The organism is Streptomyces sp. NPDC055189, assembly GCF_053606765.1.
The window spans coordinates 1-57,065 of sequence record NZ_JBSGSG010000052.1; the positions used below are offsets into that span (position 1 = coordinate 1).

49 protein-coding genes (1 of these 49 running past the window's edge) are annotated in these 57,065 nt (G+C 70.3%); 14 read left to right on the forward strand and 35 right to left on the reverse strand.

Features of this window, described 5'->3' with window-relative positions; all coding sequences use genetic code 11:
• Window positions 1–39: 39 nt before the first annotated feature.
• Window positions 40–2,319: a transglycosylase domain-containing protein gene (locus ACWFR3_RS29575; protein WP_453737705.1), complete on the reverse strand. Its 2,280-nt coding sequence runs from the start codon at window positions 2,317–2,319 to the stop codon at window positions 40–42.
• 324 nt (window positions 2,320–2,643) lie between these two features.
• On the opposite strand from ACWFR3_RS29575, the gene ACWFR3_RS29580 reads away from it, so the two are divergent.
• The 3 genes from ACWFR3_RS29580 to ACWFR3_RS29590 are packed head-to-tail and all read left to right on the forward strand — an operon-like array spanning window position 2,644 to window position 6,268.
• Window positions 2,644–3,171, forward strand: coding sequence for a PadR family transcriptional regulator (locus ACWFR3_RS29580; RefSeq protein WP_453737706.1), 528 nt, complete (start codon window positions 2,644–2,646; stop codon window positions 3,169–3,171).
• Window positions 3,168–3,854, forward strand: a complete 687-nt coding sequence (locus ACWFR3_RS29585; RefSeq protein WP_453737707.1) for an ABC transporter ATP-binding protein — start codon at window positions 3,168–3,170, stop codon at window positions 3,852–3,854. The genes ACWFR3_RS29580 and ACWFR3_RS29585 overlap by 4 nt, the downstream gene beginning before the upstream one ends.
• A complete protein-coding gene (locus ACWFR3_RS29590; protein WP_453737708.1) occupies window positions 3,851–6,268 on the forward strand; it encodes an FtsX-like permease family protein in 2,418 nt (805 codons plus the stop codon). Before ACWFR3_RS29585 ends, ACWFR3_RS29590 begins: the two co-directional genes overlap by 4 nt.
• 45 nt (window positions 6,269–6,313) lie before the next feature.
• Here the strand turns inward: ACWFR3_RS29590 and ACWFR3_RS29595 are convergent, their stop codons facing one another.
• Complete coding sequence (locus ACWFR3_RS29595) at window positions 6,314–7,270, reverse strand: LysR substrate-binding domain-containing protein (protein ID WP_453737709.1); 957 nt, start codon at window positions 7,268–7,270, stop codon at window positions 6,314–6,316.
• Between the two features lie 173 nt (window positions 7,271–7,443).
• On the opposite strand from ACWFR3_RS29595, the gene ACWFR3_RS29600 reads away from it, so the two are divergent.
• A complete protein-coding gene (locus ACWFR3_RS29600) occupies window positions 7,444–7,998 on the forward strand; it encodes a peroxiredoxin (protein ID WP_453737710.1) in 555 nt (184 codons plus the stop codon).
• Window positions 7,999–8,013: 15 nt separating this feature from the next.
• Window positions 8,014–8,544: an alkyl hydroperoxide reductase gene (locus tag ACWFR3_RS29605; RefSeq protein ID WP_453737711.1), complete on the forward strand. Its 531-nt coding sequence runs from the start codon at window positions 8,014–8,016 to the stop codon at window positions 8,542–8,544.
• Between the two features lie 59 nt (window positions 8,545–8,603).
• Here ACWFR3_RS29605 and ACWFR3_RS29610 read toward each other — a convergent pair whose 3' ends face one another.
• The 4 genes from ACWFR3_RS29610 to ACWFR3_RS29625 form a co-directional block, all read right to left on the reverse strand.
• Window positions 8,604–9,992, reverse strand: a complete 1,389-nt coding sequence (locus ACWFR3_RS29610) for an AI-2E family transporter (protein ID WP_453737712.1) — start codon at window positions 9,990–9,992, stop codon at window positions 8,604–8,606.
• Between the two features lie 127 nt (window positions 9,993–10,119).
• On the reverse strand, window positions 10,120–10,848 hold the full coding sequence (locus ACWFR3_RS29615; RefSeq protein WP_453737713.1) for an aggregation-promoting factor C-terminal-like domain-containing protein: 729 nt from the start codon (window positions 10,846–10,848) through the stop codon (window positions 10,120–10,122).
• 411 nt (window positions 10,849–11,259) lie between these two features.
• A complete protein-coding gene (locus ACWFR3_RS29620; RefSeq protein ID WP_453737714.1) occupies window positions 11,260–12,582 on the reverse strand; it encodes a PhoH family protein in 1,323 nt (440 codons plus the stop codon).
• Window positions 12,583–12,912: 330 nt separating this feature from the next.
• Window positions 12,913–13,686 carry an isoprenyl transferase gene (locus tag ACWFR3_RS29625; RefSeq protein WP_453737715.1) on the reverse strand — a complete coding sequence of 258 codons (774 nt, stop codon included), beginning with the start codon at window positions 13,684–13,686 and terminating at the stop codon, window positions 12,913–12,915.
• A 131-nt stretch (window positions 13,687–13,817) separates the two neighbouring features.
• Between ACWFR3_RS29625 and mgrA the strand changes: the two genes are divergently transcribed.
• Window positions 13,818–14,855: an L-glyceraldehyde 3-phosphate reductase gene (mgrA, locus tag ACWFR3_RS29630; RefSeq protein ID WP_453737716.1), complete on the forward strand. Its 1,038-nt coding sequence runs from the start codon at window positions 13,818–13,820 to the stop codon at window positions 14,853–14,855.
• Between the two features lie 62 nt (window positions 14,856–14,917).
• On the opposite strand, the gene ACWFR3_RS29635 is transcribed toward mgrA, so the two are convergent.
• The gene (locus tag ACWFR3_RS29635; RefSeq protein ID WP_453737717.1) at window positions 14,918–15,448 is read right to left on the reverse strand and encodes a hypothetical protein; all 531 of its coding nucleotides are present in this window, start codon (window positions 15,446–15,448) and stop codon (window positions 14,918–14,920) included.
• 462 nt (window positions 15,449–15,910) lie between these two features.
• Here ACWFR3_RS29635 and ACWFR3_RS29640 point away from each other — a divergent pair, with 462 nt between their 5' ends.
• Window positions 15,911–16,312: a DUF192 domain-containing protein gene (locus ACWFR3_RS29640; RefSeq protein ID WP_453737718.1), complete on the forward strand. Its 402-nt coding sequence runs from the start codon at window positions 15,911–15,913 to the stop codon at window positions 16,310–16,312.
• 240 nt (window positions 16,313–16,552) lie between these two features.
• Here ACWFR3_RS29640 and ACWFR3_RS29645 read toward each other — a convergent pair whose 3' ends face one another.
• Window positions 16,553–17,002, reverse strand: coding sequence for a winged helix-turn-helix transcriptional regulator (locus tag ACWFR3_RS29645; protein WP_453737719.1), 450 nt, complete (start codon window positions 17,000–17,002; stop codon window positions 16,553–16,555).
• A gap of 61 nt (window positions 17,003–17,063) precedes the next feature.
• Here ACWFR3_RS29645 and ACWFR3_RS29650 point away from each other — a divergent pair, with 61 nt between their 5' ends.
• Window positions 17,064–18,251, forward strand: a complete 1,188-nt coding sequence (locus ACWFR3_RS29650) for a winged helix DNA-binding domain-containing protein (protein ID WP_453737720.1) — start codon at window positions 17,064–17,066, stop codon at window positions 18,249–18,251.
• 74 nt (window positions 18,252–18,325) lie between these two features.
• On the opposite strand, the gene ACWFR3_RS29655 is transcribed toward ACWFR3_RS29650, so the two are convergent.
• Window positions 18,326–19,081, reverse strand: coding sequence for a class I SAM-dependent methyltransferase (locus ACWFR3_RS29655; RefSeq protein WP_453737721.1), 756 nt, complete (start codon window positions 19,079–19,081; stop codon window positions 18,326–18,328).
• Window positions 19,082–19,287: 206 nt separating this feature from the next.
• On the opposite strand from ACWFR3_RS29655, the gene ACWFR3_RS29660 reads away from it, so the two are divergent.
• On the forward strand, window positions 19,288–19,713 hold the full coding sequence (locus ACWFR3_RS29660) for a nuclear transport factor 2 family protein (protein WP_453737722.1): 426 nt from the start codon (window positions 19,288–19,290) through the stop codon (window positions 19,711–19,713).
• Between the two features lie 2,020 nt (window positions 19,714–21,733).
• Here ACWFR3_RS29660 and ACWFR3_RS29665 read toward each other — a convergent pair.
• The 11 genes from ACWFR3_RS29665 to ACWFR3_RS29715 all read right to left on the reverse strand — a co-directional run bounded on the left by ACWFR3_RS29665 (window position 21,734) and on the right by ACWFR3_RS29715 (window position 31,858).
• Window positions 21,734–22,399, reverse strand: coding sequence for an OmpA family protein (locus tag ACWFR3_RS29665; protein ID WP_453737723.1), 666 nt, complete (start codon window positions 22,397–22,399; stop codon window positions 21,734–21,736).
• Window positions 22,400–22,402: 3 nt separating this feature from the next.
• Window positions 22,403–22,999 carry a hypothetical protein gene (locus ACWFR3_RS29670; protein WP_453737724.1) on the reverse strand — a complete coding sequence of 199 codons (597 nt, stop codon included), beginning with the start codon at window positions 22,997–22,999 and terminating at the stop codon, window positions 22,403–22,405.
• A gap of 33 nt (window positions 23,000–23,032) precedes the next feature.
• Window positions 23,033–23,644, reverse strand: a complete 612-nt coding sequence (locus ACWFR3_RS29675; RefSeq protein WP_453737725.1) for a pilus assembly protein TadG-related protein — start codon at window positions 23,642–23,644, stop codon at window positions 23,033–23,035.
• Window positions 23,641–23,859 (reverse strand): hypothetical protein, encoded by a 219-nt coding sequence (locus tag ACWFR3_RS29680; protein ID WP_453737726.1) that lies wholly within the window; start codon window positions 23,857–23,859, stop codon window positions 23,641–23,643. Before ACWFR3_RS29680 ends, ACWFR3_RS29675 begins: the two co-directional genes overlap by 4 nt.
• Before the next feature lie 458 nt (window positions 23,860–24,317).
• Complete coding sequence (locus ACWFR3_RS29685) at window positions 24,318–25,208, reverse strand: DUF5936 domain-containing protein (RefSeq protein ID WP_453737727.1); 891 nt, start codon at window positions 25,206–25,208, stop codon at window positions 24,318–24,320.
• A gap of 13 nt (window positions 25,209–25,221) precedes the next feature.
• Window positions 25,222–26,169, reverse strand: coding sequence for a type II secretion system F family protein (locus tag ACWFR3_RS29690; protein ID WP_453737728.1), 948 nt, complete (start codon window positions 26,167–26,169; stop codon window positions 25,222–25,224).
• Between the two features lie 64 nt (window positions 26,170–26,233).
• Window positions 26,234–27,592, reverse strand: coding sequence for a CpaF family protein (locus ACWFR3_RS29695; protein WP_453737729.1), 1,359 nt, complete (start codon window positions 27,590–27,592; stop codon window positions 26,234–26,236).
• 8 nt (window positions 27,593–27,600) lie between these two features.
• Window positions 27,601–27,930 carry a TadE/TadG family type IV pilus assembly protein gene (locus ACWFR3_RS29700; RefSeq protein WP_453737730.1) on the reverse strand — a complete coding sequence of 110 codons (330 nt, stop codon included), beginning with the start codon at window positions 27,928–27,930 and terminating at the stop codon, window positions 27,601–27,603.
• 197 nt (window positions 27,931–28,127) lie between these two features.
• Window positions 28,128–29,738, reverse strand: a complete 1,611-nt coding sequence (locus tag ACWFR3_RS29705) for an AAA family ATPase (protein ID WP_453737731.1) — start codon at window positions 29,736–29,738, stop codon at window positions 28,128–28,130.
• 376 nt (window positions 29,739–30,114) lie between these two features.
• Window positions 30,115–30,831, reverse strand: a complete 717-nt coding sequence (cpaB, locus tag ACWFR3_RS29710) for a Flp pilus assembly protein CpaB (RefSeq protein WP_453737732.1) — start codon at window positions 30,829–30,831, stop codon at window positions 30,115–30,117.
• Between the two features lie 109 nt (window positions 30,832–30,940).
• Entirely contained in the window at window positions 30,941–31,858 is a 918-nt protein-coding gene (locus ACWFR3_RS29715) for a hypothetical protein (RefSeq protein ID WP_453737733.1), read from the reverse strand.
• A gap of 230 nt (window positions 31,859–32,088) precedes the next feature.
• Between ACWFR3_RS29715 and ACWFR3_RS29720 the strand changes: the two genes are divergently transcribed.
• A complete protein-coding gene (locus tag ACWFR3_RS29720; RefSeq protein WP_453737734.1) occupies window positions 32,089–33,132 on the forward strand; it encodes a chitinase in 1,044 nt (347 codons plus the stop codon).
• 59 nt (window positions 33,133–33,191) lie between these two features.
• On the opposite strand, the gene ACWFR3_RS29725 is transcribed toward ACWFR3_RS29720, so the two are convergent.
• Complete coding sequence (locus ACWFR3_RS29725) at window positions 33,192–34,541, reverse strand: Nramp family divalent metal transporter (RefSeq protein ID WP_453737735.1); 1,350 nt, start codon at window positions 34,539–34,541, stop codon at window positions 33,192–33,194.
• A 149-nt stretch (window positions 34,542–34,690) separates the two neighbouring features.
• Between ACWFR3_RS29725 and ACWFR3_RS29730 the strand changes: the two genes are divergently transcribed.
• Window positions 34,691–36,037 (forward strand): M14 family metallopeptidase, encoded by a 1,347-nt coding sequence (locus tag ACWFR3_RS29730; protein WP_453737736.1) that lies wholly within the window; start codon window positions 34,691–34,693, stop codon window positions 36,035–36,037.
• Window positions 36,038–36,079: 42 nt separating this feature from the next.
• Here ACWFR3_RS29730 and ACWFR3_RS29735 read toward each other — a convergent pair whose 3' ends face one another.
• The 5 genes from ACWFR3_RS29735 to ACWFR3_RS29755 form a co-directional block, all read right to left on the reverse strand.
• Entirely contained in the window at window positions 36,080–37,645 is a 1,566-nt protein-coding gene (locus ACWFR3_RS29735) for an AAA family ATPase (RefSeq protein WP_453737737.1), read from the reverse strand.
• Window positions 37,646–37,708: 63 nt separating this feature from the next.
• Window positions 37,709–38,311 carry a hypothetical protein gene (locus ACWFR3_RS29740; protein ID WP_453737738.1) on the reverse strand — a complete coding sequence of 201 codons (603 nt, stop codon included), beginning with the start codon at window positions 38,309–38,311 and terminating at the stop codon, window positions 37,709–37,711.
• Complete coding sequence (locus ACWFR3_RS29745) at window positions 38,308–38,502, reverse strand: hypothetical protein (protein WP_453737739.1); 195 nt, start codon at window positions 38,500–38,502, stop codon at window positions 38,308–38,310. The genes ACWFR3_RS29740 and ACWFR3_RS29745 overlap by 4 nt, the downstream gene beginning before the upstream one ends.
• Window positions 38,502–40,268: a hypothetical protein gene (locus ACWFR3_RS29750; protein ID WP_453737740.1), complete on the reverse strand. Its 1,767-nt coding sequence runs from the start codon at window positions 40,266–40,268 to the stop codon at window positions 38,502–38,504. Before ACWFR3_RS29750 ends, ACWFR3_RS29745 begins: the two co-directional genes overlap by 1 nt.
• Window positions 40,269–40,343: 75 nt before the next feature.
• A complete protein-coding gene (locus ACWFR3_RS29755) occupies window positions 40,344–40,817 on the reverse strand; it encodes a hypothetical protein (protein ID WP_453737741.1) in 474 nt (157 codons plus the stop codon).
• Between the two features lie 235 nt (window positions 40,818–41,052).
• On the opposite strand from ACWFR3_RS29755, the gene ACWFR3_RS29760 reads away from it, so the two are divergent.
• Window positions 41,053–42,969, forward strand: coding sequence for a caspase family protein (locus tag ACWFR3_RS29760; protein ID WP_453737742.1), 1,917 nt, complete (start codon window positions 41,053–41,055; stop codon window positions 42,967–42,969).
• Between the two features lie 188 nt (window positions 42,970–43,157).
• On the opposite strand, the gene ACWFR3_RS29765 is transcribed toward ACWFR3_RS29760, so the two are convergent.
• From ACWFR3_RS29765 to ACWFR3_RS29805, 9 genes are all read right to left on the reverse strand, one after another.
• Window positions 43,158–47,330 carry a CHAT domain-containing protein gene (locus ACWFR3_RS29765; protein WP_453737743.1) on the reverse strand — a complete coding sequence of 1,391 codons (4,173 nt, stop codon included), beginning with the start codon at window positions 47,328–47,330 and terminating at the stop codon, window positions 43,158–43,160.
• 13 nt (window positions 47,331–47,343) lie between these two features.
• Complete coding sequence (locus ACWFR3_RS29770) at window positions 47,344–47,997, reverse strand: RES family NAD+ phosphorylase (RefSeq protein WP_453737744.1); 654 nt, start codon at window positions 47,995–47,997, stop codon at window positions 47,344–47,346.
• Between the two features lies 1 nt (window position 47,998).
• Window positions 47,999–48,670: a hypothetical protein gene (locus ACWFR3_RS29775; protein WP_453737745.1), complete on the reverse strand. Its 672-nt coding sequence runs from the start codon at window positions 48,668–48,670 to the stop codon at window positions 47,999–48,001.
• On the reverse strand, window positions 48,667–48,861 hold the full coding sequence (locus ACWFR3_RS29780; RefSeq protein ID WP_453737746.1) for a hypothetical protein: 195 nt from the start codon (window positions 48,859–48,861) through the stop codon (window positions 48,667–48,669). The genes ACWFR3_RS29775 and ACWFR3_RS29780 overlap by 4 nt, the downstream gene beginning before the upstream one ends.
• On the reverse strand, window positions 48,858–49,955 hold the full coding sequence (locus tag ACWFR3_RS29785; protein WP_453737747.1) for a hypothetical protein: 1,098 nt from the start codon (window positions 49,953–49,955) through the stop codon (window positions 48,858–48,860). The genes ACWFR3_RS29780 and ACWFR3_RS29785 overlap by 4 nt, the downstream gene beginning before the upstream one ends.
• 199 nt (window positions 49,956–50,154) lie before the next feature.
• Window positions 50,155–51,642: a GntP family permease gene (locus tag ACWFR3_RS29790; RefSeq protein ID WP_453737748.1), complete on the reverse strand. Its 1,488-nt coding sequence runs from the start codon at window positions 51,640–51,642 to the stop codon at window positions 50,155–50,157.
• 144 nt (window positions 51,643–51,786) lie between these two features.
• Complete coding sequence (locus ACWFR3_RS29795) at window positions 51,787–52,200, reverse strand: RidA family protein (RefSeq protein WP_453737749.1); 414 nt, start codon at window positions 52,198–52,200, stop codon at window positions 51,787–51,789.
• A 7-nt stretch (window positions 52,201–52,207) separates the two neighbouring features.
• The gene (locus tag ACWFR3_RS29800) at window positions 52,208–52,966 is read right to left on the reverse strand and encodes an IclR family transcriptional regulator (protein WP_453737750.1); all 759 of its coding nucleotides are present in this window, start codon (window positions 52,964–52,966) and stop codon (window positions 52,208–52,210) included.
• Window positions 52,963–54,093, reverse strand: coding sequence for a sugar kinase (locus ACWFR3_RS29805; RefSeq protein WP_453737751.1), 1,131 nt, complete (start codon window positions 54,091–54,093; stop codon window positions 52,963–52,965). The genes ACWFR3_RS29800 and ACWFR3_RS29805 overlap by 4 nt, the downstream gene beginning before the upstream one ends.
• Window positions 54,094–54,233: 140 nt before the next feature.
• Here ACWFR3_RS29805 and ACWFR3_RS29810 point away from each other — a divergent pair, with 140 nt between their 5' ends.
• Together ACWFR3_RS29810 and ACWFR3_RS29815 are read left to right on the forward strand one after the other, a co-directional pair.
• A complete protein-coding gene (locus ACWFR3_RS29810) occupies window positions 54,234–55,544 on the forward strand; it encodes an amino acid deaminase (protein WP_453737752.1) in 1,311 nt (436 codons plus the stop codon).
• Between the two features lie 285 nt (window positions 55,545–55,829).
• Window positions 55,830–57,065, forward strand: the 5' portion of a protein-coding gene (locus ACWFR3_RS29815; protein ID WP_453737753.1) for an N-acyl-D-amino-acid deacylase family protein. It continues 366 nt past the right edge of the window; 1,236 of the gene's 1,602 nt are visible here — the first part of the coding sequence; it begins with the start codon at window positions 55,830–55,832; its stop codon lies off the right edge, out of view.

Sequence of the window (57,065 nt, forward strand, 5' to 3'; positions counted from 1 at the left end):
CTTCCGGCGCCTTCGCCGTGCCATCCGACAGTGTGACCGTCAGTCCTTGTTCGTCCGCCCGTTCGGCCGCCCGTTCGGGTTCTCCGGGATCTCGATGGAGTCGGACGGGTCCGGCTCGTCCGGTTCTTCCGTCGTCGGCTCGTCCGTGGGCTCGTCCGTTGGCTCGTCCGTCGTCGGGTCGTCCGTCGGCTTGTCCGTGGTCGGGTCGTCCGACGGCTTGTCCGTGGTCGGGTCGTCCGACGGCTCCGTGGTCTCGTCCGACGGCTCCGTCGGCTTCGTCGTCGTCGGGTCCGGGGGCGGTGCGATGGCCGCGCCCATGGAGGTGTCCAGGTCGAACTCGCTGGGCGAACCCATCGCCTTGAAGGTGTAAGCCGCCCAGATCTGCGCCGGGAAGCTGCCGCCGTCGACACGCGGCAGACCGCCCGCGCCCTTCATGGAGACCTGCTTGCTCTGCTCGGCCGTTCCCGCGGCGCCCTCGCCGAAGAGACCCACGGAGGTGACCAGCTTGGGCGTGTAGCCGGTGAACCAGGCCGACTTGTTGTCGTCGGACGTACCGGTCTTGCCCGCCACGTCCTGCACCGGGCTGCGCACCGCGCTGCCCGTACCGTCGTCGACCACGCCGGTCAGGACCGAGGTGAGCGAGTCCGCGGTGCCGCGGTCGACGACCTCCTCGCCGATCGGGTCCGGCAGTTCGATCGTGCGGTCCTTGTGCTCGACGGAGGCCACGACCGCCGGGGTGACCTTCTTGCCGTGGTTGTCGAGCGTGGCGTAGACGCCCGCCATCTCCAGCGGGCTCGCGCCCATGGTGCCCAGGGTCTGGGCGGGCACGGCGGGCAGATCCTCGACGTCCATGCCGAGCTTGCCCGCGGTCGCCAGGACGTCGTCCATGCCGACGTCCACGCCCATCTGCGCGAAGACCGAGTTGATGGACTTGTTCATCGCCTTCTGGACGGTGACCGGGCCGTAGCTCTTGTCGTCCTCGTTCGGCGGCGCGAAGCCGACGTCGCTACCCTTGACCGGGCGCTCGCTGGTGCCGTCGTAGACCGTGTTCGCCGTGATCGGCTGGCCGGACTGCGTCTTGGCGCCGTTCTCCAGGGCGGCGGCCAGGATCAGCGGCTTGAAGGTGGAGGCGGGCTGGTAGTCACGCCGGGTGGCGTTGTTCGTGAAGTGCTTCACGTAGTCCCTGCCGCCGTACATCGCAAGGACCTTGCCGGTCCTGGGGTCGACGGACGCGGCACCCGCCTGCACCCGGGCGTCGGCCTTGCTCTTGTCGGGGTCGAGCTTGTCGTTCAGCTTCTTGTCGACGGCCTTTTCGAGCTGCTTCTGCTTCTTCTCGTCGATGTTGAGCGTGATCGAGTAGCCACCCGCGTCGAACTGCTTCTCGCTGAGGTGGCCGGCCTTCATGACCTCGTCCTTGGCCGCCTTCACGAGGTACCCGGTCTGGCCTTCGAGGCCGGGCGCGGCCTTGGGCGCCTCCGGCTTGTCGAACGTCAGGCCCTCGCGCTCGCTCGCGGACAGCCAGTTCTCCTCGACCATGTTGTCGAGCACGTAGTTCCAGCGCTCCTTGACCAGCTTCTTGCTGGCGTCCGTGGCGGAGGTCCAGTCGTACTGGCTCGGGGCCTGGAGGAGGGCTGCGAGATAGGCGCCCTGCGAGACGTCCAGCTTCTCGGCGTCGACGCCGTAGTACGCCTGGGCGGCGGCCTGGATTCCGTAAGCGCCGCGGCCGTAGTAGCTGGTGTTGATGTACCCGGCGAGGATGTCGGCCTTGCTCCTCTTCTGGTCCACCTTCAGCGAGATGACCAGTTCCTTGAACTTACGGGTCACCGTCTGGTCCTGCGTCAAGTAGTAGTTCTTGACGTACTGCTGGGTGATGGTCGAACCACCCTGCTTGCCCTTGCCGGTGACGGTGTTGATCAGGCCGCGGGCCGTGCCCTTGAAGTCGACGCCCTTGTCCTTGTAGAAGGACTTGTTCTCGGCGGCCACGAAGGTGCGCTGCACCTCCTTGGGCACCTTGTCCAGGTCGACGACCTCGCGGTTCAGCTCGCCGGTCCTGGCGATGACCTTGCCGTCCTTGTACTTGTAGACGTTGCTCTGGAGCTTGGCCGCCGCGTTGCCCTCGGGCACGTCGACCACCATGTAGAGGACGACGAACGAGAGCATGCCGAGCAGGCAGAGCCCGAAGAACGTGCCCAGGATCTTCTTCAGCGTGAAGAAGCGGCGTATGCCCGTGCGCTTGGGTTTGCCGCCGCCGGCGGGGCGCCCGCGCGATGCCCGGCGCGCGCCGCGCTGCCGCGCTTGTCGCTCTTCCGCTCGGCCCATGAGTGTGAGTGCTCCGCTTCCGTCTCGTTCACTTATCCGTATGCCGTGGCAAGTCAGCTCAAGAAGCTAACACCGCACCTTGGGGCAAACGACTGCCGATCCGGTCTTTTCCGGACGTGACAATCAGCACCTGCCCCACAGGAACCGGTGATTGCTCCCAGCAGACCGTTCCCAGTAGACCGACGATCCGGGGGCCCAGAAGGTTGCTCGTCTCCCGAACCTGTGAGCCGCGTATCAAGCCGCGCTTGAGCGGCACTACCCCCGCCAGCAGCTCTGCACCGGACGTATACATAGCACGTATACACACGGTGTAGAGTGCTCCGCATGTCCATCGGTCACACCCTCCTCGGCCTCCTAGAGTCGGGCCCGCGTCACGGCTACGACCTCAAGCGCACCTTCGACGAGAAGTTCGGTCACGACAAGCCACTGCACTACGGGCAGGTCTACTCGACCATGTCCCGCCTCCTGAAGAACGGCCTCGTCGAGGTCGACGGCATAGAGACGGACGGCGGCCCCGAGCGCAAGCGGTACGCGATCACCGACGCCGGCATCACCGACGTCGAGCAGTGGCTCGCCACCCCGGAGAAGCCCGAGCCCTACCTCCAGTCGACCCTCTACACGAAGGTCGTCCTCGCGCTCCTCACCGAGCGCGACGCCTCGGAGATGCTCGACTCCCAGCGCGCCGAGCACCTGCGCCTGATGCGCATCCTCACCGACCGCAAGCGCAAGGGTGATCTCGCCGACCAGCTGATCTGCGACCACGCGCTCTTCCACCTCGAAGCCGATCTCCGCTGGCTCGAACTGGCCGCCGCACGCCTCGGCAAGCTCGCCCTGGAGGTGCGCTCCGCATGACCCCCGCAGGTTCCCTCCTCACCGCCTCCGGCCTTCGCAAGACGTACGGTCCGACGACCGCGCTCGACGGCGCCGACTTCTCCATCCACCCCGGCGAGGTCGTCGCCGTGATGGGCCCGTCCGGCTCCGGCAAGTCCACGCTCCTGCACTGCCTCGCGGGGATCGTGAAGCCCGACGAGGGCTCCATCACGTACAACGGCCGCGAACTCGCGGGCCTGCCGGACGCCGCGCTGAGCGCCCTGCGGCGCAGCGAGTTCGGCTTCGTCTTCCAGTTCGGGCAGCTGGTCCCCGAGCTGACGTGCGTGGAGAACGTCGCGCTTCCGCTGCGCCTCAACGGCGCCAAGCGCAAGGACGCCGAGCGCACCGCGCAGACCTGGATGGAGCGCCTGGAGGTCGACGACCTGCTCGGCAAGCGGCCCGGCGAGGTCTCCGGCGGCCAGGGCCAGCGCGTCGCCGTGGCCCGCGCGCTCGCCACCAACCCGCGCGTCCTGTTCGCCGACGAGCCGACCGGCGCGCTCGACTCGCTCAACGGCGAGCGCGTGATGGAGCTGCTCACCGACGCCGCGCGCTCGACGAACGCCGCCGTGGTCCTGGTCACGCACGAGACGCGGGTCGCCGCCTACTCCGACCGCGAGATCGTCGTGCGCGACGGCAAGTCGCGGGACATGGAGCGGGCCGTATGAGCCTCGACACCCGGGCCGAGGCCCGTACGGGGCCCGGGGCGCCCCACCCCGAGCACACCGCGCCGACCGGCGCCCGCGCCCGGGCCCGCGATCTCGTGATGGGCATACGCTTCGCCGTCGGCGGCGGCCGTGCGGGCTGGGCCCGCACGATCATGACCGCGGTCGGCGTCGGCCTCGGTGTGGCGCTGCTGCTCGGCGCGGCCTCCGTGCCGAACCTGCTCCAGCACCGGGAGGACCGCTCGGTGGCCCGCTCGGCCGAGGGCCAGTTCGACGGCAAGGAGCACAAGCGCTCCGACACCACCGTCCTCACGCGCTACGCCAGCACCGACTTCCGCGACTCGACGGTGGCGGGCCGCGTGGTGCGCGCCGACGGCAAACACCCCGCCCTGCCGCCCGGCCTGACGAAGCTGCCCGCGGACGGCGAGATGGTCGTCTCGCCCGCCCTGCGCGACCTCATGAACAGCTCGGAGGGCAAGCTCCTCAAGGAGCGCTACAGCAACTACCGCATCACCGGCACCATCGGCGACGCGGGCCTCGTCCACCCCCAGGAGCTCTACTTCTACACGGGCTCCGACGCCCTCACCGAGGCCAAGGGCGGCAACCGCATAGCGAAGTTCGGCTATCAGGAGCCCCCGAAGCCGCTGGATCCGATCCTCATCGTCCTTGTCGTCCTGGGCTGCGTGGTGCTGCTGACCCCGGTGGTCATCTTCATCGGCACGGCGGTCCGCTTCGGCGGCGAACGGCGGGACAAGCGCCTCGCCGCGCTGCGTCTGGTCGGCGCGGACGCACACGCGGTGCGCAGGATCGCGGCGGGCGAGGCACTGTGCGGCGCGCTGCTCGGTCTGGTCTTCGGCGGCCTCGCCTTCCTGGGCCTGCGCGAGCTGCTCGGCGTGTTCGACGTGTGGAAGGTCAGCGCGTTCGCCACCGACGTGACACCGGTGCCCGGCCTCGCGGCGCTCGTCCTGGTGGCCGTCCCGCTCACCGCCTTCGTGGTCACGCTGATCTCGCTGCGTGCCGTCTCCATCGAGCCCCTCGGCGTCTTCCGGAGCGCGAAGCCCCGCAAGCGCCGGATCTGGTGGCGCGTCCTCATGCCGGTGGCCGGCATCGGCATCCTGCTCGCTTCGGGCCGCCTCGCGGGCGACGCGGCCCCGCCGGTCTACGCCATCGGCCTGGGCGCGACGCTCACCCTGATCGGCCTTGCCGCGCTGCTCCCCTGGCTCGTCGAAGCGGCCGTGGCCAAGTTGCGCGGGGGTCCCGTGCCCTGGCAGCTGGCCATCCGCAGGCTCCAGTTGAGCAGCGGCACGGCGGCCCGCGCGGTCAGCGGCATCACGGTCGCGGTGGCGGGCGCCATCGCCCTGCAGATGATGTTCGGCTCGATGCACGGCGACTTCGACCGGATGACGAACAACGACCCCGGCCGGGCCAAGCTCCAGGTGCGCGCGGGCGTCGGGGACGGCGATCTCGCCACGCGGATGATCGACAAGTTCCGTACGACCAAGGGCGTCAAGAACGTCATCGGCACGGTCTCCGCGTACGTCGTGCGGCCCGGCAAGTTGAAGAAGGGCGAGGACTTCAGCCCCACCACGGAGCTGACGGTCGGCACCTGCGCGAACCTGCGCGAGCTGGCCCGGATCAGCTCGTGCAAGGACGGCGACACCTTCGTCGTGCACACCGGGGACAGCGACATGAACAAGTGGGTCGACGAGACGGCGCGCCCCGGCAAGCCGGTCGACCTGAACTCCATCAGCTGGGAGGAGCCCGGCCACAAGCACGTCCCGTGGACGCTGCCCGCGGACGCGCGCAAGGTCAAGGCCCGCCCCGACCCGGGCGGCGAACTGCACGACGGCATCTTCGCCACCCCCGGCGCGATCTCCCCGTCCAAGCTGGTCGACGCCGAGACGAGCGCCATGATCCAGGTCGACCCGGCGGTGAAGGACAACGAGGAGTACATCCGCAACACCGCGGCCCGCATCGACCCGCTCCTCGACGTGATGACGCTGCGCGCGGTCGAGCGCGACAAGCAGTACGCCTCCATCCAGACCGGCCTGCAACTCGGCGCGATGGCGACGATGGTCCTCATCGCGGCGTCCATGCTGGTGTCGATGCTGGAGCAACTGCGCGAACGCAGGCGCCTGTTGGCCGCCCTCACCGCGTTCGGCACGCGCCGCGGCTCGATGGCGTGGTCGATCCTGTGGCAGACGGCGATCCCGGTGGTGCTCGGCCTCGGCCTCGCCGTCGCCGGCGGCCTCGGTCTCGGGCTCGTCATGGTCCGCATGATCGAGAAATCGGTCGAGGACTGGTGGGTCTTCCTGCCCCTGACCGGCGCCGGAGCCGTGCTCGTCGCGGTCGTGACGCTGCTCAGCCTGCCGCCGCTGTGGCGCATGATGCGCCCGGACGGCCTGCGTACGGAGTAACTCCCCCGAGCGGGAGCAGGGCAGCGGGGCGTTGCCGGTGCGGGGTCACAACACCCGCACCGGCAACGGCTTTACGGCCCCCCTCAGGGCGGCGGCGAGCGCCTCGTACTCCGCCGCGCGCGCGGCCCCCGTACGCATCGCGAGGGCGATGCGCCGGGTCGGCGCCGGATCGGCGAAGTACCCGGTGAGCAGTTGGTTGCTGCGGCTGGTCTCGACGCGGACGGCGGTGCGCGGAAGCAGCGTCACGCCGAGCCCGCCGGCCACCAGCTGTACGAGGGTGGAGAGCCCGGCGGCGGTCGTGGTCACCGGGGCGTCCGCGCGCCCGGCCTCCCGGCAGATGTCCAGGGCCTGGTCGCGCAGGCAGTGCCCTTCGTCGAGCAGCAGCAGGTTCAGCTCGCGCAGGGCGTCGCGCGGAATCCCCTCGCGTCCGCCGAGCCAGTGGTCGAGGGGTGTGACGAGCACGAAGTCCTCGTCGAAAAGGGCCAGTTCGGTGACACCTGGCACGCCGAGCGGCACCGCGAGAAGGAGCAGGTCGAGCCGTCCGGCGCCGAGCCCCTCGATCAGCGACGAGGTCTGCTCCTCGTGCACCTGGAGATCGAGATCCGGGTACTTCTCGTGGACGAGTCCGATGAACGTGGGCAGCAGATAGGGCGCCACGGTCGGGATCACGCCGAGCCGCAGCGCTCCGGTGAACGGGGCGCGCACCGCGTCGGCCTCCTCCATCAGCGCCCCGACCTCTTCGAGCACGGCCCTGGCCCGCACCGCAAGGCGCTCGCCCGCCGACGAGAGCAGCACCTTGCGGGTCGTACGCTCGAGCAGGGTGACCCCGAGTGTCTCCTCCAGGGCGGACACGGCGCCGGAGAGCGCGGGCTGGCTCATGCCGATCGCGGCGGCCGCGTCCCGGAAGTGCAGATGCTCGGCGACGGCGGCGAAGGCGCGCAGCTGGGCGAGGCTCGGCTGACGGGCGCCGCGCTTGGCCGCGGGCTTGGCGCTGGTGGCCAAGTCACTCCTCCTTCTTGCTCGTCCCCTTGATGACTGGGACTGATAGCCAGATTCGATCAACACGACCCACTCTAGCTATTTCCATAATCAATGCACCCTGTGCCACCATCAACACCAGTCCAACCCCCCAGGAAACTCCCCAAAAGGGATTTTCTTTGCAGCAAGGAGAGCGCGTGCTCACTGTCGGTGACAAGTTCCCCCAGTTCGATCTGACTGCCTGTGTCTCGCTGGAGAAGGGCGCCGAGTTCAAGCAGATCGACCACAAGACCTACGAGGGCAAGTGGAAGATCGTCTTCGCATGGCCCAAGGACTTCACCTTCGTGTGCCCGACCGAGATCGCCGCCTTCGGCAAGCTGAACGAAGAGTTCGCTGACCGTGACGCCCAGATCCTCGGCTTCTCCGGTGACTCCGAGTTCGTGCACCACGCCTGGCGCAAGGACCACCCGGACCTCACCGACCTGCCCTTCCCGATGCTGGCCGACTCGAAGCACGAGCTCATGCGTGACCTCGGCATCGAGGGCGAGGACGGCTTCGCCCAGCGCGCCGTCTTCATCGTCGACCAGAACAACGAGATCCAGTTCACGATGGTGACCGCCGGTTCCGTGGGCCGTAACCCCAAGGAGGTCCTCCGGGTCCTCGACGCCCTCCAGACCGACGAGCTGTGCCCCTGCAACTGGACCCAGGGCGACGAGACCCTGGACCCGGTCGCGCTGCTCTCGGGCGAGTGAACGGAGCCTACTGACATGGCACTCGACGAACTGAAGTCCGCCGTACCGGACTACGCCAAGGACCTGAAGCTGAACCTGGGCTCGGTCATCGGCAACTCGGACCTTCCCAAGCAGCAGCTCTGGGGCACGGTGCTCGCCTGCGCGATCGCATCCCGCTCCACCACGGTGCTGCGCGAGCTGGAGCCCGAGGCGAAGGCGAACCTCTCCCCCGAGGCGTACACCGCCGCCAAGTCGGCCGCGGCCGTCATGGCGATGAACAACGTCTTCTACCGCACGCGCCACCTCCTCTCGGACCCGGAGTACGGGACGATGCGGGCCGGCCTGCGGATGAACGTCATCGGTAACCCGGGCGTGGAGAAGGTCGACTTCGAGCTGTGGTCGCTCGCGGTTTCCGCGATCAACGGCTGCGGCCAGTGCCTCGACTCGCACGAGCAGGTGCTCCGCAAGGCCGGCGTGGACCGCGAGACGATCCAGGAAGCCTTCAAGATCGCCGCGGTGATCCAGGCGGTCGGCGTCACGCTGGACTCGGAAGAGGCCCTCGCGTAAAGCCGTACGAAAAGGCCCCGCTCAGCAACTGCTGAGCGGGGCCTTTCTCTTGTCCTGCCTCAGGCCTGCGACTGCCCTTCGGGCGGCGCTGCGGGCGTCGGATCCACCGGCGCGACATCCACCGCCGTGGCCCCCCGCGGCTGCGGGCTCTGCTTGAGGGCCGCCTCCCTGGAGTACGCCCGCAAGTAGCCCACCACCGTGTTCGTCACGGCGACGAGCGGCACCGCCACCACCGCTCCGCCGATCCCGGCGACGAGCCCGCCCGCGGCCACCGAGAGCACCACGGCCAGCGGATGCACCCGTACGGCACGGCCGAGGATGAACGGCTGGAGGATGTGGCCCTCGATCTGCTGCACCGCCAGGACCACGACCAGGGTCATCAGGCCGGTGAAGACGCCCTGGGTCACCAGGCCGACCACCACGGCGAGCGCGCCCGAGACCACCGCACCCACCAGCGGGATGAACGCGAACAGGAAGATGAAGACGGCCAGCGGCACCGCCATCGGCACGCCGAGGAAATAGATCCCGATGCCGATGAAGATCGCGTCGATCAGAGCCACTATCACCGTGCCGCGCACATAGGCGGTCAGCGTGCGCCACGCCCGCGGCCCCGCCCCCGCGATACCGGGCCGCGCGGGCGCCGGGACCAGCTTGAGGACCCACTGCCAGATGCGCTTGCCGTCGTAGAGCAGGAACAGCGTCGAGAACATCGCGAGCAGGATGCCGGTCATGGCCTCCACGATCACGGTGACGCCTTCGAGCCCCGCCGACGTCAGCTCCTCCGTGTTGGCCCCGACCGCCTCGCGCAGGCTCTTGGCGATGTTGTTGATCTGGTCCTCGGTCACGTGGAACGGGCTGGTGAGCAGCCAGTTGCGCAGATCGTCGATGCCGTCCTGGACCTGGCTGGACAGCGTGTCAACGTTGTCCATGACCTGCCAGACGACGAACCAGCCGACGAGACCCATGATCACGAAGCCCAGTACGGCCGTGACGACCGTCGCGAGCCCCCTGGGAAGTCCGAGCCGCTTGAGCCGGACCACCGTCGGCTGCAGCATCGCGGTGATGAGCAGCGCCGCGACGAAGGCGAAGACGACGAGTTGCACGGCGCTGATGACCTTCATCAACACCCAGAGCGTGCCCGCGAGTACGAGAAGACGCCAGCCGGCCTCGGCCGCCACCCGCATCCCCCACGGCACCGCCGCGACGGGGTCCGGCCGTGCGGACACCGCCGGCGCGTACGCGGGCGGGGCGGGCACGACCTGCTCCGGATCCACGTCGACGGCGGTTTGGGCCGCCAGGTCGGCGGCTGCGGCTTCTTCGGCGGCTGACCGCCGCGGCGTCTTCACGCCGTCCGACGGACCGGAATCGGGCTCATCGCGCCCCATCCGCTCGCCCATCTGAGACAGTCCGGCGCCGAGCCGGCCGATCCACCCTGGTACTCGCGACATGATCCGTCCTCTTCCCCCGTCTTTCCCCACCACTCCCCCCTGGAAGTTGTCGGACTGAACCGTACACGGCTGAGGCCCCCCACCGATTGACGGTGAGGGGCCTCAAAAGGTTGAGCTGAGCTGCGGCTCAGTACCAGTTGTTCGCCTGCCAGAAGTCCCAGGCTCCGCACGGGCTTCCGTAGCGGTCGTTCATGTAGCCGAGGCCCCACTTGATCTGCGTGGCGGGGTTCGTCTGCCAGTCGGCTCCGGCCGAGGACATCTTGGAGCCGGGCAGTGCCTGGACGAGGCCGTAGGCGCCGGAAGAGGCGTTGCTGGCCTTGTAGTTCCAGGTGGACTCGTGGTTGACGATGTTGCTGAAGCACTGGAACTGGTCACCGGGGACCATCTGCCGTGCCATCGCCTGGACCTGCGAGACGGAGTACGAGGACTGCGTGGAGAAGGACGAGGCGTCACGCGTGGAGGAGCGGCTGGCCTTGGACTCGGCCTCCTTGCGCTCCTTCGCGTCGGCAGCCTTCTGGGCCGCCTCAGCCTTCTCCGCCTTCTCGGCGGCCTTCTGCTTCGCGATCGCCGACTCGGCGGCCTGCTTGCGCGCTGCTTCCGCAGCAGACTTCTTCGCGGCCGTGTCCGCAGCCATGGCCTGTGCGTCGGCCTGCTGCGTCAGGGACGCGGTCTGCACCTGGGCCTGCTGACCCGCGGGGATGTCTGCGAGGAGTGTCGCTTCGCTTGCCGTCGCCTCGAAGTCGTTGTCATTCGAGGCGCCCGGGGTGCTGCCCGAGGCGACACCAACAACAGCGCCGACAGTGGTGACCGCGGTGGCAGATGCCACGGCGAATCCCCGGACCGAAATCCGGCTCACACGGTTTCCTTCCAGCATCGCCCGCATAGGTGACCTCGCGGACGCAATCGTGCCCCTGGACGCTGGCCTCCGCTTGGTTCTCGGTCACGGGAGGCACGGGCCCGGTGGGCAACTCCCGTGACGGGAGTGCCGCGTGGTGCTTCGGGCGGCATGCGACGGCCACTATGAAGTTCTGGTGTTTCCGGGTTGCGGTACCGCTGGGGGTACCTGTGAGTCGCATGCGGGGCCTGACAGGACCCAGACTCTGCCCCAGCCGGACGCCGCAAGGCAATTCTCCGTGCCGTGTGAAAGCTCACACCTCGTTTGCCCCGGGAGTTTTTCGGAAAAGGGCGGACGCCAAGACGCCGCCCGGCTAAGCTCCTTCGCTTCGCCGGGCGGCGTCCAACTACCCCGCAACCAGGGTGAACTGGTTCAGATCTGCCCGTCCTCCAGCATTTCGGTCACGAGCGCCGCGATCTGCGAACGCTCGGATCGGGTGAGCGTGACGTGGGCGAAGAGCGGATGGCCCTTCAGCTTCTCGACGACGGCAACTACCCCGTCGTACCGCCCCACTCGGAGGTTGTCGCGCTGGGCGACGTCGTGGGTGAGTACGACCCTGGAGTTCGCCCCGATCCTGGACAGAACGGTCAAAAGAACGTTTCGCTCCAGGGATTGGGCCTCGTCCACGATCACGAACGCGTCGTGCAACGAGCGCCCGCGGATATGGGTGAGAGGGAGCACCTCGAGCATCCCGCGCGCCGTCACCTCCTCGATGACCGCCTTGCCCGCCACCGAACCGAGCGTGTCGAAGACCGCCTGCGCCCAGGGGCCCATCTTCTCGGCCTCGGTGCCGGGCAGATAGCCGAGCTCCTGCCCGCCCACCGCGTACAGCGGCCGGAAGACCATCACCTTCTGGTGCTGACGGCGCTCCAGGACGGCTTCGAGGCCCGCGCAGAGCGCGAGAGCCGACTTGCCGGTGCCCGCCCGGCCGCCCATCGACATGATGCCGATGTCCGGATCGAGCAGCAGATCCAGCGCGATGCGCTGCTCCGCACTCCTCCCCTTGAGGCCGAAGGCCTCACGATCACCGCGTACGAGACGGACGTTCCCCTCGGCCGTGACGCGGCCGAGTGCCTTGCCCTTCTCGGACTGGATGGTGAGGCCCGTATGGACGGGCAGGTCCGCCGCCTCCGGTACATACAGAGTGTCTTCCTCGAAGAGGAGATCCACCTGTTCACCGGAGAGGGTCAGTTCGGACATTCCGGTCCAGCCGGAGTCCGTGATGGCGAGTTCGGCGCGATACTCCTCCGCGAGGAGGCCGACCGAGGACGCCTTGATCCTCAGAGGCAGATCCTTCGACACGACCGTGACGTCGTATCCCTCTGCCTGGAGGTTGCGCGCTACGGCGAGAATCCGTGAGTCGTTGTCCCCCAACCGGTAGCCGGCCGGAAGCACGCCGGGATCGGAGTGGTTGAGCTCGACTCGCAGCGTGCCGCCCAGATCGCCGATCGGGATCGGCGCGTCCAGGCGACCGTGCCTCACCCGGCAGTCGTCCAGGAGGCGCAGGGCCTGCCGGGCGAAGTAGCCGAGCTCGGGATGGTGCCGCTTCGCTTCGAGCTCCGTGACCACGACGACTGGCAGCACGACTTCGTGCTCGTCGAAGCGGTACATGGAGTTCGGGTCTGCGAGCAGAACGCTGGTGTCGAGAACATAGGTGCGCCTGTCGGGCATGCGGCGCTTTGTGCTGGTCACCACGGAAGGACGTACCCCCTCGGATGAGGTCGGGGAGCGACGGGAAGGATGCCGGGAGAAATCCGGGCCGGTCTCGGACCCCAGTGCGCGGGCCGAGCTCCGGCCCTCCGCTTCGCCCGTACTCACCGCACGGTCGTCCTGGTGCAAAGGGCCTCCCGGGCGGACGGCCCCATGCCGCCCGCTGAGATACGACATCCGTGAATCGGATGTCGACCTGCAAGGCTTATTCCCTCGAACAAGCGCAGCCATGCCAGGGCATATGACGGCGCGTCCGTGAACTCTGGGTTACTCACACCTCATCGACATGAGCACCTCGTGGGCACCTCAGGGGTGTCAGCCGCCGTAACGCCGGTGCCGGGCCGCGTAATCACGCAGCGCACGCAGGAAATCGACCTTGCGGAAGGCCGGCCAGAAAACTTCACAGAAGTAGTACTCGGAGTGGGCCGTCTGCCAGAGCATGAAGCCGGACAGACGTTGTTCTCCACTCGTTCGGATCACCAGGTCCGGGTCGGGCTGGGCCCTGGTGTAGAGGTGCTTGCCGATGAGATCGACGTCGACCTTGTCGGCCACCTCTTCGAGCGACTGCCCCTTGTCGGCGGCGTCGAGCAGCATCGAGCGGACGGCGTCGGCGATCTCCTGGCGGCCGCCGTAGCCGATCGCGACGTTGACCACTATCCCGTCGACGTGGGCCGTGGACTCCTCCGCCTCCTTGAGGACATTGCGCATCCCCGAGGGCAGGATGTCGGTGGCGCCGACGTGGTGGACGCGCCAGCGGCCGTCGCGGCCCAGCGAGCGGACGGTGTCCTCGATGATGCCGAGGAGCGGACCCAGTTCGTCCCGGGGCCGGTCGAAGTTGTCCGTCGAGAGCAGCCACAGCGTGACGACCTTGACGTCCGTCTCGCTGCACCAGCCGAGGAACTCCCCGATGTTGTCCGCCCCTGCCTGATGGCCCTGGGCGGTGGTGGACCCGGCGGCCTTGGCCCAGCGCCGGTTGCCATCCATGATGACCCCGATGTGCTTGGGCACCTGGTCATGGTCCAGATGACCTTCCACCCGGCGTGCGTACAGCCTGACCAGCAGGCCGCGCAGCCTGTCCCGCAGGTTCACGGTCTTTCAGCCCCTCCGTGCAGACGGCAGTCCCCGAAGGCGAAAGCCTACCGCTGTGAGGCCGGGGTTCCGCCCACGGGTGATCCGGGCACTGACCCCACAAGATCCGGGGCTGAAGTAGCTTCGTACCCATGAACGACACGTCTCTGTACCAAGCGGCAGCGGACCGTTACGACGCCATGGAGTACCGGCGCACGGGCCGCAGCGGCCTGAAACTCCCCGCCGTCTCCCTCGGCCTGTGGCACAACTTCGGCGACGACAAATCCCTGGAGAGCCAGCGCGCGATTCTGCGCCGCGCGTTCGACCTGGGCGTCACCCACTTCGACCTGGCGAACAACTACGGCCCGCCGGCCGGTTCCGCCGAGCTCAACTTCGGCAAGCTGTTCGCGCAGGACTTCGCCCCGTACCGCGACGAACTGGTCATTTCGACCAAGGCGGGCTACCTCATGCACCCCGGCCCGTACGGCGAGTGGGGTTCGCGCAAGTACCTGCTCTCGTCCCTCGACGCCTCGCTCAAGCGGATGGGCGTCGATTACGTCGACATCTTCTACTCGCACCGCTTCGACCCCAACACCCCGCTGCAGGAGACGATGGGCGCGCTCGCGTCCGCCGTCCAGCAGGGCAAGGCGCTGTACGTGGGCGTGTCCTCGTACAACAGCGAGCAGACCGCCGAAGCGGCGCGCCTGCTGCGGGAGATGGGCGTGCCCGCGCTCATCCACCAGCCCTCGTACTCGATGATCAACCGCTGGACCGAGGACGACGGCCTGCTCGACACGCTCGAGAGCGCGGGCATGGGCTGCATCTCGTTCGTGCCGCTGGCGCAGGGCCTGCTCACGAACAAGTACCTGAAGGGCATCCCGGAGGGTTCGCGTGCCACGCAGGGCAAGTCGCTCGACCCCGACCTGCTGAGCGACGAGGTCGTGCGCCGGCTCAATGGCCTGAACGACATCGCGGCCCGCCGCGACCAGTCGCTCGCGCAGCTGGCCCTGAACTGGGTCCTTCGCGACGAGCGGATGACCTCCGCGCTCATCGGCGCCTCCAGCGTGAAGCAGCTGGAGGAGAACGTGGCGGCCCTTGCGGGTCCCAAGCTCACGGACGAGGAACTCACCGAGATCGACACGTTCGCGGTCTCCACGCCGGGGACCAACATCTGGGCCGGGCGGAACTGACCGGACGGAACTGATCAGGCGGAACTGACCGCCGGGCCCTGCCCCTCAGGGGTAAGGGCCTGCTAGTAGGTGCGCGGGCGCTTGAACCAGGCGCCCGCGGCACCCTGGCTCAGCAGGACGACCACGGCGATCGAACCGAGCAGGCCCACGAGACCGCCCGGGTTGCCGGAGGCGAGGCCGCCGAGCCCGAGGGCTATCTGCACGCTCATCAGGACGATGCAGGTCACGCGCACGCCATTGCCCGCGCTCTTGAACGCGAAGGCGAAACCGCAGGTCACCAGGAGACAGACGTTCGCCCCGAAGGCCGCGCCCGCCGTCTGCGGGTCACCCGAGGCCGCGATCGCAATCGTGCCGAGCAGAACGAGTCCGCTGAGCACCCACACGACGATCTGCGCCGCGCGGACCGCGCCGGGGATCGTCTGCGGGGCGACGGGGCCGTAGCCGTACCCGTACGCGGGGGCGCCGCCCTGGGGCTGGCCGTACGGGTTGGGGTGGGGGTCCTGCGCCGGGCCGGTGTAACTGGGGAGTCCCTGTTGCGGGTTGACCTGGGGGGACTGCGGATCGTGCGGCGGCGGGGGGAATTGGTTCGACATGTCCCTGACCATATCCGGAGGCTTCGGCTCAGGGGCGGGGCGGGCGGCGCGGTGGGTGGTGGGGGCCGCGCGGTGGGTGGTGCGGCGGGCGGCGCGGGGCGCCGGCGTCCGGGCACAAAAAATCGGGCCGGTCCATGGGGGGGAGATGGACCGGCCCGAGGGGGGGTTTCCACCATAACCCTTCGTAAGTGATGCTGCGCGCATCGGCGTGCCACAACTACTCTCCGAAGTCGGCTGACAACTCCGGGGCCCTGTTCTCCCAACGGATTTCGGCCCCGTTGACAGATTTCGGCCCCGCGCAGTCGTAACCCATTGGAAGTAACGGGGAGTGGGGCCCCGCTTGACGCGGCGAGTGGGCGGGACGCGGTGGGGCCTGACCCGGCGGGCGGGATGCGGTGCGTGGCGGGATGCGGTGGGTGGGGTATGACTCGGCGGGCGGGAGGGGCGCTAGCTTCGGCTCGCATGGCGATGCTTCTGCTCCCGACCGGCCGGACACTCCCCCTGGAGATCGCGGACTCCGCCGGTGCACGGCGGCGCGGGCTGCTCGGCCGGGACGGGGTGACCGGGGCCCTGCTCCTGAGCCCTGCGAACAGCGTGCACACGGTGCGGATGCGGTTCGCCGTCGACGTGGCACACCTGGACCGGGAGCTGCGGGTGCTGTCCGTGCGGACGATGCGGCCCTGGCGGATCGGGCGGCCCCGGATGCGGGCCCGGCATGTCCTCGAGGCGGAGGCGGGGGCGATGGCCGGGTGGGGCGTGCGGCGGGGGACGCGGGTGGCGGTGCGGGCCGGTGAGCCGGGCGATTCCGTCGGTTCCGGCGGGCCTGTCGAGTCCGGCAGCTCCGGTAGCTCCGTCGGGGAGTGAGGGCGCGCGGAGCCGCGCAGCCCCCTCCACCGCACGGCACCGCACACGTGGCTTTGCTCACGCGAATTCGCCTTGGTCTGAACTTACGTGAAGTCCGCGGCGAGATCGAGCCGGTCTCGATAACGATGCGGAATCAACGCCACCTGTTCCGGGATCACTTGGCTAACTATTGCCCCGGCAAAGCAACCATCTGCCCGGATTTTCCGTCGGGCGACTTCCGCCGGTCGGATCCGGCTTCCGTCAGGCGGCCGTGCCTTCCTTGTTGCATCCCCGGTTGGCCAGGAGCTGCTCCATGTGCTCGTCGCCCCACACGCCCAGCGGGATCAGCGCCTCGTTCAGGGACGTGCCGAGGGGGGTCAGGGAGTACTCGACCTTCGGCGGCACCTCCCGGTACACCTCGCGGTGCACGATGCCGTCGGACTCCAGCTCGCGGAGCTGCTGGATGAGCACCTTCTCGCTGATTCCCTGGATGTGCCGACGGAGCTCGCCGAAGCGGAGCGTCGTGCCCGCGTAGAGCGCCCACAGGATCATCGGCTTCCACTTGCCGCCGACGACGTCGACGGCAGCGTCGAGACCGCAGACGTAAACCGCTTTACCGTCCTTACCGCTGCCCTTGTCGCTGTCCTTGTCGCTCCCCTTGCCAGTCCCCTTGTCGCTCTCCGAAATGCCCTCCGTGCCGGTCTTCGGCATGGTCCACTCCTCGTGTCCGCAGAGCCACTTACCCGATGGACAGTACCGAAGGAGACCTCCGATGAGCGCCCCTGTCACCGTCACGTGGAGTGCTGCCAACGCCCGTCGCATGGAACGGCAGTTCCTGCGGACACCGGCCAAGCCGGGCGAGGCAGGACCCGGCGAGGTCGTCGGCTCGATGCTCGGCGCACAGGCGCAGGTGTCGTCCGCCGCGGAGCTGTCGGTGGGGCTGCGGATGGACGGGGCGACCCGGCAGGACGTACGCGATGCGCTGTGGGGTGAGGAGCCGAGCCTGGTCAAGACGTACGGGCCGCGCGGAACGATCCACTTCCTGCCGGCCGCCGAACTCCCCCTCTGGACCGGCGCGTTGTCGGCGATTCCCGGCGGCCCGAGCCCTTTCAAGGCGGGTGATCGGCTGACTCCGGACCAGACGGAGGAGATCGTGCGCGCGATCGGGGATGCGTTGGACGGGGTCCGGCTGACGATCGACGAGCTCAGCGACGAGGTGGTGGCGCGTACGGGGCCCTGGGCCGGTGACCTGGTGATGCCCGCCTTCCAGGGGATGTGGCCGCGCTGGCGCTCGGTCATGCATCTGGCGGGCCACCGCGGGGTGCTGAGCTTCGGGCCGAACCGGGGGCGCAAGGTCACGTACACGCGTCCGCCGGAGACCGGAGAGCCGCCGCTCGACGCCGAGGTGGCGACGGGGCGCCTGGTGCGGCGCTTCTTGTACGCGTACGGGCCCGCGACGCCGCGTCAGTACGCCAAGTGGGCGGCAGCGCCGGGGGCTTGGGCGGACGGCGTGTTCGCGTCCCTGGCGTCCGCGGGGGAGATCGAGGAGGTCGGGCTGGAGGGGGAGCCTTCAGGGGCGTGGGTGACCGCGGGTGACACGGAGTTCCCCGAGTTCCCGGAGGAGCAGGTGCGGGGCGTACGACTGCTCCCCTACTTCGACGCGTACGTGATCGCCTCCCACCCGCGGGAAAGGCTCTTCCCCGGTCGGGCCTACGAGCGAGCGCTGGCCGGGGGCCAGGCAGGCAACTTCCCCGTACTGCTGATCGACGGGGTTGTGGCAGGCGTCTGGCACCAACGCCGCAGCGGCCGCCGGGTGACGGTCACGGTGGAACCCTTGTCCGCCCCGCTGAGTGCCTCACGGGAGCAGGAGCTTGCGGGGCAGGTGGAGCGGGTGGGGGAAGTGCTTGAGGGGCGGGCGGAGTTGGTGGTGGGGGCGGTGACGGTGGGGGCGCACGCTTAGGCGCGGAGCCCTTCGGTTCGGCGCCCGCGGGGTCTGGGCTTGCGGGTCAGGGCTTGCGGGTCAGGGTCTGCGGGTCAGGGCTTGCGGGCGTTGATCAGGTGTCTCGTGCTGTGGGCCACGAAAGGGCCCTCGGACTCGATCTGGGCGTGCAGTTCACGCAGTCGGGGGCGGTATCGCTCCACCGAGAAGTCCGGCACCATCCACACGACCTTGCGCAGGAAGTGGACGACGGCACCGATGTCGTAGAACTCGATGCGGAGCCGCTCGGCTTGCAGGTCGACGATCTCAAGCCCGGCCGCCTCCGCCGCCGCGCGCTCGCCGTCGGGGTGGCGTCCGTTCCGGACTTTCTCGGGCTGCGGCCCGAGGAAGTACTCGACGACCTCGAAGACGCTGGCGGGGCCGACGTGCTGGGCGAAGTACGTACCTCCGGGGCGCAGGACCCGCGCGATCTCGTCGAAGTCCGCCTTCACCGGATGCCGGCTGGTGACCAGGTCGAACGCCTCCGCCGCGAACGGCAGCGGCGCGTCCTCCGGCGAGGCCACGACCACCGCGCCGCGCGGATGCAGCAGGGCGGTGGCCTTGGCGACGTTCGGGGCCCAGCCTTCCGTGGCGACGGCGAGCGGCGGCAGGGCGGGCGCGGAGGCGAGGACTTCGCCGCCGCCGGTCTGGATGTCGAGGGAGGCGGTGGCGTGCCCGAGCCGCTCCCCCATGGCGTGGGCGTACCGCCAGGAGGGCCGCTCCTCGGTGGCCCGCCCCTCGAACCAGGAGAAGTCCCAGCCCTCGGTGGGGGCCGACTCCGCTTCCGCCACAAGTACGTCGAAATCACTCATGCGGCGATCTTCGCATCGGGCGGAGGTGCGGCTCATCCCAATTACTTCGGCCCCTACTGCGGCCCCACTGCCTCGGGGGTGATCGCCTTACCTCGGAGGTAATCGCCGTCGCCACGCCCACCGGCAACAATCACGGGACACCACACACACCCCCACGACGCACGCGCCCTCGTCACGCGCCCCACGCCAGCCTTGGAGGCACCCCCATGCCCGTGACCACCCGCTCCGTAGTGGAGGACCTCCTTGGCCGCATCGGCGAAGGCGACCCCGAGCGCATCGCCGCGCTGTACGCCGATGACGCCGACTGGAAGCTGGACTGGCCGGAGGCGGAGCACGGCCGCGCCGCCACTCCCTGGATCCGCCACCGCGCCACCCGCGCCGACGCCGCGGCCCACTACCGGGAGCTTGCCGAGCATCACGTGGCCGGGGAAGCGGCGACGCAGGTCGAGCGCATCCTCGTGGACGGCGCCCACGCCGTCGTACTCGGCGAGATCCGCCAGACCGCCCGCCCTACGGGAAAGCCCTACCGGGCACGGTTCGTGCTGCACCTCACGGTGGAAAACGGACTCGTCACCCGCCACCACGTGAACGAGGACAGCCTCGCGGTGACGCAGGCCTTCGGAGATCGGTAGCGGCAACGACCTTGTGCAGCTGCGGCCCGTTGATAGCCCCTGCGTCTGGTGTCGTGGCGGAAGGTCGTGGTCTTCCGGACCTCGCACTACTGGAACATCGGCATCCAACTGCTGCCGGAGGCCCGCGGACGCGGCATCGGCAGCCGGGCCCAGCGGCTGCTGGTGCGGTACCTCTTCGCCCCCTTCCGCAACGTGCATCGAGGCGGACACCGAGGGCGGGAACATCGCCGAGCAGCGCGCAGTGGCGGGACGGGGTTCGGTACGGGGTTTTGCGGGGGGAGAGGGGCGGGACTAGGGCAACGCCTGCATCACCGTGGCCGGACAGGGCCGCTGCCTCACCGACACCGAGGAAGCCCGCCCCTTGCACCCTGATGCGTGAGACCAGGGCGTGCGAGGCTGACTGCCGGCTGCAGGCGAGGGCTGTGCTGTGCTGGTCCGGCGCTTGAATCGGTCACCGGTGCCGTCCGGTTCTGCCGAGATTGGCGGTTCCGGGCCGGGAGTAAAGGGCGCTCCTACGTCGCGTCGGCTGCGCCGATTCCGCTGCGCTCCACCCTTGACACCCGCCCCTCCACCGCGCGAGGGAAAGCGACCGGACGGCCCGGGGGCGGGACTCTCGACCAGGGCAGCCGGGTTATCCGGCTTCCTGTCGGGTGCGGACTGGTTCGTCGGGGGCGGCCGCCAGAGGGTGAGGTGCGCGACCGCTCCGGGGAGGGGCACCGGTCTCGTCAAGCGGCTGCCGACCGGATCGTCGGGGGTGGCCGCAAGGGGGAAGGGCAGGCGTGGGGCAACCGCCCGGTGGTAGTGGGGCGGTCCGTCGGGCGGGCGTGGGGCGACCGCCCGGTGGTGGTGGGGTGGGCGGCCCGACCGGTGGTGGTGGGGCGGATTGCAGGAAAGTCCCACGCCACGCCGGGTGGAGGGCGGGTGTGGCGGGACTTTTCTGCAATCGGCGCCAGGGCCGGGGGTGGGGCACCAACTTTGGCAAAGTTGCGTTCCCGCAGACGAGGGGCGCACGCGGGAGCCGATGCGCCGTCGCGGGATGAGGTGTTGGCCGCCCCCGCAGACGGATGCCCGATGGGCAGAGGGCTCGCCGCCGACCTCGGCTCCCCGCGCGCGCGAGGGACGGCGAGAGACCGCCCGTGGAGCCGACCCCGGGCAACCCCGCCCGCCAGCCGCCGGACCGGACCGACGCACGCTACCCGGCGCCGGGGCCCGGCACCTCACCCCCTAGAGGGCGCACCACACACTCCGCGCGCCCCTCGTCACCCCGAACACAACTTTGCCAAGTAGGTCCCCCACCCCCACCCCTCCCCACCGATCACAGAAAAGCCCCGCCGCACAGGCCCCCAGCGCCCCGCATCGCGGGACTTTCCTGCAATCCGCCCCACCACCGCCCGCCGGACCACCCCGCCCCACTCCTGGCGGACGGTCGCCCGCCCCTGTCCGCCCCCGCCCTGCCCGCAGCCCGCCCCCAGCCCTCCGCACCGATCGCAGAAAAGTCCCGCCGCACCCGCCCTCAACGCCCCGCATCGCGGGACTTTCCTGCAATCCGCCCCACCACCGGCCCCCGGACCGCCTTCCGCACCGCCGGGCAGGCGGTCGCCCGTCTGCTCCCGCCTCCTGCCGCCGCCCCACGCCCGCCCCTTCCCTCTGGCGGCCACCCCCAACGAACCGGTCGGCAGCCGCTTGACGAGACCGGCACCCGTCCCCGGAGCGACCGCGCACCCCTCCCCCTCGGGGCGCCCCCCCCGACGAACCAGTCCGCACCCGACAGGAACACAGACGACCCGGCTGCCCTGGTCGAGAGTCCCGCCCCCGGGCCGTTCGGTCGCTTTCCCTCGCGCGGTGGAGGGGCGGGTGTCAAGGGTGGCCCGAAGGGCCATCGGCGCAGCCGACGCGCAGCGCAGCGGAGCGCCCTTTACTCCCGGTCCGTAACCGCCAAACTCCGGAGAACGGACGGCACCGGTGACCGACTCAAACGCCGGACCAGCACAGCCGGGGGATGGCTCGCCTGGAGCAGCCGTCAGTCCTGGCTTCCGGAGGGGGCGGTTCCTGTGTCGGCGCCGGAGCCTGTCGGGAAGGAGACCTCGACTCGGCGGTTCTTCTTGCGGCCCTCCTCGGAGCCGTTGTCCGCGATCGGGTAGTCCTCGCTGTAGCCGCGTACGGAGTACGTGACCTCGGGGCCCAGATAACTGGCCATCTTGTCGTGCACGGCTTCCGCGCGTTCGCGCGACAGTTTCTTGCCGTGACTGTACGAACCCAGGTCGTCCGTGAAGCCGAACACCCTTACGTTTGTCGCCTTTTGGGCCTTCGCCTCCTCGGCGATCGCCTTGATGCGCGCGGTCGCCTCCGGGTTCAGCTCGGGGCTGTCCTTGGGAAACAGCACCTCCGCCTGCAGTGCGAACTTCACGTCCGTGTTGGTGTCCTCGCGGCGCTCCTCGCCGCCGAGGTCTTCGACCACGGACTTGATGTCCAGGACCTTCGCCGGGGCCAGTGTCGCTCCGTCCGCCAGCTTCAGACCGGGGCTGTTGGAGTCGACCTCCTGGGGCGGCGTCGTGGTCGTACTGCCGGGGGGTGCGCTGGGGTCGTCTTCGTCAGCGAAGGCGGGGGTGCCGGTCAGGAGGACCAGGGCTGTGAGGGTGGCCGTGGCTGTGGCGAGAGTTCGGGTGCGTGATCGTGGGTGATCCATGGGTCACTCGCCCTCGGAGAGCTCAATGGCGGCTGGGGGCATCCCACCTACTTGGAACGTCACCTTGTTCGTTCCCTCCGGCGGGGCGGGGAACTGCGCGAACCAGTCAGCGGTGTTCCCCGCGTCGATGCCGCCCTCGAACTTGGTGCAGAGGCAGCGCCCGGTGGTGTCACGCAGGACCAAGTACCGCTTCTTCCCCTCTTGATCCACAAGGCTTGCACCGGCAATGGAGGCGCCGTTCTTGCGCAACTCCTGTTCATCTCCGCGCCATTGGCCTCCGGTCCATAGGCCATCAGAGGTATTCGTTACCTTGCCTGAAACGGTGAGGAAGCCGCCTTCATCGCGTTTGGCCGAGTTGATTACCAAGGTCACTCCGTCCCCCTTGGATTCGGCAAGCGTCTGATCGGCAGCAGGTGCCTGCGACTCCTTCTCGTCTCCCCCGTCGTCATCCTTTGCCGGCGCGGAGGGCTTGGAGTCCTTGTCGGACTTGCCATCGTCGTCCCCACCGCCGCCGCAGCCAGCGACCGTGAGGACCAGCCCAGTCGTGATCGCCACAGCGGTCATTGCCCTGCGGGTCTTCGTGGTGCGCCGAATGTTCATCGCTACGGCTTCCTTCTTTCGTCGATCGCTATGTCAGTCGGCCAGGTGCACGGAGAAGAGAGTTGATGCGTCCGGAAGATCTTCTAGATCGAAGTCATCAGGGTCGATCTCGAAGGAATCGCCGCCGTCACACTCGAACTCCACCACCTTCTCCGGGTCGGAAGAGGGCGCGATGCCGCAGCGTGGCTTGATGATGGCGGTTGCCTCCGCCTTGGCGTGCTGGGACTCCGTACCGGGAATGATCGAGTCGCCGACGGTGTAGTTCGTCTCGATCCCGACCCGGTAACCGGGATATCCGTTCACTTCGGCCGGGCCGAAGCTGGTCACGGTCGAGTCGTTGTCGGCGGCCAGCGCTTCAGCCGCTCCCTGCGCTCCGTCGCCGGTGAACTTGTCACCGTCCAGCCAGTCGAGCCAAGCGTCGCCATCGCCTATGGACTGGCCTAATCCGTCGACCAGTTCATCCCTTGAGTCCTGCGCGGCGGCCAGCGCGGCCGCATCGGCTGCAGATTGCGCACCGTTACGCGCAGATGCCGCTTGAGCAAACGCAAAGAAGGCGAACGCAACGAAAAGCAGTATCCCCGTAATCCAGATGTAGATGGGGAGAGTCTGCCCTCGGTCGCTTCGCAGGGAGGGGAGAACTATCACCCGCCGATGACGTCGCCCACCGCGTTGCCGATGGCCGTGGAGATTTTGTTGTCCAGGGCAAGGCTGTCGATCAACGTGTAGATCCCCGCGATCAAAATCATCAACCCCGCATACTCCACAAACCCGGCCCCCGCATCCCGATCCCTCCCCCGAACCCGGGAAGTCACCGTTACGGTCCAGTCCACCCAGACTCTGAGTACGCGATCTTTCAGCACGACGGCCCCTTCTCTCCCACCCGATACACGCACCGCGAAACGCATCACTGGCGCGGCCAATTACGACGCCGCTGTCGTCATAGGCAACGTACGCGAGATCATGTGACCCATCAGCCACTCTCCGCAACCAATGCCGTTTGTGACGCGCAAGTTGGCGAGTTCCCTTCCCCGGCGGCGTGGTCATCACGCACCCCGGGGGCATGCGGCAGAGGTTCTCGGTCGGGCCGGCGGTGGATCCGTGTGTTTCACGACTTCCCCTCCCCTGAGTACCGGGAACTCGGCTTTTGCAAAGGTCAGTTGGGGCGATGAGGCTCGGTGTGGGCCGCCTCCGGGGGGATTGCGCCCTTGCCGTCCTTCGAGCGACTGTCCCACATTGGGTTGCAGCCGCGAAGAGGTTTCGTGGAGTGGCTTGATACCGGCTCCCGCCGGAAGGGCCGCCGCAGCGCTCATCTCGCCCCTCACTTCCCCAGGATCGAGCCGAAGTCGGAGCCGGACCCGAGGAACATTCCCGCCGCAATCAGGATCATCGTCGCCGGGAGCATGAAGACCAGCGTCACCATGGTTGCCTTGGGGATCGTCTTGGCCGCCCTGCGGCGTGAGTTCTGGGCGTCCGTGCGGCGCATGTCCGTTGCCAGTTGGATCAGTGTGTCCGCGATGGGGGAGCCCAGTTCTTCGCCCTGCTGGAGCGCCGAGACGAATTGCGAGACCTGCTCCGACGCGTTCCTGCGGCGCAGCTCGTCGAAGGCCTGGCGGCGGCTTACCCCCATGTCCATCTGGCGCAGTGTGATGCGTAGTTCGTCCGCCCAGGGGCCCTCGTAGCGCTCCGCCACGCGGTCCAGTGCCTGCCGGAAGCCGAGGCCCGCCGACACCACCACCGCAAGTACGTCCAGGAAGTCCGGCAGCGTGCGGTCGATGACCTCGCGGCGGTCCCGTATCGCCTGCCAGATCAGCGCGTCCGCCGCCGTCACCCCGAAGGCGAAGGTGAGGAGGCCGAAGAGCAGTGAGCCGTTCGAGAGGAAGACCAGGCCCATGACGACGCCGAACAGGCCGTAGACCGCCCTGCGTGCCGCATAGCGGTCGATCGTCAGGCCTCCCGGGTTGCCCGCCATGTCGATCCTGCGGCGCTTGGCGTCCACCCGTTTCGGACCCATCATGCGCAGGACCAGCGGTGCGAAACGTATGCCGAGGCGGTCCACCGCCGAGCCCGCCGTCGAGACGCGGGTGGCGCCGACCTCCAGGGCGATCGCCAGGTCCGAGGGGAGCTTCGCCTCCGCGCGGTACATGCGCACGCCTTGGCAGGCGCCCGCCACCGCGAGCCCCATCACCACTGCCAGAGCCAGTGCCAGCATCGTGGATCCCCCCTCACACTTCGATCTTGCCCAGGCGTCTGATCACGAAGAAGCCCACCGCGTACAGGCCCAGCGAGATCAGGATCAGCATCTGGCCCACCGGCGATCCCGTCACCCTGGCCAGGGCGCCCTCGTTCGAAGAATTGATCAGGAGCAGCGAGCCCAGGCCCAGGAGCGGGACCGTGAATGCCGTCGCGTGGACCTCCGAGAGCATCGTGCGGACCTCCCTGCGGGTCTCCTTGCGGTCCTCCAGGGTCTGGGTGAGGTTCCGCAGCGAGTTCACCACCGAGCCGCCCGCCTTGTTGGAGAGGACCAGCGTTGTCACGAGGACTATCAACTCGCGGGACGGGAGGCGTTCGGCCAGTTCACCCAGGGTGTCGTCGATCGAGCGGCCCAGCGCCAGCTGGTCCGCCACCATGGAGAGTTCCTCGCCCGCGGGGGCTTCCAGTTCCTCCGCCGCCATTGCCAGTGACGTGCGCAGGGCTAGGCCTGCTGCTGTGGCGTTCGCCAGGATGCGGGCCACATCCGGGAGTTGGTTGATGAACGCTTCGATTCGTTTCTGGCGTTGCCAGTTGAGGAACACGACCGCGCTCCAGACCGCCACAATGCCCGCGATCGGGCCGAAGAACGGTGCGAGCGATGCCGCCGCCAGCAGCCAGAGCGCGGCTACGACCGCCACCACGTAGACGAAGAACTCACCCGCCGTCAGGTCCAGGCCCGTCGCCGAGAGGCGCAGGTGGATGGAGCGGCCGAGGCGGGTGCGGCGCAGGCGGCGGTCGACTGCCGAGAAGCGGCGTCCCCGGACGCCGCCGGCGTCGCCCGTGCCGGGGCCGATCGACAGGCGGTCGACCAGGGCCTGGCGCTGGGCCCGGCCCGACGCGTAGGCCTGGACTCCCGCCACGGCGAGCGTGCCGGTCAGGATCGTGGCGCCGAGGGCCAGGAGGGCGGCTTGGTTCTCCATCAGTCGGTGGCCTCTCCCGTGCCTGTGACCTCTCCCGTGCCCCTGCCCGTGCTCGTCCCCGCACTCATCCGATCGCCTCTCTCGTGTTCAGTACGTCGATCGCCTGCGCCACGCCGAAACCGGGCGGCACCGGCTCGCCCGCGACGTAGAGGCGCTCGGCGACGGAGCGCGGGAGCGGCAGGTGCTCGAAGTAGCCGTGCACGCGGCGGTCCAGGCCGCCGCCGCCCGGCTGGCGCGGCACGAAGCGGGTGACCGGGGAGATGCGGAACTGTTCGCGGCCGTGCGACACGAGGAGGACGATCTCGGCGATCTTGCGGGAGCCGTCCGCGAGCCGTGCCAGCTGGACGACCACGTCCACCGCCGAGTTGATCTGGTCCTTCAGCGCCTCGAAGGGGATCTGGACCTCGGACATCGAGCCGAGGGTCTGGAGGCGCATGAGGGCGTCCTCCGCCGTGTTCGCGTGGACCGTGGCGAGGGAGCCGTCGTGGCCCGTCGACATCGCCTGGAGCATGTCGAGCGTCTCGCCGCCTCGGACCTCACCGACGATGATGCGGTCGGGGCGCATACGGAGGCTGTTGCGGACCAGGTCGCGGATGGTGATCTGGCCCTTGCCCTCCACGTTCGGGGGGCGGGATTCGAGACGGATCACGTGGTCCTGCTGGAGCTGCAGTTCGGCCGAGTCCTCGATGGTGATGATGCGTTCGTGGGCGGGGAGGAGACCGGAGAGCGCGTTGAGGAGCGTCGTCTTTCCGGAGCCCGTGCCGCCGCTGACGATGATGTTGAAGCGGGCGCGTACGAAGGCGGAGAGCAGGAGCAGCATGTGCTCGTCGAGCGAGCCGAGGCCGATGAGCTCGTGCAGCGTGTACGCGCGGGGGAAGCGGCGGATGGTGAGCGTCGCGCCGGTGAGGGCGAGGGGCGGGATGATCACGTTCACTCGCTCGCCGGTGGGCAGGCGGGCGTCGACCATGGGGTTCGACTCGTCCACGCGGCGGTTGACCGTGGAGACGATGCGTTCGATGGTCTGCATGAGCTGGTCGTTCGACGCGAAGCGGAGGGGGAGTTGCTCGACGCGTCCGGCGCGCTCCACGAAGATCGAGTCGGGGCCGTTGACCATGATTTCCGTGATGGAGGCGTCGGCCAGGAGCGGTTCCAGTACGCCGAGTCCCAGGGCCTCGTCCACGACGCGGCGGATGAGCTGGGAGCGTTCCGATGTGGAGAGGACGGGGCCCTCGCGGCTGATGATGTGGCCCATGACGCGTTCCAGGCGGACCCGGCGGTCGGCCGTGGTGAGGGACGACATCTCGGCGAGGTCGATCTCTTCGAGGAGCTTGGATCGGTAGACGGCGACGAGGCTGTCGTCGCGGCTCGGGCCGTTGTCCTTGCCGTGGTCGTGCGCGGTCGCCACGCGGTCGCGGAGGCTCATTGCTTCTCTCAGCTCCCGTCTTCGTCATCGTCGTTGGGCATGGTGGCCGACTTCGTGACGGACCAGCCGGCGTCCACGAAGGGGAGGAGGGTGGGGACCTGGACGGTGACCTCCGCGGTGGTCGTGGCGCCGCCGCCGCTGATGGCGACCTGGGCGTCGAGGCTGCCGTCCATCGCGGCCTTCCCCGCGGCTTCGCCGCCGTCGCCCTGCGAGGCGACGCGGGCTGCCGCGCGGGCGCCGGAGCCTGCCTGGTTGACGGCGTAGCCGACGAGGCCGAGCTGGATTGCGGCGAGGCCGATGAGGAGCAGGACGGGCAGGAAGCCGGCGAACTCCAGCATGGATACTCCGCGGTCGTTCCAGCGGCCGTTCCAACGGGGGTTCCGGCGGGGGTTCCAGGGGTCGTTCCGGCGGTCGTTCCGGCGCGGGTTCTTGTGCGCTGACCGACCCGCGCCCGGCAGCATCCTCGCACCGCCAGTCGTCACCGGCTCCGCCGAGTTCGTCCTCAGACGCCGGACAGGCTGGATCTCCCGCAGCCTCACCCCTCCTCCCCCTCCTTCGCCGCCCCCGCCTCCCCGCTCACGCTCCACCCCGTGTCGATGCCGGGGAAGAACAGCGGGACGTCCGCGTCCACGTGGGCCTTCCATACCGAGCCGTCGTCCGTGCAGGACACCGTCGCGCCCTGCCAGGCCGAGGGCAGATGCTCCTTCGCGGCGGACGCGCACGCCGCCTCGCCGCCCTCGCCCACCGCGTACGCGGCTGTCGCGGCCCTCGCCGCCTCGTCCGCGGCGTTTCCCGCGAGGGAGAACGTGTAGCCGTACAGGGCGCACTGCCACAGGAGGCCCATCACGGCGAGCAGGAGCGGGAACATCCCGGCGAATTCGAGGGTGACGGCGCCCCGGTCGCCGCTCACCCGCTTCCGGAGGGTCAGCGCGCCCCTTTTGGCGCCGCCGGACGCCTCCGCGTCCACCAGGCCGAGCTCGCCCGCGAGCGCCCACAGTGCCTGTTTGACCGAGGACTTGCTGTCCAGGTCCTGCATGCGGCCAGCGTCGACCGCGCCCTGCAGTTCCTTGAAGTTCGCGGGGACGGTCGTACGGGCCACCTTCGTGCCCGTCACCCGTTCCACCAGGGACGGCTGGATGTCCGCGGCCTTGCCGTGGCGGTTGACGACCGTGAGCGTCTCCTCCGCCTTGCGGATCTGCAGGCGGTCCCACAGGCGCACCATGCGCTTGGCCGCCCTTACGGATACGACGTCCGGGGTGACGAGGAGGATCGCCTGGTCGGCGAGTTCGATGGCTGCCGCGCTCGCCCCCGTGACGTACGTACCGCAGTCGACCAGGACGACGTCGTAGCGGCTGCGCAGGGCGTTGAGTGTCTGGCGGGCCACCCGGTCGGTGATCTCCTCGCCCCGTTCGCCCTCGCCGGGGGCCAGGAGGAGGCCGATGCCGGTCTCGTGGGTGTAGACGGCGTCCTGGAGCACGCGGGGCGTGATGTCGGTGATCGCCGCGAGGTCCGCTATCGAGCGGCGGAACTGCACGTCCAGGTACGAGGAGACGTCACCGGACTGGAGGTCCAGGTCCAGGAGGGCGACTGTGCGGCCCGATGCGCGGGCGGCGAGGGCGAGCTGGACGGTGGCGAGGGTGGTCCCCACGCCTCCCTTGGACCCGCTCACCGCGACGACGTGCCCGCCGCCGGGAGTCTCGCCCGGCCCGGCGTACAGCTCCATGCCCGCGCTGCCCAGATGCCTGCGCATCCCCGCCGACCAGGCGGCTGCCGCGTGCACCCGCTCGGCCAGCGCGTCGAAGGCGAGGGGGAAGCCGACGATGCCGCGCGCGCCGGAGTCCATGGCGGCGGTCAGGAGGCCGGGGCTGGTGTCGGCGGTGATGAGGACGACGCCGACCGCGGGGAAGCGCATGACGAGGTCGCGGATCAGGTCGAGCGCGGGGACGGGGCCGATGCGCTCGTGGATGAGGACGACTTCCGGCAGCTCGTCGAGCGACTCGGCCGCGAGTCGCGCCAGGGTGTCGAGCAGCGCGGTCGAGTCGGCCACGGGGAGGGCGGGTTCGGCGTCCGGCAGCTGTCCGATGAGCGTGGAGAGCGCGCGGGCGGCGTCCATGTCCCCGATGGCGGGGAGGATACGGGTGGTCATACGGGGTCGCCTCCCGACGGGCCTGCGGCGGCGTTCGGATACGGGGGTACGCCTGCGGCGGGGCGGGCGGCGTGGGTTGCCTTGCCCGGCAGTGTGCCCTGACGAACAGGCCTTTCACGCCCACCCGCCCGATTACCCCGCACCACGACCCAACCGAACAGACCCCCCTCGCCGCACAACGACGACGACCGCGGGGCAATCGGGCGGGTGGGCGGGAGAGACTCGCCGCGCAGCGGCGGCCCGGAGCGGCTGCCCCTCGCGGGAGCGAGACCCCGCGGCGGCCCGGAGCGGCTGCCCCTCGCGGGAACGAGACCCCGCGGCGGACTGGAGTGGCTGCCCCTCGCGGGAGCGAACCGTCGCCTCATCCCCGCACCCCCTACTTGTCCTCGTCGAGTGTGTAAGTCCGGTCGCTCCGCGGGATCGTGCTCTCCTCGCCCTGTCCGACCAGGGCGAGCCGTACGTGCGTGGCGAACGACTCCGCGTACGCCACGCGCTGCGCGTCCGCCGTCTCCAGGGCGAACGTGATCGGCACCGCCTCCGTCGCCTTGCGGCGGCTGCTGTTGCGGTCGTCCTGGTCAGGGTCGAGCGCCGTCAGCTTGCCCACGTCGATCACCTTCGCGGACTCGACGATGACCTTGGACTGGTCCTTGGCGTTGTCGGTCTCGGCCTTGAAGGTGGCGTAGATGTTCACCGTCGAGCCCGGCGTGATCTTGCCGGCGACACCCGTGGCCGCGTCGATCATGATCGCGATCTCCTGCTGGCCGGGCGCCAGTTCGGGGCGGTTGACGATCATGTCCGTCTGGAGCAGCGAGCCCTTGCGCAGCTCCGTCACCGCGATCTTGCCGCGGACCTGGCGGAGGTCGGTGACCGCGTTGTCGGAGAGCCATCGCTCCGGCATCTCGACCTTCTCGAACTGGTCCGCGCTGAGCTCCTTGTACGGGGCTATGTCCCCCTTGAGCTTGTACGCGACCACCTCGGGCCCCACCTTCGAGTTCACGTCCCGGATCACCGAGAGGACGCCCACGAACGCGCCGAACGCGGCCAGGACCGACAGGACCAGCAGGATGACGCCGCGGCGCTGGCGTGAGTTCATGAACCGGACTACCTCGATCGGGTGCGGATGGCTACGGACAGTGATCGGCGTGGTGCGTGTTCAGTTCGGCTTCGTGCACGTCATTCGTGCAGGTCAGAGGGGCCCGGCCCTACGTCGCGCCTCGCGGCAGCGCTCGTACGGGAGCACCGGAAGCGGAAGCAGCGGCAGGAGGCGCCGCGCGTTCAGGAGGCGGCGGGAGCGGCTGGAGCGGCGCCGCGCAGAAGCCGCAGCGGTCGCCGATGAGTTCGAGTCCGCACCAGTGGCAGTCGTCACGGCGGACGGACGACACCAGTTGGTAGAGCACGGAGATGTCGGGGATCGCCGCGGCGAACTCGACGAGCTTGCCCGTCGCCCACCACCGCGCGGACTCCCCCGGAAGCCGCGCCTCCGAGACCCCCTGGGTCCGCCACGCGGGAGCGAGCGTCTCGGTGACCCAGCCGGGGGCCAGCTGTCCGGCGGCGTACAGCATCTTCGTGCCGAATCCGGGGCCGGAGAGCGTCGCGTCGCCCGTCACCTTGATCAGCTGGGGGCGCGGTGTGGCGAGTACGGCGAACTGGGCGCCCGGTACCCATGACTTGGCGTGCGACTGGAGGGTGACCGGGACCCGGTCCAGCTTGGCCACCGAGCCGAGCAGCGCGCCCGCGTAGATGTAGTGGGAGAGGAGGCGCGCGGCGGAGGCGAGCACTCCGGGGCTGAAGTCGCAGATCGACAGCTGGCGGAGCTGGAGCGCGAGGACCGCGAGGCCCAGCGGCGGCAGGTCGGGGCGGAGGATCGCGATGCGGTCGCTCTCCAGGACGGAGCGGATCGCGTGCATGCGCTGTACGACGGCGGGCGGCGCCGACGCGGGGCACAGGACGATCACATAGCCGTGGTGCTCGATGAGCGTGTGCATCTCGGTCAGCGCCTGGTCCAGGGAGTACGTCCGGGACGACTGGACGGCGCTCTGGAGGACGGCCGCCGACGGGGTGTGCCGGTCGGGCGACGGCAGCACCAGGTCAGGGCCTGTGACGGCTATGGCGGTCGGCATGCGTACACCCCCCGGTCTTCCCCCGGTCTCCCTGCACTTCTGCCTCAGCACCATATCCAGGTCAGCGCCACCTCAACACCCAACTTCCCACTGTTCACATTGAGGTTGGCCGGACTGCCGGGGTCCCGGTGATGCCAGAGGTCTTGACAACTCAATTGGTCTGGACCAGCTTGTACGACCACTGGACCAGGTTGCATCCCCACACGTACGACCAAGCGAGAGCTCTCCGAATGCCCCAACTCCCCCCACCGGAGGCAGAAGTGGACCACGCACGCGGCAGGACACGCAGGAAGGCAGGTCCCGTCATCACTCTGGCAACGGCACTCGCCCTCGCGCTCACCGGCCTGCTCACCGGAGGCGCCGACAACGCCGACGCCGATACCCGTGCCGTGCCGAAGCACGCGGTGACCGGCTACTGGCAGAACTTCGACAACGGCGCCACGGTCCAGAAGCTGAGCGACGTACAGGACGAATACGACATCATCGCGGTCTCTTTCGCGGACGCGACCAGCACGCCGGGCGAGCTGGCCTTCAACCTCGACTCGGCCGGGCTCGGCGGCTACACGGTCGACCAGTTCAAGGCCGACATCAAGGCCAAGCAGGCGGCCGGGAAGTCCGTGATCCTCTCGGTCGGCGGCGAGAAGGGCGCGGTGTCGGTCGCCGACTCGGCGTCCGCGACCGCCTTCGCCGACTCGGCGTACAAGCTCATGCAGGAGTACGGCTTCGACGGCGTCGACATCGACCTGGAGAACGGCCTCCACTCGGAGTACATGTCGCAGGCCCTGAAGTCCCTCGCGGGGAAAGCCGGTTCCGGGTTCGTGCTGACCATGGCGCCGCAGACGATCGACATGCAGTCGACGTCGGGCGAGTACTTCAAGACGGCGCTCGCCGTGAAGGACATCCTCACGGTCGTCAACATGCAGTACTACAACAGCGGTTCGATGCTCGGCTGTGACGGCAAGGTCTACAGCCAGGGATCGGTGGACTTCCTGACGGCGCTCGCCTGTATCCAGCTGGAGGGCGGCCTCGACCCGTCGCAGGTCGGCATAGGCGTGCCGGCCTCGTCGCAGGCCGCGGGCGGCGGTTACGTATCGCCGTCCGTCGTGAACCAGGCCCTGGACTGCCTGGCGAAGGGCACGAGCTGCGGTTCCTTCAAGCCGTCCAAGACGTACCCCGGCATCCGGGGCGCGATGACCTGGTCGACGAACTGGGACGCCGCCGACGGCAGCTCCTGGTCCAAGGCGGTGGGCCCGCACGTCCACGGCCTGCCGTAGGCCGCCCTTCTACCGCAGCGCCGCCGCTCCCCCGGCGGCGCTGCCGTCTTTCCCGGCTCCTACCAGGGCAGGTCGCGCACCTGCTGCACGCACAGGACGAGGAAGAGCAGACCGGCCGCCGCGAGCATCACGTTGCTCAGCAGGCCGTTGCGCCATTCCTTGGGCGTACGCGAGGTGTTGAGCAGCCACAGCAGCGTGAGGGCGAGGAACGGCATGAAGAACGCGCCGAGCACGCCGTACGCGACGACCAGGCCGAACGGCTGGTCCAGGAAGAGCAGACCCATCGGCGGGAAGGTGAGCCACAGCAGGTAGGCCCGGAAGGGGACCGACTTCTCCCGCTTGCCTGCCGCGACCTCCTTGACCATCTCGTCGCCGCCCGCGACGCCCTCGGCACCCTCGTCCGTGGGGGCAGCGCCCGACGTCCGCTCGCGCCGCAGCCGCTCCACGAAGTCCGCGAACATCAGGCTCACGCCGTGCCACACGCCCATCAGCGCGCCGAAGGACGTGGCGAAGAAGCCGATGAGGAAGAGGTTCGCGGTGACCGCGCCGAACTTGTCCTCAAGGACGTTGCCGAGGTCGATGAGGCCCCGGTCGCCGGAGGTGAGGGCGATGTTCGTGGAGTGCAGGAGCTCGGCGCCGATGATCATCATCGCGACGACGAAGATGCCGGTGGTGATGTAGGCGACGCGGTTGTCGAGCCGCATGACCTTGAGCCAGCTGATGTCGGTCCAGCCCTTGGAGTTCACCCAGTACCCGTACGCGGCCATGGTGATGGTGCCGCCGACGCCGCCGATCAGGCCGAGCGTGTAGAGCAGCGAGCCGTCCGGCAGGGCGGGCACCAGGCCCGCGAAGGCGTTGCCGAGGTCGGGGGCGACGCGGATGGCGACGTACACGACGATCAGGAACTTCATGCCGATGACGACCGTCATGGCCTTCTCGAAGACGGCGTACCGGTTGAACCAGACGAAGGCGAGCCCGAGCAGGCCGCAGAGGATCGCCCAGAACTTCAGGCTCGGGCCGTCCGGGAAGAGCGCGACGAGCGGCAGGGCGCTGGACGACATGGCCGTGGCGCCGTAGACGAAGCCCCAGATGACGACGTAGATCGCGAAGTACCAGGTGGTCCACTGGCCGAGGCTGCGCCAGCCCTCGAAGAGGGTGCGGCCGGTGGCCAGGTGCCATCGTCCCGTCGCCTCGGCCAGCGAGATCTTCACCAGACAGCCGATGATCGCGGCCCACAGAAGCGTGTAGCCGAATTTGCTGCCCGCGATGAGCGTCGCGACGAGGTCGCCCGCGCCGACGCCGGTGGCGGCGACGACGATGCCGGGGCCGATGTACTTCCAGCTCGCCTTGCGGAGCCGGGGTGCCGCGTCTCCCGTGGCGGCAGCGTCACTGCCTGTCGTTTCAGCCATGCCGATCAAGAAACCTCATGGCGGCTCATGGCACAAGGGGTTGGCCGAAGACAGCGTTGACCGGAGCATGCCACAGCTCCACGATGGGGCCGCGCAACCCGCACCGCACGCGTCGCACTGAACCACCCCCTCACCCCCCAGGAGACTTCATGCGACTTCGCATACGCGGCAGAAGATCCGCTGCCCTCGCGGCCCTTCTCGCCCTCGCCGTGGCGGCGCCCATCACCGCCAACGCCTCACCGGACCCCACCGACCGGACCGCGCGCGGCACGACCGCGTCCGCCTCCGACAACGAAACGCGCCAGTACGAGATCCCCCTGGGCGACGACAAGGGCGCCCGCACCGCGCTCGCCCGCACCGGCGTCGCCATCGACGAGGTCGACGCCCGCGCGGTGGTCGTCTCGGCCGACGGCCGCGAGGCGGCGGCGCTCCGGGACGCGGGCTACGAGCTCAGGGCCCTGGCCGGACCCCCGAAGCGTACGAACGGCCTGCCGGTGGACGCCAAGGACTTCCCGCCCGCCGACGCGAGGTACCACAACTACGCCGAGATGAACGCGGAGATCGATCAGCGCATCGCGGCCCACCCGACCCTGATGAGCAAGCGCGTCATCGGCAAGTCGTACTCGGGCCGGGACATCGTCGCCATCAAGATCAGCGACAACGTGGGTACGGATGAAGCCGAGCCGGAAGTCCTCTTCACCCACCACCAGCACGCCCGCGAGCACCTCACCGTCGAGATGGCGCTCTACCTGCTGCGCGAGCTCGGCGACGACTACGGCACGGACGCCCGCATCAAGAAGATGGTCGACGAGCGCGAGATCTGGATCGTGCCGGACCTGAACCCGGACGGCGGCGAGTACGACATCGCGACCGGCTCCTACCGCAGCTGGCGCAAGAACCGCCAGCCCAACAGCGGTTCCTCGAACGTCGGCACCGACCTGAACCGCAACTGGGCCTACCGGTGGGGCTGCTGCGGCGGCTCGTCCGGCTCCACGGGCTCCGAGACCTACCGCGGCCCGAGCGCCGAGTCGGCGCCCGAGACGAAGGTCGTCTCCAACTTCGTGCGCAGCCGCGTCGTCGGCGGCAAGCAGCAGATCAAGGCCTCCATCGACTTCCACACGTACAGCGAGCTCGTCCTGTGGCCGTACGGCTACACGTACAGCGACACGGGCCCCGGCCTCACCCGGGACGACCGCGACGCGCACGCCGCCATCGGCCGGAAGATGGCCGCGAGCAACGGCTACACGCCGCAGCAGTCCAGTGACCTCTACATCACGGACGGGTCGATCAACGACTGGCTGTGGGGCAACCAGAAGATCTTCAGCTACACCTTCGAGATGTATCCGTCGTCCGCGGGCGGCGGCGGCTTCTATCCGCCCGACGAGGTGATCGAGCGCGAGACGAACCGCAACAGGGACGCGGTCCTGCAGCTCCTGGAGAACTCGGACTGCATGTACCGGTCGATCGGCAAGGAGCAGCAGTACTGCACCGGTTGACCGGACCGGGTGAAGGGCCGCCGCCGGGCGGCCCTTCACGCGTCAGTCGTCCATGAACACGATCCGCCGCGCCGGCTTCGCCGCGCCCGGCGCCGAGCTGACCGCCGCCCGCCCCGCGGGGACGGCACGCTCGCGGCCCCAGGCCCTGATCTCCTCGATCTGCTCGGGGTTGACCCTGCTCATCGGCACCGTGTTGGCGAAGGTGTCCAGGAGCAGCGACGGCTTCAGGTTGGCGGCGCCGCCGTTCAGGAGCGCCTCGGCGCCCACGTCGTGCAGGGCCGACTCGATGTCGGAGCCCGCGAAGCCCTCGGAGAGGTCGACGAGCCGGTCCACCTGCTCGCTCTCCGGAGCGGTCTTCAGATAGCGGTGGTGGTAGAGGGAGATGATCTCCCTGCGCTCATCGGCGTCGGGCAGGTCCACGAAGAACAGCTCGTCGAAGCGGCCCTTGCGCAGGAGCTCCGGCGGCAGGCTGCGGACGTCGTTGGCGGTGGCGACGACGAAGGCGCGCGACTGCGACTCCTGGAGCCAGAAGAGGAACTGGCCGATGATCCGCTGCGGCACTCCCGTGCCGTCGTCGCGGCCCGCGAGGCCCTTCTCGATCTCGTCGATCCACAGGATGCAGGGCGCCACCCGGTCGGCCATCGCAAGGGCCTCCCGGAAGCGGCCCTCGGACTCGCCCAGGTACTTGCCGTGGATGCTGCCCATGTCGAGGCGGTAGAGCGGGAGCCGCCACTCGTGGGCGATGGCCTTCGCGGAGAGCGACTTGCCGCAGCCGGGCACCCCGACGAGGAGCACCCCGCGCGGCGGCCGCAGCTCGGTACCGCGCAGGTCGGCGTGCATCAGCTCGTGCTTGCGGCGCAGCCACTCGCGCAGGCTGCTCAGGCCGCCGATCGAGTAGTCGCCCTCGCGCAGCGCCACCCGTTCCAGGCCGGTGAGGTCGCTGAAGATCCGGTCCTTGGCCTGGGCGAGGCCGAGGACGTCCGCCTCCTTGATGGAGCCCTTGGCCGCGATGGTCGCCATCAGGTTGACGCACTCGGCCTCGGTGACGCCCCGCAGGAACTCGGCCGCGCGCCGGGCGTCCTCCTCGCTCCACTCGATGGGGATGTGGCCCTTGTGGTCGCCGAGGAAGCTGCTGAGGATGCCGTACATCTCGTCGGCGTCCGGCAGGTCGAGGTGCAGGCTCATGCCGAGCCGCTGGAGGCCGCTCCAGATGGGGGTGTCCGTGATGAGGACGATGCTGCCCATGTTGCTGTCGGCGAGCCGGGCCAGTTCGGCCACGTGCCGGGTGATCGGGGTGTCCGCCTCCAGGCCGTCGGGGTCGACGAACACCACCGTGGCGTTGGCCCTGCTGGTGAACTGGGTGGCGGCGAACTCCATGGCGCCCGTGAGCGACCGGTCGTCCATCACCGGCGAGTTGGTCCGCAGGTCACGCAGGCCGGTGGCCCTGGTGTAGATCCAGAACGGCATGCTGCTGCGGCGCGGCTGGGTGGCGGACTCACGCAGCAGGCGCAGGGCGCGCTGCTGCTCGATGGTGCGCATGCCGATCACCGGTACGCGCGCGGAGATGTAGCTGTCGAGGTGGTGCAGGCTCTCGGCGTAGTTCGACATACGGATTCGGGCCTTCGCGGGAGTGGGCGGGGTGGGCCGGGGGCTGTCGGAAGGGGGCGCCCTTCAGTCGGGGATCACCCGGCGCCGGGGTGCGGCGGCCGGGTCGTACGCCCAGGGGTCCGGGGCGGCGCTCGTGGCGGGGGGTGGCGGGCCCTGGGCGAGGACGCCGGTGAGGGCGTTGTCGCGCAGGGTGCGGCGGCGCTCTTCGAGGAGGCGCGGATCCCCGCCCCGCCGTACCGCGTCGTCGAGGAAGCGTTCCAGCTGGTCCTGGAGCTCCGGGATCTGCCGGTCGACCAGCTCCGTCATGGCCGTGCGCAGCTTCTGCGGCAGCCCCGGGTGGCCGACCAGGGAGCGGATGCTCTGCAGGCCGGTCCTCGCCTGGGCCAGCTCACGGCCGTAGGAGAACTCGTCGTTCGCGGGGCCCATCGCGAGGGCCAGCTTCTGGGCCCACGCCTTGAGCCGCCGGTCGAGCGCGCCGCCGAGGTGGACCGTGAGCCGCTGGACCGTCGCCCCGTCGTACTGCTCCTCGGTGATCGCGGGCAGCGCGGCCGGGTCGACGTCCTCGAAGTCGGCCCAGCGGCGCAGGAACTCGACCCAGACCTGGTAGGCGCCCCCGTCGCCCCACAGTCCGCTCGCGCCCGCACCCGCGCCCGTTCTCGCGCTCACGCCGAGCTTCCGGGGCGCCGCACGAAGGTCTCGCCGGGCGGCAGCGGCTCCCAGTCGGGCAGCTCATCGGCGATCTTGCGCAGCCGGCTCGTGACGCGCTCGCCCCCGGTCCTGCCGGTGGCGGCCCACGGTGACTGGGACTGTCCGCTCCGGCCGTCCGGTGACCGCCGGGGCTGCGGGGGAACGCTCATCACTGGTTCTCCTTGGGGACGGTACGGCCCTCGAACGGCGAGCCGCCGGTGGTCGCGGTGGCGAGTGACGTGATCAGTTCACGGCAGTCCGCGTCCACCAGGTCGGCGGCGCGGTACTTCTCGTACCAGTCGGTCAACTCGGCCGACGCGCCCCGCAGTTGATGGAGCGAGTCCGTCTTGGCGCGCTCCAGGAGCTGCCGTGCGTTGTCCTGGTTGCGCTTGGCGGCCTGCGCGCCGTTGTAGAGGAAGAGCCCCCAGACGCCGCCGGTGACCACGGCGGCGACGAGCGCGAAGCCGATGTGGATCGCCCCGATGAGGAGCAGGATTCCGGCGAGTACGGCGATCAGCGGCGCCACCTTGCGGGCCGTCGGGTACGCGAGCGAGGCGATGAACGGGGCCATGTGCTGGTCCCAGTGACCGGCGAGGGACCTCTCCAGATCGGCGAGGGACTGGATGAACGAGCCTGCCCACGGCGGCAGATGGAAGGTCTGCGCGCCGACGGTGTGCGCCGTGCCGAACTGCGCCGTCACGTCCTGCGGCACCGACGTGCGGTAGTCGCGCGTGAAGCCCGTGTGCGCCTCGAAGAACCACTCGTTGCAGGCGGCGACGGCGAGGCGCTGGGTGGCGGCCGAGGTGCCGATCGCGGTCGGGTTCAGCGCGGCCGTGGTCTGCACCGTCAGATAGTCGAGCGTCTCCTCGTACGAGGCGGAGTCCGCGTCGGCGGCCTTGCGGGCCGCGACGACGTCGCCGTCGTGGCCGACGACCGCGTGGTTGAAGGCGAGGTCGCGGCGCAGGGGCAGCTCTTCGTTGTCGTACTCGGAGACGAGCCGGTCGAGGATGTCGTCCACCGCGTCCTCGACCCGGTCCGACGGCTCGAACTCCCGCTTCATGATGGCCCGGTACTTGTCGAGCAGGGCCTGCTGCGCCCGCGCGGAGCTGTAGGCCGAGTCGAGGTAGGGCCACTGCGGGGAGACCGCGGACAGGCGCGGGAACTCGGCCTTGGATGACGGCTGGCGCAGCGAGTCGATCTCCTCGCGCCACCGCGCGACCTGCCTGGTCCGCGACTCGGCGTCGTCGGCCAGGTGCTCGCGCCAGTTCGCGAGGGTGTCGGTGAGCAGCTCACGTCCTACGAGGCCGAAGGCGCCCTGCGCTATCGACTCCAGGATCACCGCGAACTCACGGCCGAGCGCCGCCGGGTCCTGCGCGAGGAGGTAGTGCCGCAGCCAGCGCACCGCGGACTCCTTGCGGCCCTGGCGGCGCAGCACTAGGGCGAAGAACAGCGCGGTGCGGTCCGGGGAGCGCCGGAAGGCCTCCTCCACGGCACGCTCGCACAGCTGCCGGTCGTCGGCCGACCAGGAGGCGAGCGCCACCAGGGCGGGGGCCAGCCAGTAGCGGGGCGTCTGGATCATCAGCTGGTCGCTGACCATGCGGACGTTGTCCTCGGACACCAGGCCCACGTCGAAGGCCTGGAGCATGCCGACCGCGGTGCGCCGCACCGTCTTGTGGTGGCCGAACTCGTGGTCCACCTGGTCCTGGATGACGCCGATCCGGGTCTCGGCGCGCTGCACGGCGGCGGTGGACTCGGCCTGCTTGACGAACGCCATGAACTCGTCGCGCAGTTGCTGTAGTTCGCTGCGGGTCTGCTGCTGGTTGTTGTCGACGGTCGCCACCTGGCCGGACACCGAGCTGACCTGCTCGCCGAGCCTGACCACGAGGTTGCTGACTTCCTGCACCTGACGGCGCAGCGTGTAGTCCACCTCGGACATACGGGTCTCCGATCACGCTCATCTGTGGTGGTTGGGGCTGCTTCAGGGCTTCGAAGCCTCAAAGACTGCAGGGCTTCAGGGGCGTACGACGGTGCCGTCCGCGAGCACCGGGAGGATCAGGCCGCCGTCGTAGACCTCTACGTAGGCGTATCCGCCGGACCTGACCAGCATCCGGGCCTGCGCGAACGGCTCCGGCATCGGTTCGGCCGGGGCGAAGTGCCGCAGGATGACCTGGAAGAGGTTGAGGACGTGGTCGATGTAGGGCGGGCCCAGGTGGCAGACGGCGACGAGCCCGAGCGGCACGTCTCCGTACGACGTCCGGTACTCCTCGCCGATCCACTCCGCGAGCTGCCGCCGCGCCCCCTCGTCGAGCCCCGCGTCAAGGCGGGTCACGGCGTCCATGAGGGGCCGTGCCCGCGCCCGGTACAGCTCGCGGTGCGCCGGGCCCGCATTACCGGAAGTCCGGCTGGTGCGCTGTTCCTGGCCGAGGCCGGGCGTGAGCTGCTGACCGGTCTGTACGATCCGCCGAGGTCGCTCGATGTGCCCCATGTGTCCCCCGAGAGTCATGGGTGGTGAGCCGGTACGAAGGCCGGCCGAGTGATGCGTGAGGAATCAAGTGTTGCGCGAAGAAGTAAGTGGTGTCTGAAGAATAGTGACGCCACGTCAATAGTGCGACCTGACATGCACATTTGCAGGCCCTTGACCCAACCGCGCCCGTGAGACGCCCTGTTCACGACCAGTGCGGGGGCGATGGCGGGCGTCGGTCGCTGTCAGACTCTCCGCCATGGGGACGATCTATGCGCTCTTGGTGGGCATCAACGACTATCCGCGGCACATGGCGACGGCGCTCACCGGATGCGTCAACGACACCAGGGAGGCCGGGCGGCTGCTCGCGGACCGTGCGGGTGCGACGGCGGACGTACGGGTCCTGCTGGACGCCGATGCCACGACGGCCGCCGTCACGGATGCGATCGAGCGGCATCTGGGGGCGGCGGGGCCCGGGGACACGGCACTGTTCTGGTTCTCCGGGCACGGCACGCAGTCGCGGGCGACGGGTGCGGACCTCCTGATCGAGGCCACGGGCCGCAATCAGGCCCTCGTCTGCGTGGACGGCCCGCTCCCCGACAAGCGTCTCGGCGCGCTGCTCGACGCGGTCGCCGCACGGGGCGCGCACACCGCGGCCGTCCTCGACTGCTGCTACGCCGGGGGCGCGACCCGGGACTCGGAGCTGACGGCGCGCTATGCGCCTGCGCCGGAATCGGGGTGGGACTGGGACGGGGGCCTCGCGGGGGCGCGGGACACCGTGGTTCCCGAGGGGGCCGCGCGGCATGTGCTGCTTGCCGCGAGCAGGCTCGACCAGCGTTCCTACGAGGGCCACTTCGCGGGCCGCAGGCAGGGCGCCTTCACCTACGCGCTGCTCGGCGCCGTACGGGAGGCGGGCCCCGACGCCACCTACCGTGAGCTGCTCGCCGCCGCCGACGCGCGGCTCCAGCGTTCCGGCGGCGGACAGCAGCCGGTTCTCCATCCGGCGGCGCCCGGCGGCGTCGCGGACCTGCCGTTCCTGGGCGGCTCGGTCTCGCGCGCGCCGAGCCCCTACCTGCTGCGGTACGGGACCGAGGGCTGGGAGGTGGACTGCGGCAGCGGGCACGGGCTGCAGGAGGGGGCACAGGCGGGCGCTTCCGGGACCGAGTTCACGGTGCTGCCGGGCGCCGGTGACGGCGGGGTCGTGCGGGCGCGGGCCGTGCACGGTCACCGTACGCTCGTCGATCCCGTGGACTGGGCGCCGGTCGCGTCGCGGGTCTATCCGGTGGCGTTGTCCGCGCTCGCGCTGGCGCCGGCGACGGTGGCGGTCACCGGGGGCGGGGCCGAGCAGCGCGGCACCCTGCGGGAGGTGCTCGCCCCGTCGCCGTTGCTCCGGGTCGTCGACTCGGCCGCGGAGGCCGGGGACCTGCACTTCCGGGTCGAGGCGCGGGGCTCGTCGGCGCATGTGCTGCGCAGGGACGGGTCGCCGTTCGTGGAGCCGCTGCCGCTGGTGGACGCGGGGCGCGTCGCGGACTGCCTGGTCCACCTCACGCGCTGGCATCAGCTCCGGGATCTCACCTCGCGGCCCTCGCTCCTGGACGGGCTCGTGCGGGTGGAGATCAAGCCGTGGGGGGTGCGGGACGAGGAGGGTACGGAGCTGCTGCCGGACGGGGGCGGGGAGATCGTCTGCCCCTACGAGCGGGGGGCCGGTGGGCCGGAGAGTCCGTGGGTCTCGATACGGCTGCACAACCGCTCTCCGGACCGGCCCTTGTGGTGCATGCTGCTCGACCTGACCGACGGCTACCGCAGTGACGCCGAGCTCTATCCGGGGCACTTCATCGCTCCGGGGCACACGGGGTACGCGCTTGACGGGCAGCCTGTGCAGCTTTCGCTGCCGGTGGGGCGGGACGTGGTGGGTGGGGCGAGTGCGCGGGACTGGTTGAAGCTGGTGGTGGCTGAGGGGGAGTTGAATACTGTGCCGTTCCATTTGCCCGCGTGGGGCGCGGGGGCCTCCTCTTCCCGGTCCGGTGGGGTGGCCTCCTCTGTCGATGATGTGCTGCGGCTTTCTGCGGCCCCGGGGGCGGGTGGGAGTCGGGACTTGGGGCGTGTCGGGGGTGGTGGGGTGCCGGGGCTCTGGGCTACTCGGACGATTGCGTTGCGGACTGTTGTGCCGGGGTAGGGCGGCCCTGCGGGGGTTTCCCCAACCCCGCCCCTTCCCATCTGCATCCAATTGCGGCTGCGCCGCGGGCCGCTGGCGCGGGGGCCCTGTGCCTTGTGCGTACCGTCATCACCGGCTCCGCCGAGTTCGTCCTCAAACGCCGGACGGGCTGGACTGGACGGGCTGGAACGGACGGGCTGAACTCGGGGTCACTGACCCAAGTGCGTGAACCCCGCCCACCCGCTCAAGTCGTCCGGGTCCACACTCCCCACCCTCTCCGCCAGCAACGGCGGCAGTCCGGGCGGGAGTTCGCGCTCCGGGTTCAGGATCCACAGTTGTGCCCTGCGCAACGCCCTCGCGGGGGGTTCGCCCTCCTGTCGCAGGAAGTGGTGCGTCAGGAACATCAGTACCGAAGTGGCGTCGTCCGGCACCGGCCACAGCGAGCCGATCACCGACCGCGCGCCCGCCACCAGGAACGCCGTCGAGAGCGTGTACGCCTCGTTGTGGCCTCGTCCCGATACGTGGCTGCGGCAGGCGGCGAGCAGGACAAGGCCCAGGCGGCCGCGGCCCCCGCCGCTCAGCGCCTCCGTCAGTTCCTCGGCCCACAACTTGCCCCCGGAGAGGGAGAGATGCGCGCTGCCCGCCGTCCCTGACCGGCCCGTCACCGTCGCGTGGCAGGCCAGGTGCAGCACCCCGCCGCTGTCCTCCTCGCCCGCCCGCAGCCAGGACACCACCTCCTGCGGAGTGCCCGTACCGTCGGACCGCCCGCCGGAGCGGTCACCGAGGAACTGTCCGTCCGGGTAGAACACCCGCTGTACGGCGTCGGCCTCCTCGCCCGCGTACCGCAGGTCCCCCGTGGGGTTGCCGACGACCAGCGCTCGCCCGGTGTGCGGGACGGCGGTTCGCGCGGCCACGTCGCACAGCAGGCGTGCGGAGGCCGCGTACGAGATCTCCGCGTCCTGCAGTGCGTACCGGCGGCTCCCCGCGTCCGTCCGGTCCCACGCCGCGTGCCAGGGGACGAGGCCGAGCGCGCCCATCGGGACGAGCACCAGGCGCGGCACCCTGCCGGGCTTCCGGGGGGCGGCGAAGGCGTCGAACAACGGGCGCATCGCCGCGTACCAGGCCCAGCCGCAGAGCCGGTCGAGCCGTTCGCGGTGGGGGGGCGCGGCGGGGGCGGGTGCGGGTGGGGCGTAGCCCGGCACCGGGCCCATGTCGCGGGCTCCTTCGCCCGCCGGGGTGTACGTCCTGAGCGGGCCCGCGTCCTCCCTCAGCTTCGGCAGCGGCACGGAGTGCACGTCGCCGCCGTTGGTGACGACGACCGCCGCTCCTCCCCCGTCGTCGGACGCGGGGACCAGGTAGATCAGCGCGTCCTTGCGCAGGGTGCGCAGGGCGGTCGCGATCTCGGCGGGGGTCGGCGGGTCAAGGAGCCGGTCCTGCGGGGTGCCTTCGCCCGGCGGCGCCTCCTCGCCGGTGAGCGCGGCGAGGACGCGACGGCGCAGGGCGCTGGGGACGGACAGGGTCGTCTGCGTGGCGGAGAGCGGATCGGCGGCCTGTTCCGGCGCGCCGCCCACGCCGCTCCACTGGGCCGCCAGGTCCTCGCGGCCGACCGCCGCGAGCCGCTCCGGCACGGTGCTCGACGTGGTCGCCGCGTGCAGGACCAAGCCCCGGCAGGCGTCCAGCGCCCGTACCGCCTCCTCGGGGGCGTTGTCGCGCAGGCACCAGGCGGCGACTTCGAGCGCCGCGCCGGTGGCCTTCTCCGCGGCCTGCGTCGCGTGTTCGGTGCCGGACTGGAGCAGCGCGGCCCAGGCGTGGCCGCGCAGGGCGTCGAGTCCGATGCGGCGTGCGTTCGCGCGGTCGTGGGTGCGCAGCGAGTCACGGTTGCGGTAGGCGCGGGCGAGGCCGAGTCCGGTGGAGGCGTAGAGGCGGTGCTCGGGGCCGCCGACCATGCCGAAGGCGTACTCCAGCATCTCGATGCCCCGGGCGAGGTGGCGGTCACGGGCGCGCGGGTCACGCTGGATCGCGGAGAGCGCGCAGTGGCTGCCGCCCAGGGTGCTGGCGTACCGCAGCTTGCTGTCGCTGCCCTCGTCGACCAGGTCGTGGGCCTCCTGGAGCAGCTCCATCGCCTCGGCGAGGTCGGCAGGGTCCCGGGTCCTGCCCGCCCGTACGAAGCGCGCGATGCCGCTGTCGCCGAGCACCCAGGCACGGTGGTCGCGGGGCAGCCTGGCCGCTTCCCTGCGCAGCCTCGCGGCGGTGGGCCTGCCGACCAGGGGCGGGGCCAGTGGCTCACCGATCCCCTCGGCGAAGTCGTCGCGGACCATCCGGTCGAGTTCGATGAGCGTCCACAGTTCGGCGCGGGACGGGTCGTCGGGGTCGAGCCCGGCGTGCACCTCGATGACGACGTCGATGTGCCGGTCGGCGGCGGCGAGGTCACCGCGCCGGACCGCGGCCTGGGCGTCGAAGGACGCCTGCTGTGCATCCATGACCCGGCGCTTGTGCGGGGAGAGGCCGGGACGGTCGCGCAGTTCGAGCCACTGGGCGCGGGCCGACTCGACGTCGTCCGCGCCGCCGCCGGTCTGCCCCCGGTGGCTCGTGGCCATGATCCTTGCTAGGTCGAGCCCGTGCTCCCCGTCGGCGCCGCCGCCGGCCAGCGCGCCCGCGGCCTGCGCCTGCGCGAAGTGGTCGAGGACCGCGTCCATGCCGCGCCCGGCGCCCGCCATCTCGTCCGTCATCCGGGCGGCACCGGCCGCCAGGTGCGCGGTCGCCTGCCATGCCGGGTCGTCCTTGCCGTGTTCGAGCGCGGCCGCCGCCAGCTCGTCCTTCTGCGCCGCGCTGACGTGGTCGCCGTGCGGGTCCAGGATCCGCAGGTGGGAGAGCAGCATGGCGGCGGCCCTCGCACGGCCGGGGCCCGGTTCCTCCGCGCGCCACCCCGCGTACATCTCGTCGAACACGGCCGCCTGGCGTTCGGGGCTGTAGCCCGCGAAGAGCCCGGGGAAGTCCTCGTCGGCCCCGCCGAAGTCGAGGAAGGTCCGGCCTTCCTCGATGTCGTTGAGCAGATCGCCGTACACGGCAGTGATGTCGTCGCCCGGCGCGGGCTTCGTGCCGCCCTCCTGCTCCCCGCCGTAGAACCGGGCCCAGGCGGCGAGGATCCGCGCCCCCTTGCGTACCTCGGGGAGCGCCTGCTCGTCCGCGAGGGCGAGTGCGGCCGCCTCGGCGACATCGGCGATGCGGCTCGGATCCGGGTCGACGGCGTGGCGGGTCTGCTGGCAGTAGCCGAGGAACAGCGCCGCCGCCGTGACCTTGCCGTCCCGTTCGGGCCGCCACTCGGTGACCGCGCGCCGCATCAGGGCGATGGCCCGGTCGCAGCCCGCGCCGTCGCCCCGGACGCCCGCCCGCTCATAGAGCAGCCGCCCGAATCCGTCGAGCATCTGCGGGAGCAGCTCTTCCTCCATGCCGGGCCTGGCGAGCAGCGCGGTCAGCTCGACCTCGCCCGCCGCCGCGTGCGCGTGGTCCTTCCAGGTGGACCAGATCATGACGCGGACGAAGACGGCCCGGCTTTCCGCCTCCCCGGCCCACCACGGTTCCTCACCGGTACTCCGGCGTGCGTCGCGTACCGCCGTGCCGAACGCCTCGCGGGCCTCCTCCAGTTCGTCCCGGTCGGCGGTGGCTCTGCCGTGCACGAGCAGCGCGATGCCCAGGCTGTGCCGAACGAGCGGCAGGTCGGTGCCGGGCAGCGCGGCTTCGAGCACCGCCTTGTAGTGCGTGACGGAGGCCGCCGCGTCGTCGGTCCCGCCGTGCAGCCCGCAGCGTTCGAGGTGCAAGTAGCCCAGCGCCTCCCACAGGTCGACGGCTTCCTGACTGCCCGCCTCCAGGACCGCGTGGGCGTCGGCGCAGCGGCGCACGGCCTCGTCCAGCAGGGCGGCGCGCTCCTCCTGCGGCGCGTCCTGCGGGGCCTGTGAGTACCGCTCCTTCGCGCACAGGGCGAGCAGGTGGCGGCCCAGTGTGCGCGTCTCGTCGTACACGGGGTCGTCTGCGGAGAGCGACTCGGTCCCGGCGAGCACCGACTCCCAGCACCCTTGCAGGAGTTCGGGCGTCGGGTCGGCGTCGTACTGAAGGGCTCGTACGTGCGCGTGGACGATCCGCCACGCGTGCCAGTCGTCGTCCGCGTCCGGCGTCTCGAAGGCCAGGGCGAAGGCTTCCGCCGCCAGTTCCAGGTCGGCGCCGTCCGGCTCGGCATCGGCCGACAGGTAGATGCGGTAGCTCAGTTCGCCCGCGTACGCGCACAGCGCGGGTGCCTCCGGCGCGTCGGACGGCAGCCGCGCGATGCGGTCGAGGATCTCGTCGCGCTCGTCCTCCAGCTGCGGCTGTCTGTTCTCGTCGAGCACGGTGACCCTTAACTCAGGGCGCGAGGCGCGCGTAGTACGGCTGGAGGACGGAGTTGAGCCAGTGTTCGCCGTTCGCCGTGCCGAAGTCCACCGCGTTGCCTTCCACGACCTCGACGGCTCCCTGCGGGCACCGGTCGGCGAAGAGCAACACCGTACGGTCGCCGGGCTCGCGTTTCGACGACCAGACGAAGCCCTGCGCCCAGGGGTCGGTGTGGTCGCGGATCCAGTGGGCCCAGTCGCGCGTGTACGCGTAGTCGACGGCCTCGGTCTGGACGAGCCAGCTGTCCTGGTGGACGGCGGCCAGGTCCTGTGCGCTCATCAGCGATACGACGGTGACGTCGGTGGTGAGCCGCAGCGTGGACAGGCGCCGCCCCTCGACGCCCACGCGCGGCAGCAGCCGGGGGCCGCCCGCCGGGTCGAACGGCAGGGAACGCAGCAGCGTCTCGCAGACCGCGGCGGCCGGGCTGAGGCCTGCGTAGAGGTAGCCGTAGGGATCGCAGGAGGTGCCGTCGAAGCGGCCGCCGCCGTAGAGGCAGTGCGTGGGGCGCGGGTTGAATCCGGCGGCGTCGCGGCGGGAGGAGTGCACGCGGTGCAGGACCGTGCCGCGTTCCAGGGTGACCTTGGCGGGCGTACCGGTCATGGCTTCGGGCGGGCGGTAGTTGGGCACGCTACTCACCCTCCATCAAGAACCGTGCCGTGTCCGCGAGTTGGCGGTCGCGCCCGGCGCCGAGGAGCTGCGCGGGTGATGCGCCGAGCCAGGCGTTGGCGGACAGCCACCAGTCGGCGGCGCCCCAGGGGTCGCGGTCGGCGGCGAGCAGGGCGTTGACTTCGAGCACGACCAGCCAGGGCATCGCGTCCTCGGAGAACTGGAAGCGCGGAAGGCGTGGCAGACCGCCCGCGCCGGGCAGCCGGATCAGCTCGGGCGCGAAGGGGTTGCCGCCGTGCCGCAGTACGGTGTCGGCGTCCAGGGCGGGTGCGGCGAGCAGCCGTTCGCGGACCGGGCCGAGTACGGGGCCGACCATGCGGTGGCCGTCGATCAGCAGGACGGCGAGGTCCTCGACGCGGAACCCCTGATAGCCGAGGTCATCGCCGACCGCTTCCTCGATCCCGGCGTCCATGGTGAGCCGCGCCTCGCCCCCGGCACCGAACTCCTCCGGCAGCCGCTCCCGCAGCAGCCCCGCGGCCCGGTCGGCCGCTTCCCTGCGGGTGGCCTCGTCCGCCTCCCGGCCGCGCACGATGCCCAGAAGCGCGGCAAGGCGGTCACGCAACGGCTGATCGAGCCGCTCGGCAATGCGATCCCAGAACGCGGCGGCGGCCGCGAGCACGGCATACGGATTCATGCATCCCCCCAGGCGTCCCGGACCCCGCGGTCGGTGAAACCGGCGAGGAGTCGCTCGATGAGGCCGGCGCGCGCGGTCGGCGTCGCCTCCACCGCCCGCCACAACACCCCGAAACTCCCCAACAGCACCCCGAAGCCCCCCGACGATGAAAGGCCATCACGGCCCGTGCCGCGCACGGCGTACGGATTCATGCATCCCCCCAGGCGTCCCGGACCCCGCGGTCGGTTAGCCCCGCGAGGAGTCTCTCTATGAGGTCGGCGCGTGCGTGGCGGCGGACGATGAAGTGGATGTCCCAGTCGGCGCCGCGCGCCAACTCCGCTTCCACCGCCGCCCACAGCGCACCGAAGCTTTCCAGCGGCGGGAGCCCGCCGCGGCCCGCGCCGAGCAGCGGGAGGCAGATGGAGGTGAGGGGCGGGTCGCTCGCGCGGGACTCCTCGGCGAGCAGGGCGAAGGCGCGGGCCACACCCCGGGTCACGTCGGCGGGCTGCACGTCGTAGTCGTTGGTCTCGGGCCGGGGCACGGCCACCGCCACGTGGTAGATCCGCCGGACGCCCTGCCCCCCGAGGGCGCCCGCGGAGGTGGCGACGACCGTTCCCGGCAGGGCCGCCCGGCCCGGTGTTCCGTGCCGGGCGGCCCATCCCCGTAACTCGTCGTGGACATGGTCCTCGACGAGACCCCCCGCCGGGTCCTTGCGCGCGGCGGCCCTGCGCAGAGTCGCCGATACCGACGACTTGTACGCGGCGGGCAGCGCGAAGTACGTGTTGGACGGCGATACGACGACGTCCACGTCCCGCAGCAGATCCACCGAGTGGACGTGCACGGTGACGGTCACGGCCCTCCCGTGCAGGGCGAGCCGGAGTTCGCGGTGGGCGGCGGGCAGTCCGCCCGTCGTCCCGCCGCCGGCCCCCGGCGTCCGGACCGCGATGCCGACGACCTGCTCGGCTATCTGCCCGAGCACCATCAACTCGTGGTGCTTGCGGAACCGTTCGACGCTCACCCCGTACACCTGGGCGGCCCTCCGGCGCCGGTCGGCCGGCGGCCAGTCGCGGGTGCCCTGGGCGAGACCGAGGGTGTACTCGGCGGCGGTCTGGAGGCTGCCGCCGCCGATCGTGGCGACGGCGGCACGCAGCAGCCGCTCGACCGCACCGAAGGACAACTCGCCGTCGGCCACGGGCAGTTCTCCGGCGATGCGGATCAGCTCGGGCGTGTCCGTCTCACGCAGTCTGACGACACCGGCCCGCCGCACCTTCCTCACCTCCTCGAGTACCAATCCGTGATCGGGCATGTGAGGAGGCGGTGACATGGCGGCAAGGATCGCACCGGCGTCACAGCCATCACAAGCCCGTTCCGTTCTCCCCTCGCCTTCCATTGGACCGCTGCCGCCGGTCGCACTCGGGGCGTGCGCAGGGCGGAAACGGGGCGAGGGGCGCCCCCGGCCGTTGCGACCGGGAGCGCCCCTCGACGTAAGACGTACGAGAACGCGGCTACACGAACAGACTCACCACGGCCGCGACCGCGAAGCCCGCCAGGGACAGCACCGACTCCAGGACCGTCCACGTCTTGAGCGTGTCCCGCTCCGAGATGCCGAAGTACTTCGCCACCATCCAGAAGCCGCCGTCGTTCACGTGCGAGGCGAAGATCGAGCCCGCCGAGATCGCCATGATGACCAGGGCGATGAAGGCCTGGGAGTAGTCGCCCTCCGTGAGGAGCGGGGCGACGATACCCGCCGTCGTCACGATCGCGACCGTCGCCGAGCCCTGGGCCACGCGCAGGACGAGCGAGAGCAGGTAGGCGAGGACGATGATCGGCAGGCCCACGTCCTGGAAGGTGTCCGAGAGGGCGCCGGCCACGCCGCTCGCCTTGAGGACCGCGCCGAAGATGCCGCCCGCGCCGACCACGAGCAGGATGTTGCCGACCGGCTTCAGGGACGAGGTCGAGACCGTCTCCAGGGACTTGCGGGACCAGCCGCGCCGGATGCCGAGCAGGTAGTACGCCATCAGCAGGGCGATCGTCAGGGCGACGAAGGGGCTGCCGAAGAACTCGATGACCGAGCGCAGGGTGGAGGGGTCGAAGGCGATCGACGAGAAGGTCGCGAGGAGGATCAGGAACAGCGGCGTTCCGATGATCGCGAACACGATGCCCAGCGGCACCGGCTTCTCGCTCGGCTGCACACCGGCCGCACGCTGCTCGGCGACGACGGCGGCCTTCGCCTCGTCGGCGGCCTCGACCATGTCCTGCGGGACGGGCACGAAGATGCGCTTGCCGACCCAGGCGGAGAAGACCCAGGCGGCCAGGACGGCGGGAATGCCGCAGACCAGGCCCATCAGGATGACCCAGCCGAGGTCCACGTGGAGCAGACCGGCCGCGGCCACCGGGCCGGGGTGCGGGGGCAGGAAGGCGTGGGTCATCGACAGACCCGCGAGCAGCGGCAGGCAGTAGATGAGGATCGACTTGCCGCTGCGCTTGGCGGCGGCGTACACGATCGGCGCGAGGACGAAGATGCCGACGTCGAAGAAGACCGGGATACCGAAGATCAGGCCCGTCAGGCCCATCGCGAGGGGCGCCCGCTTCTCGCCGAAGAGCCCGAGGAGACGGGAGGCGAGGACCTCAGCGCCGCCCGACACTTCCAGGATCGCGCCGAGCATCGTGCCGAGGCCGATGATGATCGCGACATGGCCGAGGATGCCGCCCATGCCGGACTCGATGACGGAGACCGCGTCGGACTTCTGGACCGTGCCGAAGAGTTCGGTGACGGAGAGGCCGGCCGAGAGGCCGACGACTATGGAGACCGCGAGCAGCGCCACGAAGGGCTGCAGCCTGACCTTGATGATCAGGAAGAGCAGAAGCACGATGCCGAGCGCGGCGACGGTCAGGAGACCGGCGGTGCCGTCGATCAGGGTGAGGATTCCGCCCGTGTGGACTGGTTCCTCGGGGGCGGCGGCCGCGAGCGCGGCGAAGGGGGACGGGGACATCTTTGACCTCGTAAGTGCATGGGGCTTTCGGGGCAGGGGGGATCACGGCGCGGCGCCCGAAGGGGGGAGTTGGGCGCCGCGCCGTGACGACTTACGGCTTGCGGGGTACTGCTCGGAACGCCGGGCTGAGCCCGGCCGGGCGGATCAGCCCAGGACGGCGAGCGCGTCGATCTCGATGAGCAGGCCCTTGGGCAGGCCGACGTAGACGGTGGTGCGGGCCGAGGCGGGGGCCTTGAGGCCCTGCTCCTCGAAGTACGCGTTGTAGATCTCGTTCATCTCGGCGAAGTGGTCCACGTCCGTGAGGTAGACGCGCATCATCATCACGTCGTCCCAGGTCGCGCCGCCCTCTTCGAGGATCGCCTTGACGTTGGCGAAGGTCTGGAGGGTCTGCTCGCGCAGGGTCGGGCCCGCGGGGGTGGGGGCCTTGCCCTCCTCGGCGGGGAGGAAGCCGACCTGACCGGCGACCTGAAGGATGTTGCCCTTCTTGACGCCGTGGGAGAACTTCGCGGGCGGGGTCGTGTGGGTGGCCGGGGTGAGGCCGGTCTTCTCGGTGGTCATGACGTGCTCAGGCTTCCTTGAGGGGTGACTTGCCGGAGTACTCCCGGCTGATGGCGTCCGCCGTACGGCGCACCAGCGGGAGCAGCGTGAGGAGTTCGTCGGCGGTGACGACGACATTCGGCGCGGAGACCGACATGGCGGCGACGACCCGGCCGTCCGCACCGCGGATGGAGGCCCCGATGCAGTTGATGGACTCCTCGTGGCCACCGAGGTCGGTGGCCCAGCCCTGTTCGCGCACGGTGCCGAGTTCCTTGAGGAACGCGGCGGCGTTGGGCGTCGAACGGGACGTGTACGTGGGGTAGTCGAGCTTCTCCGCGATCGCGCGGCGCTCGGCCTCGGGAAGGTCGGAGAGCAGCAGCTTGGCGACGGCGGCGACCGTGATCGCCACCGGCTTCCCGATGCGCGAGTACATCCGCACCGGATAGCGGCTCTCGACCTTGTCGATGTAGAGGACTTCCTGCTCCTCGTAGACCGCGAGGTGGACCGTGTGGCCGCACTTCTCGTTGAGGGCGAGGAGGTGGGGGTGCGCGATCTCGCGTACGTCGAGGTTCTCGACGGCTTCCTGGGCGAGCGCGAAGAGGCGGGCGCCCAGGCGGTAGCGCTGGTCGGACTGGCGGTAGACCAGGCCGTGTTCGTGAAGCGTGCGCAGCAGTCGCAGGGCGGTGGACTTGTGCACTTCGAGGCGCTCGGCGACCTTGCCGAGGTCTGCGGGGCCTTCGGCGAGCAGCGGCAGGATGGACAGGGCTCGGTCGACGGTCTGACTCATGTACGTGCCTCCTCCTTGGCCTCAGTGTTCACGGGGGCGTTCTCGGGGGCGTTATCGAGGGCTCCGGCCGTCCAGCCCGGGCCGAGACGAAGTGTCCCCCAGGCTTCGGCGTCCAGTGCGGCGAGGCGGTCGGCGTCCTCCCGTGCGGGAGGCGTGGCGAGGTCGCCGGGGACGGTGAGCGCGGCGGCGGCCATGAGGTGGCCGTGGCGCAGCCGCTGGCCGGCGCTCAGTCCGCGCAGGGTGGCGGAGAGGAACCCGGCGGCGAAGGCGTCTCCGGCGCCGACGGGGGCGACGACGTCGACCTTGAGCGCGGCCCGGAAGACGGCGGACTCGCCTTCTCCGTCTTCTCCGGAGCCTCGCGTGAAGACGGTGGCACCGCCGCTGCCCTGCTTGACGACCAGGGTCGCGGGCTCGGGGAGCGCGGCGCGGATGGCGTCGGGGCCGCCGGTGATGCCCCAGGCGTCGGCGGCCTCGTCCTCGCCGACGAAGACGAGGTCGGCGCCGCGGGCCAGGTCGAGCAGGACGCGGGGTCCTTCGCCCTCGCCCGCCGTGCCGCTCCACAGACCGGGGCGGTAGTTCACGTCGAACGACACCAGGGGGCGGCCGGGGCGGGGTGCGGTCAGTTCGCGCAGGAGGGCGAGGCAGTCCGCGGAGAGGGCGGCCGTGATGCCGGAGAGGTGCAGGATGCGGGCGGCGGAGAGTGCCGCGTGGTCGACGCTCTCCGGGTCGGGGGACATCGCCGATGCGGCCGATCCCGCGCGGTAGTAGAGCACCTCGTGGGCGTCGGTGTCGCGGTCGTCGGCGGTGCGGAAGTAGATGCCGGTGGGGCGGTGCGGGTCGCGCCGTACGGCGCGGGTGTCGACTCCGTAGCGGGCGATCGCCTCGACGAGGTGGTCCCCGAAGCCGTCGGCGCCGACGCGGCTGACCCAGCGGGTGCGGTGTCCCGCGGCGGCGAGCGCGCAGGCGACATTCGACTCGGCGCCGCCGATTCCGCGATCGAAGGAGGGTACGTCGGCGAGGCGGCCCGCGCGGGAAGGCAGGAACGTGACCATGGACTCGCCGAGCGCGACGACGTCCACGTCTTCGTCCACTGCTGCCTGCGCCGTCTGCGCGGCCTCTGCCGTCACGATCTTCCTGCCCCTCAACCGACTGCCGAACCGACCGCCCGGATCCGTTGACCCGGCGTTGGCTCGGATGTTAGACAGCAGTAAGCGACATACGCAATGACCGTTGCACATTATGCAACGCACCTTTTCGAGGAGGCGCCATGGCCGCCGGCAACGCAGCCGACCGCTCCGCCGCAGCACGTCAGGCACAGGAGCTCGACCGGCTTGCGCAGGAGAGGGTCGACCACCGTTTCAAGGGTCTTCCGCCGGACGCGGAGGGCCTGACGGTCGGCGAGCTCGCGGCCCAGCGCCGGAACCTCTTCACCGGCGGCTTCACCACCCCCGTCCTCGCCCTCTCCGCCGAGCGCCTTGAGCACAACCTCGCGCTGATGGAGACGTACTCCGCGCGGCACGGCCTCGCCTTCGCGCCGCACGGCAAGACGTCCATGGCGCCGCAGCTCTTCGCGCGCCAGATGGAGCACGGCGCGTGGGGCATCACGCTGGCCGTGCCGCATCAGGTGCGGGTGGCGCGGGCCTTCGGGGTGGAGCGGATCTTCCTCGCCAATGAACTGGTGGACGCGGCGGCGCTGCGCTGGATCGCGGCCGAGCTGGACGCGGATCCGTCCTTCCGCTTCATCTGCTACGTCGACTCCGAGTCCGGTGTCGCCCTGATGGACGCCGCTCTGCGCGCGGCGGGCGCGACGCGTCCCGTCGACGTCGTGGTGGAGCTGGGCGCGGGCGAGGGTGCGCGTACGGGCGTGCGCACCGAGGCCGAGTGCGTGGAGATCGCCAACGCCGTCGCGGCGGCGGACACGCTGCGGCTCGTGGGCGTCGCCGGGTACGAGGGCGAGGTGCCGGACGCGACTCCCGAGCGGGTCGAGGCGTGGCTGCGCCGTCTGACGACCCTGCTCGTGGAGTTCGACAAGGCGAACCGGTTCGCGGATCTGGACGAGGTCGTCGTCAGTGCGGGTGGCAGCGCGTGGTTCGACGCGGTGGCGAACGTCTTCGCGGAGCTTCCCGATCTCTCCCTCCCGGTCCTCAAGCTGCTCCGCTCCGGGGCGTACGTCTCCCACGACGACGGTCACTACCGTCACCTGACGCCGTTCAACCGTGTCCCGGACGAGGGCACCCTGCATCCCGCCTTCCGGCTGTGGACGCAGGTGGTTTCCCGGCCGACGTCGGAGCAGGCGTTCACCAACGCGGGCAAGCGGGATGCGGCGTACGACATCGACCTGCCCGAGGCGCAGGTCGTCCACCGGGACGGCGTGGACCGGCCCGCGACGGGCGTCACGGTGACGGGCCTCTCCGACCAGCACGGGTGGGTCCGTACGACCCCCGAGGCGGATCTCGCCGTGGGCGACTGGGTGGGCCTCGGCCTTTCCCACCCCTGCACGTCCTTCGACAAGTGGCAGCTGATCCCCCTGGTCGAGGGCGACGGAACGGTCACGGATTACATCCGTACCTATTTCTGACCTCCGGTCGGGTGGGCGGCTTCCCTGAACCGCCGCTCCGCGACGGATGTCACCCGCCCACCCGCCCGATTACCCCGCATCACCGGGTGGACGAACAGGCCAAAACCGCCGCTCCGCGGCGGATGTCACCCACCCGCAGTCGCCGGCCGTGGCCCGCCCCCTCCGGGGCCACCCGCAGCCGACAACGAGACCCGCACGGGTGGTGCGGGTGGGAGACACAACCCGGCCGGAGGCCGGGTGCACCACCCACAAACGCGCAGCCAAGCGAAGAGAGAGGCACCCACCATGGACCTGGTGATCCGGGACGCACGCGTCATAGACGGCACCGGAGGTGCCTCCTACCGAGCCGACGTCGGCGCACACGAGGGCAGGATCACCACGATCCACCCGGAGGGGGACGCGGGCCCCCGTCCGACAGGGGCCCGCACAATCGACGCCCAAGGCCTAGCGCTAGCGCCCGGTTTCATCGACATGCACGCCCACAGCGACCTCGCCCTCCTCCGCGACCCGGACCACAGCGCGAAAGCCGCCCAGGGCGTAACCCTGGAGGTCATCGGCCAGGACGGACTCAGCTACGCCCCCGTAGACGACCGCACCCTCGCCCAGGTCCGCCAGGCCATCACCGGCTGGAACGGCGACGGCAGCGACATCGACTTCGACTGGCGCACCGTCGGCGAGTACCTGGACCGCCTGGACAGGCAGGGCACAGCCGTCAACGCGGCCTACCTCATCCCCCAGGGCACCGTCCGCATGTACGCCGTCGGCTGGGACGACCGCCCCGCCACCCCCGCCGAGGTCGAGCGCATGAAGCAGCTCGTCGCGGAGGGAATGGAGCAGGGCGCCGTCGGCATGTCCTCCGGACTGACCTACACCCCCGGCATGTACGCCGACGACTCCGAACTCACCGAGCTCTGCAAGGTGGTGGCGCAGTTCAACGGCTACTACTGCCCCCACCACCGCAGTTACGGAGCCGGCGCGCTCCAGGCGTACGAGGAGATGGTGAACCTCACGCGCACCGCGAACTGCCCCCTCCACCTCGCCCACGCCACCATGAACTTCGGCGTGAACAAGGGCAAGGCGCCCGACCTGCTCGCGCTCCTCGACACCGCGCTCGCGAGCGGCGCGGACATCACCCTGGACACGTACCCCTACACCCCGGGCTGCACGACCCTCGTCGCCATGCTGCCCAGCTGGGCCAGCGAAGGCGGGCCCGACTCGATCTTCGCCCGGCTCCAGGACGACGCGACCGCCGAGAAGATCCGCCACCACATGGAGGTCATCGGCGCCGACGGCTGCCACGGCGTACCGATCGAGTGGGACAGGATCGAGATCTCCGGCGTCTCCGTCCCCGGTCTCGAATCCTTCGTGGGCAAGACCGTCGCCGAGTCCGCCGCCGCGCGCGGCGAGGAGCCCTGGGTCACCGCCCGCCGACTCCTCATCGACGACAAGCTCGGCTCGACGATCCTCCAGCACGTCGGCCACGAGGACAACGTCCAGGCGATCATGCAGCACCCCGTGCAC

Bases quoted from the DNA above. Each gene is read 5' to 3' on its own strand.
- ACWFR3_RS29575 (WP_453737705.1), bottom strand. From the start codon at position 2,319: ATGGGCCGAGCGGAAGAGCGACAAGCGCGGCAGCGCGGCGCGCGCCGG.
- ACWFR3_RS29580 (WP_453737706.1), top strand. From the start codon at position 2,644: ATGTCCATCGGTCACACCCTCCTCGGCCTCCTAGAGTCGGGCCCGCGT.
- ACWFR3_RS29585 (WP_453737707.1), top strand. From the start codon at position 3,168: ATGACCCCCGCAGGTTCCCTCCTCACCGCCTCCGGCCTTCGCAAGACG.
- ACWFR3_RS29590 (WP_453737708.1), top strand. From the start codon at position 3,851: ATGAGCCTCGACACCCGGGCCGAGGCCCGTACGGGGCCCGGGGCGCCC.
- ACWFR3_RS29605 (WP_453737711.1), top strand. From the start codon at position 8,014: ATGGCACTCGACGAACTGAAGTCCGCCGTACCGGACTACGCCAAGGAC.
- ACWFR3_RS29610 (WP_453737712.1), bottom strand. From the start codon at position 9,992: ATGTCGCGAGTACCAGGGTGGATCGGCCGGCTCGGCGCCGGACTGTCT.
- mgrA (WP_453737716.1), top strand. From the start codon at position 13,818: ATGAACGACACGTCTCTGTACCAAGCGGCAGCGGACCGTTACGACGCC.
- ACWFR3_RS29635 (WP_453737717.1), bottom strand. From the start codon at position 15,448: ATGTCGAACCAATTCCCCCCGCCGCCGCACGATCCGCAGTCCCCCCAG.
- ACWFR3_RS29640 (WP_453737718.1), top strand. From the start codon at position 15,911: ATGGCGATGCTTCTGCTCCCGACCGGCCGGACACTCCCCCTGGAGATC.
- ACWFR3_RS29645 (WP_453737719.1), bottom strand. From the start codon at position 17,002: ATGCCGAAGACCGGCACGGAGGGCATTTCGGAGAGCGACAAGGGGACT.
- ACWFR3_RS29650 (WP_453737720.1), top strand. From the start codon at position 17,064: ATGAGCGCCCCTGTCACCGTCACGTGGAGTGCTGCCAACGCCCGTCGC.
- ACWFR3_RS29655 (WP_453737721.1), bottom strand. From the start codon at position 19,081: ATGAGTGATTTCGACGTACTTGTGGCGGAAGCGGAGTCGGCCCCCACC.
- ACWFR3_RS29660 (WP_453737722.1), top strand. From the start codon at position 19,288: ATGCCCGTGACCACCCGCTCCGTAGTGGAGGACCTCCTTGGCCGCATC.
- ACWFR3_RS29665 (WP_453737723.1), bottom strand. From the start codon at position 22,399: ATGGATCACCCACGATCACGCACCCGAACTCTCGCCACAGCCACGGCC.
- ACWFR3_RS29670 (WP_453737724.1), bottom strand. From the start codon at position 22,999: ATGAACATTCGGCGCACCACGAAGACCCGCAGGGCAATGACCGCTGTG.
- ACWFR3_RS29685 (WP_453737727.1), bottom strand. From the start codon at position 25,208: ATGCTGGCACTGGCTCTGGCAGTGGTGATGGGGCTCGCGGTGGCGGGC.
- ACWFR3_RS29690 (WP_453737728.1), bottom strand. From the start codon at position 26,169: ATGGAGAACCAAGCCGCCCTCCTGGCCCTCGGCGCCACGATCCTGACC.
- ACWFR3_RS29695 (WP_453737729.1), bottom strand. From the start codon at position 27,592: ATGAGCCTCCGCGACCGCGTGGCGACCGCGCACGACCACGGCAAGGAC.
- ACWFR3_RS29700 (WP_453737730.1), bottom strand. From the start codon at position 27,930: ATGCTGGAGTTCGCCGGCTTCCTGCCCGTCCTGCTCCTCATCGGCCTC.
- ACWFR3_RS29705 (WP_453737731.1), bottom strand. From the start codon at position 29,738: ATGACCACCCGTATCCTCCCCGCCATCGGGGACATGGACGCCGCCCGC.
- cpaB (WP_453737732.1), bottom strand. From the start codon at position 30,831: ATGAACTCACGCCAGCGCCGCGGCGTCATCCTGCTGGTCCTGTCGGTC.
- ACWFR3_RS29715 (WP_453737733.1), bottom strand. From the start codon at position 31,858: ATGCCGACCGCCATAGCCGTCACAGGCCCTGACCTGGTGCTGCCGTCG.
- ACWFR3_RS29720 (WP_453737734.1), top strand. From the start codon at position 32,089: ATGCCCCAACTCCCCCCACCGGAGGCAGAAGTGGACCACGCACGCGGC.
- ACWFR3_RS29725 (WP_453737735.1), bottom strand. From the start codon at position 34,541: ATGGCTGAAACGACAGGCAGTGACGCTGCCGCCACGGGAGACGCGGCA.
- ACWFR3_RS29730 (WP_453737736.1), top strand. From the start codon at position 34,691: ATGCGACTTCGCATACGCGGCAGAAGATCCGCTGCCCTCGCGGCCCTT.
- ACWFR3_RS29735 (WP_453737737.1), bottom strand. From the start codon at position 37,645: ATGTCGAACTACGCCGAGAGCCTGCACCACCTCGACAGCTACATCTCC.
- ACWFR3_RS29745 (WP_453737739.1), bottom strand. From the start codon at position 38,502: ATGAGCGTTCCCCCGCAGCCCCGGCGGTCACCGGACGGCCGGAGCGGA.
- ACWFR3_RS29750 (WP_453737740.1), bottom strand. From the start codon at position 40,268: ATGTCCGAGGTGGACTACACGCTGCGCCGTCAGGTGCAGGAAGTCAGC.
- ACWFR3_RS29755 (WP_453737741.1), bottom strand. From the start codon at position 40,817: ATGGGGCACATCGAGCGACCTCGGCGGATCGTACAGACCGGTCAGCAG.
- ACWFR3_RS29760 (WP_453737742.1), top strand. From the start codon at position 41,053: ATGGGGACGATCTATGCGCTCTTGGTGGGCATCAACGACTATCCGCGG.
- ACWFR3_RS29775 (WP_453737745.1), bottom strand. From the start codon at position 48,670: ATGAATCCGTATGCCGTGCTCGCGGCCGCCGCCGCGTTCTGGGATCGC.
- ACWFR3_RS29780 (WP_453737746.1), bottom strand. From the start codon at position 48,861: ATGAATCCGTACGCCGTGCGCGGCACGGGCCGTGATGGCCTTTCATCG.
- ACWFR3_RS29785 (WP_453737747.1), bottom strand. From the start codon at position 49,955: ATGCCCGATCACGGATTGGTACTCGAGGAGGTGAGGAAGGTGCGGCGG.
- ACWFR3_RS29790 (WP_453737748.1), bottom strand. From the start codon at position 51,642: ATGTCCCCGTCCCCCTTCGCCGCGCTCGCGGCCGCCGCCCCCGAGGAA.
- ACWFR3_RS29795 (WP_453737749.1), bottom strand. From the start codon at position 52,200: ATGACCACCGAGAAGACCGGCCTCACCCCGGCCACCCACACGACCCCG.
- ACWFR3_RS29800 (WP_453737750.1), bottom strand. From the start codon at position 52,966: ATGAGTCAGACCGTCGACCGAGCCCTGTCCATCCTGCCGCTGCTCGCC.
- ACWFR3_RS29810 (WP_453737752.1), top strand. From the start codon at position 54,234: ATGGCCGCCGGCAACGCAGCCGACCGCTCCGCCGCAGCACGTCAGGCA.